The 57,671-nt window shown below is 37.7% G+C and carries 57 protein-coding genes and 1 other RNA gene (2 of these 58 cut by a window edge); 33 read left to right on the top strand and 25 right to left on the bottom strand.

The window, feature by feature from the left end; translation table 11 throughout:
* The 3 genes from PP182_RS15020 to PP182_RS15010 all read right to left on the bottom strand — a co-directional run.
* Positions 1-1,676, bottom strand: the 5' portion of a protein-coding gene (locus PP182_RS15020) for a transferrin receptor-like dimerization domain-containing protein (protein WP_272652089.1). Its footprint begins 523 nt before the window's first position; the window shows 1,676 of its 2,199 coding nt (coding positions 1-1,676); the start codon lies at positions 1,674-1,676; its stop codon lies off the left edge, out of view.
* Positions 1,677-1,851: 175 nt separating this feature from the next.
* The gene (locus tag PP182_RS15015; RefSeq protein WP_272652088.1) at positions 1,852-2,949 is read right to left on the bottom strand and encodes a Gfo/Idh/MocA family protein; all 1,098 of its coding nucleotides are present in this window, start codon (positions 2,947-2,949) and stop codon (positions 1,852-1,854) included.
* A gap of 137 nt (positions 2,950-3,086) precedes the next feature.
* Positions 3,087-3,800, bottom strand: coding sequence for a pirin family protein (locus tag PP182_RS15010; RefSeq protein ID WP_272652087.1), 714 nt, complete (start codon positions 3,798-3,800; stop codon positions 3,087-3,089).
* A 209-nt stretch (positions 3,801-4,009) separates the two neighbouring features.
* Here PP182_RS15010 and PP182_RS15005 point away from each other — a divergent pair, with 209 nt between their 5' ends.
* Positions 4,010-4,474: a hypothetical protein gene (locus PP182_RS15005; protein WP_272652086.1), complete on the top strand. Its 465-nt coding sequence runs from the start codon at positions 4,010-4,012 to the stop codon at positions 4,472-4,474.
* A 2-nt stretch (positions 4,475-4,476) separates the two neighbouring features.
* Here the strand turns inward: PP182_RS15005 and PP182_RS15000 are convergent, their stop codons facing one another.
* Genes PP182_RS15000 through PP182_RS14975 form a run of 6 tightly spaced genes read right to left on the bottom strand, consistent with a single transcriptional unit; the run spans position 4,477 to position 10,582 of the window.
* A complete protein-coding gene (locus PP182_RS15000) occupies positions 4,477-5,808 on the bottom strand; it encodes a DUF58 domain-containing protein (protein ID WP_272652085.1) in 1,332 nt (443 codons plus the stop codon).
* Positions 5,809-6,807: an AAA family ATPase gene (locus PP182_RS14995; RefSeq protein ID WP_272652084.1), complete on the bottom strand. Its 999-nt coding sequence runs from the start codon at positions 6,805-6,807 to the stop codon at positions 5,809-5,811.
* Positions 6,797-8,017 carry a DUF4350 domain-containing protein gene (locus tag PP182_RS14990; RefSeq protein WP_272652083.1) on the bottom strand — a complete coding sequence of 407 codons (1,221 nt, stop codon included), beginning with the start codon at positions 8,015-8,017 and terminating at the stop codon, positions 6,797-6,799. The genes PP182_RS14995 and PP182_RS14990 overlap by 11 nt, the downstream gene beginning before the upstream one ends.
* On the bottom strand, positions 8,010-8,732 hold the full coding sequence (locus PP182_RS14985) for a DUF4129 domain-containing protein (RefSeq protein WP_272652082.1): 723 nt from the start codon (positions 8,730-8,732) through the stop codon (positions 8,010-8,012). Before PP182_RS14985 ends, PP182_RS14990 begins: the two co-directional genes overlap by 8 nt.
* 16 nt (positions 8,733-8,748) lie before the next feature.
* The gene (locus PP182_RS14980) at positions 8,749-9,633 is read right to left on the bottom strand and encodes a hypothetical protein (RefSeq protein WP_272652081.1); all 885 of its coding nucleotides are present in this window, start codon (positions 9,631-9,633) and stop codon (positions 8,749-8,751) included.
* Positions 9,614-10,582, bottom strand: coding sequence for a stage II sporulation protein M (locus tag PP182_RS14975; protein ID WP_272652080.1), 969 nt, complete (start codon positions 10,580-10,582; stop codon positions 9,614-9,616). Before PP182_RS14975 ends, PP182_RS14980 begins: the two co-directional genes overlap by 20 nt.
* A 33-nt stretch (positions 10,583-10,615) precedes the next feature.
* On the opposite strand from PP182_RS14975, the gene PP182_RS14970 reads away from it, so the two are divergent.
* Complete coding sequence (locus PP182_RS14970) at positions 10,616-11,332, top strand: RDD family protein (RefSeq protein ID WP_272652079.1); 717 nt, start codon at positions 10,616-10,618, stop codon at positions 11,330-11,332.
* A gap of 3 nt (positions 11,333-11,335) precedes the next feature.
* Positions 11,336-11,947 (top strand): trimeric intracellular cation channel family protein, encoded by a 612-nt coding sequence (locus PP182_RS14965; RefSeq protein ID WP_272652078.1) that lies wholly within the window; start codon positions 11,336-11,338, stop codon positions 11,945-11,947.
* On the opposite strand, the gene PP182_RS14960 is transcribed toward PP182_RS14965, so the two are convergent.
* Positions 11,948-12,667 (bottom strand): peptidylprolyl isomerase, encoded by a 720-nt coding sequence (locus tag PP182_RS14960; RefSeq protein WP_272652077.1) that lies wholly within the window; start codon positions 12,665-12,667, stop codon positions 11,948-11,950.
* On the opposite strand from PP182_RS14960, the gene PP182_RS14955 reads away from it, so the two are divergent.
* Positions 12,666-13,307, top strand: a complete 642-nt coding sequence (locus PP182_RS14955; RefSeq protein ID WP_272652076.1) for an NUDIX hydrolase — start codon at positions 12,666-12,668, stop codon at positions 13,305-13,307. The two genes, PP182_RS14960 and PP182_RS14955, sit on opposite strands and share 2 nt — an antisense overlap.
* A gap of 24 nt (positions 13,308-13,331) precedes the next feature.
* Positions 13,332-14,138: a lysophospholipid acyltransferase family protein gene (locus tag PP182_RS14950; RefSeq protein ID WP_272652075.1), complete on the top strand. Its 807-nt coding sequence runs from the start codon at positions 13,332-13,334 to the stop codon at positions 14,136-14,138.
* Here the strand turns inward: PP182_RS14950 and PP182_RS14945 are convergent.
* The 3 genes from PP182_RS14945 to PP182_RS14935 form a co-directional block, all read right to left on the bottom strand.
* Positions 14,135-14,785, bottom strand: coding sequence for a hypothetical protein (locus PP182_RS14945; RefSeq protein ID WP_272652074.1), 651 nt, complete (start codon positions 14,783-14,785; stop codon positions 14,135-14,137). The genes PP182_RS14950 and PP182_RS14945 overlap by 4 nt on opposite strands.
* 3 nt (positions 14,786-14,788) lie before the next feature.
* A complete protein-coding gene (locus PP182_RS14940; protein WP_272652073.1) occupies positions 14,789-15,283 on the bottom strand; it encodes an RNA polymerase sigma factor in 495 nt (164 codons plus the stop codon).
* Positions 15,284-15,406: 123 nt separating this feature from the next.
* On the bottom strand, positions 15,407-16,834 hold the full coding sequence (locus PP182_RS14935) for an amidohydrolase (protein WP_272652072.1): 1,428 nt from the start codon (positions 16,832-16,834) through the stop codon (positions 15,407-15,409).
* 101 nt (positions 16,835-16,935) lie between these two features.
* Here PP182_RS14935 and PP182_RS14930 point away from each other — a divergent pair, with 101 nt between their 5' ends.
* Positions 16,936-18,228 (top strand): NAD(P)/FAD-dependent oxidoreductase, encoded by a 1,293-nt coding sequence (locus tag PP182_RS14930; protein ID WP_272652071.1) that lies wholly within the window; start codon positions 16,936-16,938, stop codon positions 18,226-18,228.
* Between the two features lie 16 nt (positions 18,229-18,244).
* On the opposite strand, the gene xerD is transcribed toward PP182_RS14930, so the two are convergent.
* Positions 18,245-19,141, bottom strand: coding sequence for a site-specific tyrosine recombinase XerD (gene xerD, locus PP182_RS14925; protein ID WP_272652070.1), 897 nt, complete (start codon positions 19,139-19,141; stop codon positions 18,245-18,247).
* A gap of 127 nt (positions 19,142-19,268) precedes the next feature.
* On the opposite strand from xerD, the gene PP182_RS14920 reads away from it, so the two are divergent.
* The 4 genes from PP182_RS14920 (at position 19,269) to PP182_RS14905 (ending at position 22,299) form a co-directional block, all read left to right on the top strand.
* Positions 19,269-19,829 (top strand): porin family protein, encoded by a 561-nt coding sequence (locus PP182_RS14920; protein ID WP_272652069.1) that lies wholly within the window; start codon positions 19,269-19,271, stop codon positions 19,827-19,829.
* 209 nt (positions 19,830-20,038) lie between these two features.
* The gene (locus PP182_RS14915; protein ID WP_272652068.1) at positions 20,039-20,557 is read left to right on the top strand and encodes a hypothetical protein; all 519 of its coding nucleotides are present in this window, start codon (positions 20,039-20,041) and stop codon (positions 20,555-20,557) included.
* Between the two features lie 81 nt (positions 20,558-20,638).
* Entirely contained in the window at positions 20,639-21,052 is a 414-nt protein-coding gene (aroQ, locus tag PP182_RS14910) for a type II 3-dehydroquinate dehydratase (RefSeq protein WP_272652319.1), read from the top strand.
* A gap of 65 nt (positions 21,053-21,117) precedes the next feature.
* The gene (locus PP182_RS14905; protein ID WP_272652067.1) at positions 21,118-22,299 is read left to right on the top strand and encodes a PQQ-dependent sugar dehydrogenase; all 1,182 of its coding nucleotides are present in this window, start codon (positions 21,118-21,120) and stop codon (positions 22,297-22,299) included.
* Here the strand turns inward: PP182_RS14905 and PP182_RS14900 are convergent.
* The 4 genes from PP182_RS14900 to PP182_RS14885 form a co-directional block, all read right to left on the bottom strand.
* Complete coding sequence (locus PP182_RS14900) at positions 22,291-22,563, bottom strand: DUF3817 domain-containing protein (RefSeq protein WP_272652066.1); 273 nt, start codon at positions 22,561-22,563, stop codon at positions 22,291-22,293. The two genes, PP182_RS14905 and PP182_RS14900, sit on opposite strands and share 9 nt — an antisense overlap.
* 66 nt (positions 22,564-22,629) lie before the next feature.
* The gene (gene lpdA, locus PP182_RS14895) at positions 22,630-24,021 is read right to left on the bottom strand and encodes a dihydrolipoyl dehydrogenase (RefSeq protein ID WP_272652065.1); all 1,392 of its coding nucleotides are present in this window, start codon (positions 24,019-24,021) and stop codon (positions 22,630-22,632) included.
* A gap of 171 nt (positions 24,022-24,192) precedes the next feature.
* Positions 24,193-24,690, bottom strand: coding sequence for a peptide-methionine (R)-S-oxide reductase MsrB (gene msrB, locus PP182_RS14890; protein WP_272652064.1), 498 nt, complete (start codon positions 24,688-24,690; stop codon positions 24,193-24,195).
* Positions 24,691-24,837: 147 nt separating this feature from the next.
* Positions 24,838-25,404: a collagen-like protein gene (locus PP182_RS14885; RefSeq protein WP_272652063.1), complete on the bottom strand. Its 567-nt coding sequence runs from the start codon at positions 25,402-25,404 to the stop codon at positions 24,838-24,840.
* Positions 25,405-25,568: 164 nt separating this feature from the next.
* On the opposite strand from PP182_RS14885, the gene glgB reads away from it, so the two are divergent.
* From glgB to PP182_RS14865, 4 genes are all read left to right on the top strand, one after another.
* Positions 25,569-27,467, top strand: coding sequence for a 1,4-alpha-glucan branching protein GlgB (gene glgB / locus PP182_RS14880; protein WP_272652062.1), 1,899 nt, complete (start codon positions 25,569-25,571; stop codon positions 27,465-27,467).
* Between the two features lie 98 nt (positions 27,468-27,565).
* Entirely contained in the window at positions 27,566-29,965 is a 2,400-nt protein-coding gene (locus PP182_RS14875; RefSeq protein WP_272652061.1) for a glycoside hydrolase family 31 protein, read from the top strand.
* Positions 29,966-30,001: 36 nt separating this feature from the next.
* Positions 30,002-30,811, top strand: a complete 810-nt coding sequence (locus tag PP182_RS14870) for a M48 family metallopeptidase (protein ID WP_272652060.1) — start codon at positions 30,002-30,004, stop codon at positions 30,809-30,811.
* A gap of 58 nt (positions 30,812-30,869) precedes the next feature.
* Entirely contained in the window at positions 30,870-32,204 is a 1,335-nt protein-coding gene (locus PP182_RS14865) for an MFS transporter (RefSeq protein ID WP_272652059.1), read from the top strand.
* A 37-nt stretch (positions 32,205-32,241) separates the two neighbouring features.
* Here the strand turns inward: PP182_RS14865 and PP182_RS14860 are convergent, their stop codons facing one another.
* The 4 genes from PP182_RS14860 to PP182_RS14845 are packed head-to-tail and all read right to left on the bottom strand — an operon-like array spanning position 32,242 to position 35,200.
* On the bottom strand, positions 32,242-32,967 hold the full coding sequence (locus PP182_RS14860; protein ID WP_272652058.1) for a head GIN domain-containing protein: 726 nt from the start codon (positions 32,965-32,967) through the stop codon (positions 32,242-32,244).
* 46 nt (positions 32,968-33,013) lie between these two features.
* Positions 33,014-34,105: a hypothetical protein gene (locus tag PP182_RS14855; protein ID WP_272652318.1), complete on the bottom strand. Its 1,092-nt coding sequence runs from the start codon at positions 34,103-34,105 to the stop codon at positions 33,014-33,016.
* A complete protein-coding gene (locus PP182_RS14850; RefSeq protein WP_272652057.1) occupies positions 34,086-34,646 on the bottom strand; it encodes a hypothetical protein in 561 nt (186 codons plus the stop codon). Before PP182_RS14850 ends, PP182_RS14855 begins: the two co-directional genes overlap by 20 nt.
* Positions 34,646-35,200, bottom strand: a complete 555-nt coding sequence (locus PP182_RS14845) for an RNA polymerase sigma factor (RefSeq protein WP_272652056.1) — start codon at positions 35,198-35,200, stop codon at positions 34,646-34,648. The genes PP182_RS14850 and PP182_RS14845 overlap by 1 nt, the downstream gene beginning before the upstream one ends.
* 122 nt (positions 35,201-35,322) lie before the next feature.
* On the opposite strand from PP182_RS14845, the gene PP182_RS14840 reads away from it, so the two are divergent.
* The 3 genes from PP182_RS14840 (at position 35,323) to cmk (ending at position 39,299) form a co-directional block, all read left to right on the top strand.
* Positions 35,323-35,895 carry a sugar O-acetyltransferase gene (locus PP182_RS14840; RefSeq protein WP_272652055.1) on the top strand — a complete coding sequence of 191 codons (573 nt, stop codon included), beginning with the start codon at positions 35,323-35,325 and terminating at the stop codon, positions 35,893-35,895.
* Positions 35,896-36,125: 230 nt separating this feature from the next.
* Positions 36,126-38,576: an endopeptidase La gene (gene lon / locus PP182_RS14835; RefSeq protein WP_272652054.1), complete on the top strand. Its 2,451-nt coding sequence runs from the start codon at positions 36,126-36,128 to the stop codon at positions 38,574-38,576.
* A gap of 24 nt (positions 38,577-38,600) precedes the next feature.
* The gene (gene cmk / locus PP182_RS14830; RefSeq protein ID WP_272652053.1) at positions 38,601-39,299 is read left to right on the top strand and encodes a (d)CMP kinase; all 699 of its coding nucleotides are present in this window, start codon (positions 38,601-38,603) and stop codon (positions 39,297-39,299) included.
* A 49-nt stretch (positions 39,300-39,348) separates the two neighbouring features.
* On the opposite strand, the gene PP182_RS14825 is transcribed toward cmk, so the two are convergent.
* Complete coding sequence (locus PP182_RS14825; RefSeq protein ID WP_272652052.1) at positions 39,349-39,729, bottom strand: LysM peptidoglycan-binding domain-containing protein; 381 nt, start codon at positions 39,727-39,729, stop codon at positions 39,349-39,351.
* Between the two features lie 267 nt (positions 39,730-39,996).
* Between PP182_RS14825 and rpsA the strand changes: the two genes are divergently transcribed.
* The 8 genes from rpsA to ppk1 all read left to right on the top strand — a co-directional run bounded on the left by rpsA (position 39,997) and on the right by ppk1 (position 48,008).
* The gene (rpsA, locus tag PP182_RS14820) at positions 39,997-41,841 is read left to right on the top strand and encodes a 30S ribosomal protein S1 (protein WP_272652051.1); all 1,845 of its coding nucleotides are present in this window, start codon (positions 39,997-39,999) and stop codon (positions 41,839-41,841) included.
* A 127-nt stretch (positions 41,842-41,968) separates the two neighbouring features.
* On the top strand, positions 41,969-42,508 hold the full coding sequence (pyrR, locus tag PP182_RS14815) for a bifunctional pyr operon transcriptional regulator/uracil phosphoribosyltransferase PyrR (RefSeq protein ID WP_272652050.1): 540 nt from the start codon (positions 41,969-41,971) through the stop codon (positions 42,506-42,508).
* Between the two features lie 6 nt (positions 42,509-42,514).
* Positions 42,515-43,444, top strand: coding sequence for an aspartate carbamoyltransferase catalytic subunit (locus tag PP182_RS14810; protein WP_272652049.1), 930 nt, complete (start codon positions 42,515-42,517; stop codon positions 43,442-43,444).
* Between the two features lie 5 nt (positions 43,445-43,449).
* Complete coding sequence (locus PP182_RS14805) at positions 43,450-43,782, top strand: ribonuclease Z (RefSeq protein ID WP_272652048.1); 333 nt, start codon at positions 43,450-43,452, stop codon at positions 43,780-43,782.
* Positions 43,779-44,684, top strand: coding sequence for a ribonuclease Z (locus tag PP182_RS14800; protein ID WP_272652047.1), 906 nt, complete (start codon positions 43,779-43,781; stop codon positions 44,682-44,684). Before PP182_RS14805 ends, PP182_RS14800 begins: the two co-directional genes overlap by 4 nt.
* 111 nt (positions 44,685-44,795) lie before the next feature.
* Positions 44,796-45,443 (top strand): pyridoxamine 5'-phosphate oxidase, encoded by a 648-nt coding sequence (gene pdxH / locus PP182_RS14795; protein WP_272652046.1) that lies wholly within the window; start codon positions 44,796-44,798, stop codon positions 45,441-45,443.
* Between the two features lie 10 nt (positions 45,444-45,453).
* Positions 45,454-45,939: a SixA phosphatase family protein gene (locus PP182_RS14790; RefSeq protein ID WP_272652045.1), complete on the top strand. Its 486-nt coding sequence runs from the start codon at positions 45,454-45,456 to the stop codon at positions 45,937-45,939.
* Positions 45,939-48,008, top strand: a complete 2,070-nt coding sequence (ppk1, locus tag PP182_RS14785) for a polyphosphate kinase 1 (protein ID WP_272652044.1) — start codon at positions 45,939-45,941, stop codon at positions 48,006-48,008. Before PP182_RS14790 ends, ppk1 begins: the two co-directional genes overlap by 1 nt.
* 10 nt (positions 48,009-48,018) lie before the next feature.
* Here ppk1 and PP182_RS14780 read toward each other — a convergent pair whose 3' ends face one another.
* Positions 48,019-48,600, bottom strand: coding sequence for a tRNA-(ms[2]io[6]A)-hydroxylase (locus tag PP182_RS14780; protein ID WP_272652317.1), 582 nt, complete (start codon positions 48,598-48,600; stop codon positions 48,019-48,021).
* Positions 48,601-48,697: 97 nt separating this feature from the next.
* Between PP182_RS14780 and PP182_RS14775 the strand changes: the two genes are divergently transcribed.
* The 7 genes from PP182_RS14775 to PP182_RS14745 are packed head-to-tail and all read left to right on the top strand — an operon-like array spanning position 48,698 to position 55,458.
* Complete coding sequence (locus PP182_RS14775) at positions 48,698-49,546, top strand: EboA domain-containing protein (protein ID WP_272652043.1); 849 nt, start codon at positions 48,698-48,700, stop codon at positions 49,544-49,546.
* Between the two features lie 4 nt (positions 49,547-49,550).
* Positions 49,551-50,459, top strand: a complete 909-nt coding sequence (locus PP182_RS14770) for a TatD family hydrolase (protein ID WP_272652042.1) — start codon at positions 49,551-49,553, stop codon at positions 50,457-50,459.
* Between the two features lies 1 nt (position 50,460).
* Complete coding sequence (gene eboC / locus PP182_RS14765; RefSeq protein ID WP_272652041.1) at positions 50,461-51,360, top strand: UbiA-like protein EboC; 900 nt, start codon at positions 50,461-50,463, stop codon at positions 51,358-51,360.
* A gap of 4 nt (positions 51,361-51,364) precedes the next feature.
* Complete coding sequence (locus tag PP182_RS14760) at positions 51,365-52,525, top strand: 3-dehydroquinate synthase (RefSeq protein ID WP_272652040.1); 1,161 nt, start codon at positions 51,365-51,367, stop codon at positions 52,523-52,525.
* A gap of 5 nt (positions 52,526-52,530) precedes the next feature.
* A complete protein-coding gene (eboE, locus tag PP182_RS14755; RefSeq protein WP_272652039.1) occupies positions 52,531-53,724 on the top strand; it encodes a metabolite traffic protein EboE in 1,194 nt (397 codons plus the stop codon).
* A gap of 1 nt (position 53,725) precedes the next feature.
* Positions 53,726-55,099, top strand: coding sequence for an alkaline phosphatase family protein (locus PP182_RS14750; RefSeq protein WP_272652038.1), 1,374 nt, complete (start codon positions 53,726-53,728; stop codon positions 55,097-55,099).
* Positions 55,100-55,104: 5 nt separating this feature from the next.
* Positions 55,105-55,458 (top strand): transmembrane 220 family protein, encoded by a 354-nt coding sequence (locus PP182_RS14745; RefSeq protein WP_272652037.1) that lies wholly within the window; start codon positions 55,105-55,107, stop codon positions 55,456-55,458.
* On the opposite strand, the gene PP182_RS14740 is transcribed toward PP182_RS14745, so the two are convergent.
* Complete coding sequence (locus PP182_RS14740) at positions 55,447-57,294, bottom strand: DNA polymerase III subunit gamma/tau (protein WP_272652036.1); 1,848 nt, start codon at positions 57,292-57,294, stop codon at positions 55,447-55,449. The two genes, PP182_RS14745 and PP182_RS14740, sit on opposite strands and share 12 nt — an antisense overlap.
* A gap of 108 nt (positions 57,295-57,402) precedes the next feature.
* Between PP182_RS14740 and rnpB the strand changes: the two genes are divergently transcribed.
* An RNA gene (gene rnpB / locus PP182_RS14735) (RNase P RNA component class A) lies at positions 57,403-57,671 on the top strand; it runs 41 nt beyond the window's last position.

The raw sequence follows: 57,671 nt of genomic DNA, 5'->3' as shown, positions 1-57,671 counted from the left end.
CATTGACTGAAGTTTAATGGAATTATATCCGCATTTGCCAATCTTAAAGTAATACGCCCAGCCGTATTGGCCAAAGCAACTCCATAAGCAAATTCAGGATCTTTAAATCTTTTGTAATGGGGATAAGTATCATAGATAGTGTGATACTCTCCACCTGAATTTTCACCTCCGAACCTTAAATTAAGAGCTGCAATTCCTGCATGCTGTATGAAGGGGGTATAATCTGAGCCCGAACCTAATGCGTAAAGTTCAAAAGAATCATTTCCACCATTCACCAAATCTCTGGCTATTCTTCTTTCCTTAACCGAAACTTTGGTCTGCGGATCAGTAACCGCACCGGCAACTTCACTAACCATGGCCTGTAAGGAATGAGAACCTCCAGCCCCCAAAAACCCTCGACCATTACCATCTGTATTGATATAAGCAACGACTTTTTCCTGTAATTCCTTTTTATGGTCCTCTACCCACTCCGTTGATCCAATTAGCCCTGGTTCTTCGGCATCCCAAGCACAATATACAAGTGTCCTTTTGGGTTTTTTTCCATTTTTTGCCAATTCGCCGACGGCACGAGCTTCTTCCATTAGGGCTACCATACCGCTAACTGGGTCATTTGCTCCGTGAACCCAAGCATCATGATGATTTCCTCGCATTACCCATTGGTCTGGAAAATCAGTTCCCCTCATTGTAGCAATTACATTATGTGCAGGAACTAGTTTCCAATCAAACTTCAATTTAAGGTGGACCTTTGCAGGTCCCGGCCCAATATGATAGGTAATTGGTAATCCACCGCGCCATGATTGGGGAGCGACAGGTCCTGCCAAAGCAGCCAATAGCGGTTGGGCATCTTCATATGAAATTGGTAGTACAGGTATTTTAGTTATTGTTGGTGCGTCTTCCCTGTCTAACCTCTTGGCTTCTTTCGTTGCCCCATAACCAGGGGTAAGCACATCACCGGGATAGGTTGGCATGTCCATGACCGAACCACGTTGAACTCCCGTTTTATTTTTAAAAGCTCCTTCTGGGTAGACATCGCCACGGCCATAGCCGTCATCTTGTGGATCTGAATAAATGATACATCCAATCGCCCCATTTTCGGCAGCTAATTTAGGTTTGATTCCCCTCCAACTGCCTTGGTATTTGGCAATTACAATTTTACCCTTAACACTTATGCCCAGTTTTTCAAGTTTCTCATAATCTTTGGGAATACCATAATTAACGAAGACTAATTCGGCCTCGACATCTCCATCTTTGGAAAAGGCGTTGTAACTGGGTAATAAAGCATCACCTTGTGCGGTGAAAGGATCCCCTTCGACGGGTACGGCAGTAAGTTTGGCTTTGTAAGTAGTAGGGCCAGTCAGCTCTAGCACCCTTTCCGTGGGATATGGAAAAAGAATATGGTAAGTTTCTATTTTGGCATCATATCCCCAAGACTTAAACTGGTCCCTAATCCATTTGGCATTTTCCTCTCCGAATTTAGTTCCCACCCAATGAGGTTCTGCAGACATTTTTTGTATCCAATTATCAATATTGGAAGCTTCAAGTTTTTCTTCGAATTCTTTTTCAAGTTTTTGTTGCTCGTTTCCACTGTCTTCTGTAAAACCAATGATAGGACTTTGGGCATTGACCGAATTCAAAATTAGAATTGAAAATAGTAGTAGTGTAAAATATTGTTTCATAATGTTGATTAAAGAAATTGAAATGAAGTTAATTAATAATTTTAGATTGGAAAGAACGGTATTATTCTTTTTAGTTCAATAGTGTTCCATGCGCGAACTTTGACTATTAGTCTTAAATTTTAAACTCGAATTTTACGATATGATCATAGAACCTATAAAAAGTGGTGTCCTATTTTTAATCAATATGTATGGTCTTACCGGACTTTGAACTTTCAACCGAGGCCTGCAAAATTTCCATTGTGATCATATTATTTTCCAAAGTATATGGACCATAAGGTTCTAGTTCCAAGGAACCATTAATAACTGAAGCAAACACAGAAAATGGATCATCATAAGGTCTAGGTCGGTCATTAAATAATAGGGTTTCTTCAGTAAAACTGCTGTACCCCGTAGATATTCTTATTCTTAATTGGTTGGCATTATCCGAATAAATGGCTCCATTTTCCCCAAACAATTCCATATCCTTTCTTCCAATTGGCCAATTCCACGAAGGTTCCAGTATTGCCATGGTACTGTTATAGGTAAGTATGATAGTTGCATCATCATCAACATTGGGATTGTTTTCTGCTTGTAATTGTTGCGTTACGGCGGTAACTGTCTTTGGTTTTTCTCCATTCTTTAACCAAGTCATTAAATTGGCCCCATAACAACCAAAATCCATTATTGCCCCACCGCCATTTAGATTTGGGTCTGTTAGCCATTCCAAAAACTCAGGGGATACCCCAATTTTCTTAGGGCCCTTATGACCATCTCGAATAATCACTTTTCTTAAATCCCCAATTTTTTCTTCTTCCAACAAATTTTTGGCTTTAAAATTGGTTTCATACCAGGAGGTTTCATAGTTCGTAAGCACATGAATATTGTATTTTTTTGCTAAAGCCTCAATTTTCCGGGCATCTTCTAAACTAATGGCTAGTGGCTTTTCTACCATAACATGAACTCCTTTTGGGGCACAGGCCTCTACTACAGCTAAATGTTCCTTTATGTTACCAAAGGCTGCAACAGCGTCCGGTTTCGTAGATTTTATCATTTCTTCCATACTATCAAAAACCATATCCATGGAAAAACCATATTGTTTGGAAAGTCTTTGGGCCAACTCCTTATTCTGCTCTACGATACCCACCATGTTGATATCCGAATGAGGTCCGCGGCCTAAAATCCAACCAACATGTCCATGTGTAAGTCCGGCGACACCTAACCTTAAAGTGGCTTCCTGAGCTATACTCGGGCTGACGAGATATAGAAAGATTATAGCAACGCATAGATTTTTCATAATTATCCAGTTTTCCTTAAATATACCAAACTTACGGGTAAGTAAAGACGTGTTCTTACCTTTAAAAAAAAAGATGCCAATCTGACATCTTTTGTTATAAATATTAATGTGGTTAAAAAATTAATAGGGACCAGGTTTTAGAATTCCATAGGAACCTCAATGACCAAGAACTTCGAAACTGTTTTAGCCTCTATGACAAAAGAATCAGTTTCCCAAATACCTAGTCCATCCCGTTTATTTAATTCCGTCTCATTGATATTCAATTCTCCATCCAAAACAAAAACATAGGCTCCGTTTCCTTCAGATTTAAATGAATAGGTATCAGAAGAACCTTCTTCGAAATCACCTAAATGAAACCATGCATTTTGATGTACCCATACTCCTTGGTCATCTGGGTTGGGTGAAAGTATCTGATATAATTTGTTTTTAATTTTTATGTCTTCAATAGAAATTTGATCATATCTTGGGGTAACATTTTTTTTATCGGGAAAAATCCAAATTTGTAAAAACTTGACTTGGGTATCCTTGTTTTTATTGTATTCACTATGCTCCACCCCGGTTCCTGCAGACATTACCTGAATATCTCCTTCCTTAATAATGGTTGAATTACCCATATTGTCCATGTGTTTCAAATCACCTTCCAAGGGAATTGAAATTATTTCCATGTTTTTGTGTGGATGTGTTCCAAAACCACGGCCTTCTGAAACGGTATCATCATTTAGAACCCTAAGTGCGCCAAAGTTCATTCGTTCCGGATCGTAATAATTGGCAAAACTAAAACTGTGATAGGAGTTTAACCAACCATGATTTGCATGTCCTCTGCTTTCTGCTTTATGTATTATCGTTCTCATATTGTTTCTATTTCCATTTTAGTCGTAAATCCATTAATTATTTACACCAGTTTTGTGTTTTAAAACAGAAATTAGGTGTTTTAGAAAGTACATACTTTTTACTCAATTGGAAAACAATAAACGAGGTCATTTGCGCTTCGTCGATTAAGTAAAATTAAAAGTTGTTTTCAACGTTAAGCAGAATAACAGATAAGCAATAAGTACTAGTAATGAAAATAAGTTCGTTTTTTTTATTTCTAAGTTTAAATGTATCCTTAATTTTTGCACAGGACTTTAACAATGCAGCAAAACATGTTGGGGCAGGAGTCGTTATTGGCGGTGTTGGAGGTTATACGGCGAACAAAATTTTTCCTGGACAAAGGGGCTGGACATGGGCTGGAGCTGTTGCCAGTAGTTTAGCGGCAGGTCTTGCAAAGGAAGCCTATGATAAATCTAATTCGGGAATATGGCAGACTGATGATGTGATGTACACCACTCTAGGAGGCGTTATTTCTGGATTAGCGTTGGAATTACTTTTTAAAAATACCTATCGTAGAAGTAGTAGGTCGGGTAGAAATCGTGGATGTTTGGTTGCCTACGAAAACAATTCGAATAACTCATTTCTTCCTTTGGTGAACGAAAATGGTTCAGGCAGTATTCAATCTGAAATACAAATCTCTTATTTTTTGGAGTAGCCCTATAATAATCCCCTGGCCTTAATCTCAAGGTATTTATTAATGGCTTTTATGGTCAGTTCCTCTGGTTTTGTTAAAACAGTCTGTATTCCATACTTTTCTAGTTCCTTTTGCATGAGTTTTTTATCCAGGGAAAATTTCTCTGCGATGCTTTTGTGATAAATAGCCTGTATATTTTCCGCATCAGTACTGATCAATTTTTCCAATTCGGAATTTTCGAAGAATATAACCACAAGCATATGTTTTTTGGATAAGGCCAAAAGATAGGGTAGCTGTCTTTTTAACGCGGAAATATGTTCAAAATTGGTGTAAAGCAAAAGTAGGCTTCGATGCGTTATTTTTCTTTTAATATGTCCGTAAAGCAATCCAAAGTCCGAGTCCGTAAAGCTATTTCCAATATTATAAAGTTTTTCTAGTATTGTATTTAAATGTGTAATTTTTTGAATAGCAGGCACGTAAGTTTCGATGTTCTTAGAAAATGCGATTAAACCCGTTTTATCGTTCCTTTTTAATGTTACATTGGAAAAAGCAAGACAACTATTAATTGCATAGTCTAATAGTTTTAATTCATTAAAGGGCATTTTCATAACTCTACCTGTATCTATGATGGAGTATACTGGTTGTGATTTTTCATCTTGATATTGATTTACCATTAATTGGCTCTGCTTTGCCGTGGCTTTCCAATTCAGTGTTCGGATATCATCTCCCTGAACATATTCTTTTATTTGCTCAAATTCCTGGGTATGGCCAATCTTCCTAATTTTTTTCAGACCTACGGAAGAAAGTCTATTGCTGATCGCCAAAAAATCGTATTGCTGCATCTGAATAATGGAGGGATATACCGGTACCATTTGGTCTTTTTGGAACATGAATTTCCGTTTTACAATTCGTAAGGGAGATGAGGCAAAAACGATTAAGTTTCCAAATACATACTCTCCACGGTCCACTGGTCTGACTTCATAATCGAATTGCTTTTTATCACCTTTTATAATTGAGCTTTCAAAGTTGAAGTCCCTTTTTTGAAATTGAACGGGAAGTTCATCTATAATCGAAACATGGGTTTTAAAACCATATCGGGTTTCAAAGAATATTTTTATAGGATTAATATCACTATTGGATAGTTTTTTTGGGAGTTTCCTTTCTGCCTTTATTCCGGTCCCTGTTGCATACAATAGAAAGACATCAAATAGAAATAGGCCAATTAATAAAAGTGTAAGTAGCCAAGCAATTGGGTAAAGGAACTTAATCCAATAAGACAGCACAAAACAGCCTGCTAGGACGGAGATGTACCTAAAGAAAACGTTATTGATATAAAAGGACCTTATAAAGTTCATTTATCTTGGAATTTCTACACTCTCAATAATCATTTGGATTACGTTTTCTGTGGACATTCCCTCCATTTCACGCTCCGGGGTAAGGATTACTCTGTGGTTTAGCACAGGGACCAATGCTTTTTTAACATCTTCCGGAGTTACAAAATCCCTTCCGTTTATTGCCGCAAAAGCTTTGGCACTATTGAGGGCGGCAATTGAGGCCCTGGGGGAACCTCCCAGATACAGATGAGGATGGTTTCGCGTTTTTGAAACTACTTCGGTGATATATTTGAATATTTTTTCCTCGACCAGAATTTCCTGTATTTGTTCTTTAAAAACCTGCAATTGCTTAGGGTCTAGAATATCCTTGATCATAGTTTGTGGAAGCGACCCTTTTCTTTCATGGTGCGTTTTTAATATCAAAACCTCCTCGGTAGGTTTGGGGTAGGATATTTTTATCTTAAATAGAAATCTATCCAATTGTGCTTCTGGAAGGGCATAGGTGCCTTCCTGTTCTATGGGATTTTGGGTCGCAAGTACCATAAAGGGCGAAGACATCGAATAGGTGATGCCGTCCATGGTTACTTGCTTTTCCTCCATTGTTTCAAACATAGCGGCCTGTGTTTTTGCAGGGGCCCTGTTAATTTCATCGATAAGTATAATATTGGAGAAGATAGGTCCTTTCTTAAATTCGAAATCCGATATTTTTGCATTGAAAACCGATGTTCCAAGAATATCACTTGGCATAAGGTCAGGGGTAAACTGGATTCTGCTGAAACCTGTTTTCAATGTTTTTGCAAAAAGTTTCGCGGTAATGGTTTTGGCAACTCCGGGGACTCCTTCAATTAAGACATGGCCATTTACCAAAAGGGAAACTATTAATAGCTCTATGAAATTTTCTTGCCCTACGATAACTTTTGCAAGTTCCTTTTTTATATCACCTACGGCCTTTTGGAGATTAGCCAAGGGAATTCTATTATCAAAGTGTAGATCATCTGTATTTTCATCGTTATTTTCCATCACTATCAGATTTAAATTTTTGAATCAATTTATTAAGTTTTATGAGTTGACTTTCAGACACTAAGGGACTATTCCTAAGCTCATCCATGAAGTTGAAAAGTGTTTTTGTTTCGCCTATGGTATTTCCGCTTCTGCCCGATATTTTCTTATAAAATTCATCTTCTTGGGATATGTTGGTCAAGTAATATCGACTTTTAATGTAATTAAGGAAATAGTTGATTTTGTGTTCAGCGATTGAATTTCTATCGCCCTTTTCAAAGTACATATCCGATATCGTCCTTGTAAAGGCCATTGTCTGGTTCTGTAAAGGTTTCACCACGGGAATAGGTCGTTGTTTTCTCTTGCCTTCAAAAATGATGTAGATTAACCCGCCAATTAGGATTAGATAATAGGCCCATTTAAGCTCTTTCGTATTTAGAAAGATATACATTGGAGAGGTATAAAATGCTTTTCCACTTTTATGATAATTGTCCATGTAAATCTTTTCTCTATTGTGAAAATAGGAGAACAGCCCGGCAGTATAGTCTTTGTTGTCTTTTTCTAATATGAAATAGTTGGTGAATGCCTTTGGAAAAGTAGATAAAATTATTTCTCCTTTCCCAAATGGTCTTTTTACTGCCGTAATATTTTCTATATATTCTTCGGGTTTGTCTTTGGGTGTTTGAACAGTAGCTAATACCGACATTTTTACGCTATCTATTTCATTAAATACGGTGACGTAGTTTTCTTTTTCATAAGTAAATGGTTGTTTCCCTTTTAGCATAGGGTTCACCAATTGATGTTCTTGTTTTTGGGCTACCTCAAATCCTCCGTATACAACTCCTGTTTCAAAATTTAGTGTATCCCTAAATTTTTTCTCAAAACTTTCAGAGGCTATAAATAGGGTATTGCCCAGTGCCGTCCAATTTAGCAAACGGTTTAACTCAGCCTTTTCAAAGGAAACGTCGTTGTTAACAAATACATATATTCCATTTAAGGAATCATTGTTAGAAAGGAATTCATAAGGAGGTAAATACACCTGTTGCACTTTTTCCTGAAATAACTGATTTTCTATAAGTTCATTTGCCACAAAGGTGCCGTAGGGGATTTTATGAGTTCTAACATAAGACTCGAACCAGTTTATATTTTTTGGTTTGCTATATTGTAAAAGCATGAGTCCTGCGATAAGGATAAGAGCTGTGATGATATAAGGAAGCCCTTTTTTACGCATTGTATAGTACTTTTTTTAGAGCAACAAAAGAAGTAACCACTCTATTAAATTTCGGTTCATCCAATGGAAAATCCCCATACCAAATGTAATTATAGAAACGTGTAATTGCGCTGAAAGAGTCCTGTAGTTTGGCCTCGGAAATTTCCGTTAAATAGTCCTCATTGGTCTTTTGTAATTCCCATTTTATAATATCCTTATCCGTCATTAACTGAAGAATCAATAAGTAATAATATCGTATCGCCAAACGGTAGTCATTATCAGATAAGGCTTTTTCAATGAGAGACTCAATATTTTCATTTTTGATAATATGCTCTTCTTCGGACAAGCTGACCAAGGCCTGATTTTTTCGAGCATTCTTAATGGATCTCGAGTTTATGTTGAGAAAAAACTTTATTAAAATAAAAATAAGAACACCCAGAAGTAAATAGGGCAAAATACTTAAGAACGAATTAAAGGCTCCGGTAGCTTTTTCAATACCAAAGATCCATTCAAAGATTTTCATTAAAACACCACCAAGCCAATTTTTAAAGGAAACCCACCAATCCGGATCTGTTTTTTTAACTATTTCATAATCGAATTTTGGATCGTTTTTAAAAACCTCTAAGTCGGATTCCTCGATAGTTTCCGTCACTATTTCGGTGGTGTCATACTTGACCATAAGGGAATCCTGCTGAGCAAATAGTAAGTTGCCCATTAACGCAAAGATTGTCCACATGATCTGTTTTGTCATGTTATTCTTCTGATGATTTGCCCAAACTTTCTATGCGTTCAAAAGTTCCGGTAAAATTCTTCTTTTCGTTGAGGTTAAAATAAATCAATGCAGTAGCAATTATACTTATAAGGTTTAAAAGAAACTGTGCAATTGTACTTATTACATTAAAAAGAATATAGAAGGGGTCCGTGGTCGCATTAAGTACACTTTCCGCATCCATTTCTCCTGAAAATATCCCCATTTTTAGCCACTGGTAAATAACCGTGGGAATTGAAAATGCCAATGCGGCAATATATAGAATGATCCCTATAATAAAAAGTGTGGCGAAGGTAATCCACCATTCATCCTTTACTAATTTAAATCCTTCATTGTAGGCATCCGTTGGCCCCATTTTATCAAAAACCATAATACTGAAAGAAAGGACCAAGGGTACGTAGAGATAAATACCAGGAATAATACATAAGATGAAGCCAACAAAAAGGGAAAGACCTACTATAATTCCAAGTCCGATAAAACTCCAAAAACTACCATATACTTCTTTTTTTATGGTTTCAAAATCGGTTTGCCCTTGGCCTGCATTATAGGATTTTATATAGTGTAGAACGGTAGATTGTGACATGGTGTAGACCGCAATTATAGATAAGATGTATACAAGTCCGACGATAAACATTGTCGCTATGCCGGCTGCATCGTTATCTGTTTGTATAATCATGAAATTAACGTTGTTACCTATAAAGTATATGTAAGCTACCAAGGCAACGATCATAACAGCCAAAAAAGGACCAACAATCTTAAAAAATGTACCAAAAAAGGGTTTGAACTCGGCCCTTAAAAAGGCAAAAGTATCGGAAAGGATTTCGCCTAGCTCTCGTTGTTTTTTCAACTCAATATAATTCGGCTTCATGCTTTTTACGGATTTGGTATGGATATATAACGTAGTAAAAAAGTATTAGTGCCAAAGAACCTAAAATAATTAGAACAGCTAGCCAGTCGGGCATTTCGGTATGCCGGGTTACAAAGCCCTCCAAAAATCCTGCTACTATAAAAAAGGGTACGGTACTTACCATTATTTTAAGCCCACTCTTTACTCCTCTTTTAAAAGATTCCAATCGGGTATAAGTTCCTGGAAAAAGCATCCCGTTGGCCAAAACCAGACCGGCACATCCTGCAATTATAATTACCGAAATCTCTATCGTGCCATGTATCCATATCGTGCGCACAGATTCCCATAAAAGTCCTTTTTCGTAAAAAAAGTATTGAAAACTCCCCAACATAATGCCATTTTGAAGCATTACCATGAGCGTTCCTACACCTAATAAAATTCCATAAACGAAAGCCATTAAAGCTACCCTGATATTATTAATGGTAATACCCAAGAACATATTGAATTCTCCCATTTGTTTGTAGACGGCCATAGGGTCACCCTTTTCTATATTTTCCAAGGTCATGTTCACATAGGCATCACCCAAAATAGAACGCACAAAATCTCCTTCGTTGGCCGCTGAATAGGCACCCACAAATGAAAAAAAAAGAAAAACCAAAAAAGCTATTAAAAGTTCTCTATGAAATTGTTTGAACATTAAAGGGAATTCGCTTTTCCAAAATGCGATAATTCTGTTCTTGGGCTCCCTTTTGGTCTTGTAAATTTGCTGATGTGCCTGTGAGGCCAAAGAATTCAAATAAAACTCCGTATTGCTAGAAGGATAGAAGGTTTTGGCGTAGCTGAGATGATCAGTGACCTCTATATATAAATCGGACAATACATTCGGCTCCAGATTCGTTTTGTTAGCCAAAGCGCTTTCAAAAGTTGACCATTTGTCCTTATTTTGCTTTACAAAGGCTGCTTCGCGCATTAACTACTTGGTTTATACCAAAGAAACAAAAGAATGGAACAATTTCAAATAGAAACTGCTCAAAATATAAGCATTGCTCAAAACACGGCACACCTTGGTGATCGCATGCTGGCTTACATAATAGATTCACTCATAATCGTTATCTATTATGTTCTTATGATATGGGTGCTGTTGGCATTGGATGTAGACCCCGGAGATCAGTGGGCTATATATATGCTGTTAAGTTTACCAGCTTTTTTATATTATTTATTGTTGGAAACTTTTATGGATGGCAAGACTATAGGTAAAAGTTTTTTAAAGATTAGAGTGGTAAAGTTGGATGGTACCAAGCCTGTATTTTCCAGTTATTTTATTCGATGGATTTTACGGATTCTTGATATTATGCTGAGCTCCGGTGGTGTTGCCGTTTTTACCATTCTAATTCGTGGAAAGGGACAAAGGGTAGGCGACATTGCTGCAGGGACAACAGTAATAAGTGAAAAAAGAAAAGTGTTTTTGAAGGATACGCTTCTAAGGGATGTACCCGAGAATTATACTCCAAAATTTCCCCAAGTCACGGTTTTTAAAGATAGTGAAATGCAGACCATTAAGAATTTGTTCGATAACGCGAAGCGAAATGGAAATCATCGCGTAATATTGTCCTTGAATAATCGGATAAAAAAAGTGACCGATATAACCAGTGATTTGCAACCCATGGAGTTTGTAGATATTGTAATTAAGGATTACAGCTATTACACCCAACAGTATTAATACATGATATATACAGTAATCGATATTTTAGGTACCATTGCCTTTGCGATATCCGGTGTATTGGTCGCCATGGATAAACGTTTGGATGTATTTGGAGTGTTTATCATTGCCTTTGTTACAGCTGTTGGTGGAGGAACATTGCGTGATGTTCTCGTAGGAAGTACCCCAGTTGGATGGATGACCCAACCCAATTATATTGTCATTATATTAATTACTGTTATATTTTCCATTCTATTCGTTGGACGTTTAAAATATTTTAGAAAATCCCTTTTTTTGTTCGATACCATAGGTATCGGGTTATATACAATGATTGGAATTCAAAAAGGTCTGGACGCAGGTTTGCTCCCAATTATGTGTATTGCATTGGGAACCATGACCGCTTGTTTCGGAGGTGTTATTCGTGATATTCTTTGTAACGAAATACCTGTTATTTTTAGAAAGGAGATATATGCAACTGTTTGTATATTGGGCGGAGGCATTTATTTTGTAATGCTTCAGTTCCCTATGAATTCTGTTATTGCCTATGTAACGGCAATTCTCTGTATTATAATAATGCGATTGTTAGCGGTAATATTTAAAATTTCCTTGCCCAATATTTACCCCAAGGCGAAGTAATTATTCGATAACTTCTGCTTTTGTAATGTATATGTTCTGAGAGGGCCAATCTCCTTTGCCAACAGGTTGGGCATTTATCTTGTCTACAACGTCCATACCTTCTATTACACGTCCAAAAGGGGTAAAGTCGCCATCTAAATGATAGGATCCTGGGTCTGTAACTACAATGAAAAATTCGTATGGTGATGCCAACATGTGGGGGTTGTCTATTTCGCTACTAGGCATGGAAATGGTTCCTCTATCATGTTTATACCCTTTTCTCGTGTCCGGAGGTAGTAGGTACCTACCAATATCACCCCTCTTTTTTGCTGTTTTTTTATCGTCGGAATTTCCACCTTGAATAATGAAATCTTTTACTACCCTATGGAATTGAGTATAGTCAAAATATCCTTTTCTGGTCAGATAAATAAAATTGGCCTTATGATAAGGTACGTTGTCGTACAATTGAATTACAAAACTCCCAAAGTCAGTTGTTATTTTAACTTTATCGGCTTCTAAGTCTTTTTGATAGTCGAAGAAAAAATCGATGGCATTATCCTCTGTAAGTACAAATTCATCCTTTTCTTGCTCATCATTGGTTTCTTTTTCAGCAACCTCGATAGAATCAATTTCTTTTATTTCTTTATTTGGTTTAGTTTCAGATTTCTTGGGGTTATCTTTGCATCCAATAAACGGTGTAGCAATAAAAAGTAAAAAGTAGTAGCAAGTCTTTAAGCGCATGGATTTCAGCATTTTTGAGCAACGGATTTCAAAAATAAAGGATTTACCACTTCCAGGCGAAATTTCCCATTATAAAATGGCGCCTGATTTTCGGATAAAGGAGTTAAGGGAAGGCAAAATTGTAAATAAAAATCCTCGGAAAGCAGCTGTAATGGCGCTCTTCTATCCTGGTTTAGATAACAGGACCCATCTATTATGCATCCTTAGAAAGACCTATGAAGGGGTACACTCCAATCAGGTAGCACTCCCTGGAGGGAAAGCTGAAAAAGAAGATGGGAGTTTAAAAATCACCGCCTTAAGGGAGACTTACGAGGAGGTAGGGGTAAACCCCAAAGATGTGGAAGTTTTGCGGACTATTTCCGAGGTATATATTCCTCCTAGCAATTTTGAAGTCCAGCCCTTTATAGGGCTTTACCAAAAGCCTAAACCCTTTAAAATTCAAGAATCGGAAGTAGCCTCGTTGCTTGAAATTTCGTTAGTAGACTTTTTGGAAGATATGAATTTGACAACTAAAAAATTAAGTACTTCCTATGCCAAAGAAGTTTCCGTACCCGCCTTTAAATTAAACGATTATATAATTTGGGGTGCCACGGCTATGATGTTGAGCGAGATTAAAGATCTTTTAAAGCAAGTGTTGTAAGCAGTATTTAGTATTTTAGCGATTATGGGATTGTTTAAGAAGAACCCTTTTGGGCATAACCTTTTTTTGAAAAAATGGCTAATACGAGTATTGGCCGTTGTGTCCCATCAAAGGTATAAGCGATTTAATAAATTGGAGATCGATGGCTCGGAGATCATACGAAGTCTACCTGATGCTAACGTCTTATTTGTTAGTAACCATCAGACTTATTTTGCCGATGTAGTGGCCATGTTCCATGTATTTAATGCCAGTTTGAGTGGTAGGGAGGACTCTATTAAGAATTTGGGATATATCTGGCAGCCCAAACTGAATATGTATTATATCGCGGCCGCAGAAACCATGAAAAAAAGTTTACTCACAAAGGTTTTGGCCTATGCAGGTTCCATAAGTGTTGAAAGGACATGGAGATCCGAAGGTAAGGAAGTGAACCGTCAGGTGAAAATGAGCGATATTTCCAATATAGGGAAAGCTTTAAATGATGGATGGGTCATAACATTTCCCCAAGGAACCACAACACCTTGGAAACCCTTAAGAAAAGGTACCGCGCATATTATTAAAAAATATAAACCTATCGTAGTACCCGTAGTCATAGACGGGTTCAGAAGGTCTTTTGATAAAAAAGGGCTAAGGGTAAAAAAGAAAGGTATTTTGCAGTCTATGGTCATAAAGGAGCCATTGGATATAGATTATGAAAATGAAACGACCGAATCCATCATAGAAAAATTGGAATATGCCATTGAACAGCATCCATCTTTTCTAAAAGTGATTCCTAAGGATGAATTATTGGCCTATGAAGAGGAGAATCAAAAAAGGAGATGGCGTACCAGTTAAATTTCCAATTGTTTCAACTCCCGGTAGTTTTTCTTGAGTTTTCTTAATAAAAGTCCATAAAGTAAAAAGTACACACCGCCCATAAATAGTACAAGAAAGCTTCCAAAACCACCAATACTGAGCATTAGTGTTAGCCTTAGCTTTTCAGGGGAAATATTTTGTAACCCCTCCCTTAAATGTGGAAAGGCATCAGCTATGTTATCACTTAGAAAAACGCCTATTACCATGATGATGATGGTAACCATTATACTGGATAATGAAAAGATTATCCAATGCTTTACGGTTCTTCTGGTCTTGATAATTTTTTTCATTAGATTTCTAGCATCTTCCAGGACAGAAATCTCCTTAAACCTTTTATAGAACTGGAAAATAAAGTAGATAGCGACGACATAGCTAATGATTGAGGCTACCAATAGATACTTGGAAATCCCAATATTTTCATAAAAGGCTATTCCATCCTTCATTGGTGGAAGAAGATAAAGGAGTTGTGGAAGTACAAATTCCAGAATACTAATAATCAATATCCATTTTACGATGGAAGATGATTTTTTCCATATCATTTTGTGAATTTCCGAATAGGACAGCTTGGGCAGGTTTGCTTCATTTTTCTGCCAATCCCTTTTTAATAAGTCTAACTCATCCGTCATAACCTAGGGGTTCAAAATAGTTCTTAATTTTGTTTTGATACGGTTCATTTTTACACGAGCATTCACTTCTGTAATACCTAAAGTTTCCGCTATTTCCGTATAGTTTTTGTCCTCCAAATACATAAAAACCAAGGCCTTGTCAATATCTCCTAATTGTCTTACGGCCTTGTACATCAATTTCAATTGTTGTTCTTCGGTTTCGTCATATTCATCGGCCTTTATCTTAAAAATGACCGACTCATAATCTTGCGTAGCTATTCTTCTTTTGGATTTTCTGTATAATGTAATGGCTGTATTAAGTGCTACTCGGTACATCCATGTGCTAAACTTTGCCTCACCTCTAAATTTGGGATAGGCCTTCCATAATTGAATAGTTATTTCCTGAAACAAATCCTTATGCGAATCTTTGTCATTTGTATATAACGTACACACTTTATGGACAATATTTTGATTGTCCTGGAGCTCTGTCACAAACTTATGTTCCAGTTCTTTATTCACTAATGGTTGGTTGTTGTTAAGGTATTAGTAGTGTGTAGTTCACTTTTGTTACAAAAGAATGAATTAAATGAAATAAAAGAGTGCACGCGACCGGCTAATGTATTTCTTTTGGGTTTATTTCTATTAGTTTCTATAGTCCAAGGCTGGCTCTCTATCTCCAAGAAGTGGAATGTATTCAAAATCAGGCCCGCGCTTTTCGATAAACTCCTTTTTTGCGTTCTCCACCAATTTTTTATCGTAGAAAAGGTCAATAGCCGTTAAGGTCAGGGCTTTTGCGGCAACCATCATACCTTTTTTACCTATGGAAGTTCCTCCAGCAGCCACGGCTTGCCAACTGTGCGCTGGAGTACCTGGGACCCAAGTAGCTGCACTCATACCTACGGTAGGCACCGTAAAGCTAACATCCCCAACATCGGTGGAACCCCCTGGTTTTGCTTCCGTTTTGTAAGGCTGAACGTTTTTTGCGATACTGAGATCTGCTTTTTCCTTACCCAAGGATTTCGCAATTTTATCGGCAAATTCTTTTTCCTCTGGGGTATAATCGAACCCTCCCACTTCGGATAGGTTATCGTGCATTACCTTTTGTAGGGTGAGATTGGGTAGTAATTCATGAACACCACCTAGCATTTCATAGTCCATGGTCGTTCCTGTTCCTAAAGCTGCACCTTCAGCAGCTTTTACGATACGATCAAAAATATCTATGACAACATCTCGGGTATTATGTCTAGCGTAGTAATATACCTCTGCAAAATCTGGCACCACATTGGGTGCTTTTCCACCAGAAGTTATTACATAATGAATTCTTGCCTCGGATGGCACATGTTCCCTCATCATATTAACCATCATATCCATAGCCTCGACACCGTCCAAGGCAGAGCGACCTTGTTCTGGCGCCGCCGCTGCATGGGCAGAAAAACCATGGAATCTAAATTTAGCGGATTTATTAGCGAGAGCGGCTCCGGCATTTGCGGAATTTTGTGAACCGGGATGCCAGTGCAGGGCGATATCAACATCGTCAAAAACACCGGCCCTGACCATATAAACCTTTCCAGAACCACCCTCTTCCGCAGGTGTACCATAAAACCTAATGGTTCCCTGCTTTTTATTAGCATCTATCCATTCTTTTGTAGCAATAGCTGCTGCCGTAGAAGCCGTACCAAACAAATGATGGCCACAGGCATGTCCGGCTGCTCCTCCGGCCGATTTTTTCTCTGCTACCGCTTCTTGTGAGAGTCCGGGGAGAGCATCATATTCTCCCATAATCGCTACTACAGGGCTTCCACTACCATATTCTGCAATAAAAGCCGTAGGAATACCGGCGACTCCTTTTTTAATTGTAAATCCGGCATCTTCTAGTGTTTTTTGTAATAGGGTGGAACTTTTTTGTTCTTGGTAGCCCATCTCAGCCAAATTCCAGATTTGTTGAGAAATATCACCGTACATTTCGCTTTTGGTATCTAAGGATTTTAAAACGTCTTTTTTTGTTTTTTGTGAGCTTAAGGTAAGTACGGAAGTACATAGGCTTATGAACAATAAAGTTGATTTTCGCATTCTAGAGTGGTTTTTGAGTTAGCCCTTAAAGTTACTAAAAACGGTATATTCTTTTCCAAAAGAAGCCTGTTTGTTTAATTTTACAGCTTACTTTTATATTTATGAATATACCTAGGTCCAATTACCCCAGAATAGTAATTATTGGCGGAGGCTTTGGGGGGATTTCCTTAGCTGAAAAACTAAGAAAGCAAGAAGTACAAGTAGTGCTTTTGGACAAGAATAACTATCACACTTTTCAACCTTTGTTATATCAAGTTTCTACGGGAGGTCTTGAACCCGATTCCATTGCCTACCCTTTGCGTAAGGTGCTTAATGGTTATAAAAATGCTTTTTTTAGACTTGCCGAAGTCACCGAAATAATGCCCGAAAAGAGGATGCTGCAAACATCCATTGGCGAATTGTCCTATGACTATCTCGTTATTGCCACTGGGTCCGAAACCAACTTTTTTGGAAATGATGAACTTGAAAAACACGCCATGGCCATGAAGTCGATTCCTCAATCTTTGAACCTTAGAAGTTTGATTTTGGAGAATTTTGAACAGGCATTGTTGACGGATGAATACCATGAACGTAATGCACTAATGAATTTTGTCATTGTCGGTGGAGGCCCTACTGGTGTGGAATTGGCAGGTGCCCTTGCTGAAATTAAAAAAGGAATTTTACCGAAGGATTACCCGGATTTGGATACGCGGAGGGCGCAGATAAACATAATCCAGGCAAGGGACCATCTTTTGGATGCTATGAGCGAAAAGGCCTCAAAAAAGGCGGAGGACTTCTTGGAAGAATTGGGAGTTCAGGTTTGGAAGAATGTTAGAGTAACTTCATACGATGGAAAGACGGTACGTACAAAGACGGATCTTACATTTGAAACGGCAACCTTAATTTGGGCCGCAGGGGTCAAAGGAGCGACGATTAAGGGTATTGATGCGAAAGAACTTATTGCTGAGGGGAACCGAATTAAAGTTGATGAGTATAATCGGGTCATTGATCATCCAGAAATATTTGCTATTGGAGATATTGCCTGTATGCAGAGCGAAGAGGCCCCAAAAGGACATCCCATGATGGCTCAACCTGCCATTCAACAGGGAAGAAATTTGGGAGAAAATTTGATACGATTGGTTAATGAGAAGCCACTAAAACCTTTTGTCTATAAGGACAAGGGTAGTATGGCAACGGTTGGTAGAAATAAAGCTGTGTGTGATTTAAAAAACATCAGATTTCAAGGAGTTTTTGCCTGGTTTGTTTGGATGTTTGTTCATCTGTTCTATTTAATCGGGTTCAAAAATAGGGTAGTGGTCTTTATAAACTGGGTCTATAATTATATACGATTTGATCGTGAGGCAAGATTGATTATACGCCCCTATAAAAGAGATTACCATCAGTTTAAGGATTGATTGGGATTCTTGTGATTTACTTCCTTGGGTGATATTTGTTCATAATGTCTGCCAAATGTGTACGGTCAACATGCATATAAACTTCTGTAGTAGTAATGCTCTCATGGCCAAGCATTTGTTGAATGGCCCTTAGGTCAGCGCCATTTTCTAGCAAGTGAGTTGCAAATGAATGTCTAAATGTATGTGGACTAATATTTTTTTGAAGACCAATTTTCTCTGCCAAATCCTTAACGATGGTAAAAACCATGGCTCTGGTAAGTTGTTTACCTCTTCTATTTAAAAACAAGGTATCCTCAAAACCTTTCTGAATGGTTTGGTGAACCCGAACTTCATCTCTGTAAATGTCAATATACTTTTTGTTTACCTCACTGATTGGAACATAGCGTTGCTTATCTCCCTTTCCGGTTACTTTAATAAAATCTTCATCGAAAAAGAGATCGGAAAGTTTGATGCCAATAAGCTCCGATACACGTAATCCACATCCATAAAGAGTTTCTAGCATGGCCCTATTGCGCTCTCCTTCAGGCTTACTTAAGTCGATATGTGTAATAAGTTTATTTATTTCTTCTTCAGAGAGTGTATCTGGTAGTTTTCGTCCAACCTTCGGGGCTTCAATTAAGTCCAATGGGTTGTCTGCTCTATAATCCTCAAAAACTAAATAATTGAAAAAACTTTTAAGGCCCGATATAATTCTTGCTTGCGAACGAGGGTTTACTACTTTGGCAACTTCATAGATAAATTGCTGAACAATTTCCTTTGAAATCTTTATGGGTGAGTCATCTATTTGATGGTTGGCAAGGTAAATCATTAATTTTTCAACGTCCCACTTGTAATTTTTTATGGAGTTGTTTGCCAACCCACGTTCTAATTTTAAATAATGTTCGTAGTCTCGTAAGGCGTGTTCCCATTTCATATTTAAAGATACATTTTATCTTTAATCGAGGTTTTTGTTTTCAAAGGAGAATATTTGATTTTTTTGAATTAATCCAGATTATGAAAGATTCATATCTTTGATATAGCAACCATTAAACATTATAAAAATGAAAAAAGTAGTACTGATGGTATCCTTATTGATTTTGGGATGCTACTCGATAACAGCCCAAGACGACATGCGTTTTGGAGCTAAAGCAGGATTTAATATCTCATCCTTGGGAGGAGATGCTAATTTAAGTTATGATCCAAAAGCAGGTTTTCATGTTGGAGGAGTATTAGAGATACCTTTTAGCGATGAACTCATGATACAGCCCGAAGCATTAATATCCCTACAGGGAAGTGGTGGGTTTTTTCAAGATGACCTAAATTTTTGGTACTTAAATGTTCCCGTTATGGCCAAATACAATGTATGGGATGAATTGTACGTTGAGGCTGGGCCTTATTTAGGTTTGTTGTTGTCCAATAATGTAGACCGTAATATTTCTGGTACCGGGGCAAGTTTTGATAACACTAATGGTCTTGATCTTGGTTTGGGTATTGGAGCGGGATATAGATTAGATGAAAATTTCTATTTCCAAATACGATATTCCACCGGATTTATCAATGTAATTGAGGACGTAAATTCTAAAAATAGGGTATTCGCGGTTTCAGCCGTTTACTTTTTGTAAAAACAAAGAGAATTAAGGAAAGGCGAAAGATATTCTTTCGACTTTTTTTATTAAAAAATGCCTGAGAATTTAATTTATTGAATATTTTGTTTAACAACTTACCCTGAGAATCAGTGACTTTACCACCAAATATTGAACGGTGACAACTAAAAACTAGACGGTTGTTAATTTGAGGTTAAGTTTACGGTCTAATCAACAATTAACAAGTAATGAAAGGTTTAGTAGCAGTAATGTTTTTCTTGGGAATGGGTTTTTACGGTACTTCACAGTATGTGGATCGTACAAACTTTAGAGCCGGACTTGTAGGCGGTATAGTAACAGGAGACTATTCTGAGGACTATAGTTTGAATTTAGGCTTGGATATTTACCAACATTGGGGGGTGTCTAGAGAAATAGATTTGGGTTTAACCACAGGTTTCAGCAATGCATTTGGAGAAAAGCAAACGATTACAAATGGCGGGCTAACCGCTGAAACCGAATTTGATAATATTCAATTTATTCCAGTTGGTGGTTCATTTCGGATTTACCCAACCTCGGGCTTTAAATTTGGTGGAGATGTGGGTTATGCCATTGGTGTCAATAAAGGCAATGAGGGCGGATTTTATTATAGACCCTCTTTAGGCATTGACCTAAATCAAGGTTCATCGGAGTTGAACATCTCTTATTTTGTAGTCAATGATGATGCATCCTTTGCAAGTGTCCTACTTGGATATTTATTCCTTTTTTAAATCAAAAAATAGAATAATTGTATAACGTGGTATTCGATGGATACCACTTTTTTTGTTGAAATAATTAGTACTTTTATCGATATGCGAATTATCATTATAAATGGCCCAAATCTTAATCTTTTAGGGAAACGGGAACCAGAGGTCTACGGAAACAAAACGTTCGAAGATTACTATTCTGAATTACAATTTAGGTTCAAGGAAGTTGAGCTGGAGTATTATCAATCCAATATTGAGGGGGAGTTGATTTCTAAACTGCAGGAAGTTGGTTTTGAATATGACGGAATTGTTTTGAACGCCGCTGCTTATACGCATACTTCGGTAGGCATAGGAGATGCAGTAAAGGCTATTGAGACTCCTGTTGTGGAGGTGCATATTTCCAATACCCATAAAAGAGAAGACTTTAGGCATGTTTCTTATATTTCCCCTAATGCTAAAGGGGTTATCCTAGGGTTTGGATTACAAAGTTACGATTTGGCCATCCGAAGTTTCCTTTAGGGCAAACTTATTTTGAGCTAATCCAAATCACCTTATTTTTCGTAGATTATTAAAACATGTATGCTATGAAAAAAATACTTCCTGCAATACTAGTGCTCTTTATTTTTCAACTCATTTCTTGTAGTGATAAGGATGCCCTGGAGCTAAGCCCCATTACCGAGGACAGTCTTCTACTAGTAAATGCTTTCCCCAATTTAACTTTTTCCAGACCCTTGGACTTTCAAAGCCCCAATGACGGTAGTGACCGAATTTTTGTTGTGGAACAGGGAGGTCTTATAAAGATTTTTGAAAATGACAGTGAGGTCGACCAGGCTACTACATTTCTAAGCTTGGAAAATAGTATTGCCAGTTCAGATGAACTCGGGCTATTAGGTCTGGCCTTTCACCCCGATTTTGAAAATAACGGTTATTTCTTTGTGAATTATACGCCATCGAGTGATGTAAGTGTAGTTTCCCGTTTTAAGACGATGGATAACGATAGTAATGTTGCCGACCCCGCTAGTGAATTGATTTTATTGCGTGTTCCCCAGCCATATACCAATCACAATGGAGGGCAATTGGCCTTTGGGCCAGATGGCTATCTATATATAGCCATGGGCGATGGAGGGTCTGGTGGCGATCCTGATGGCAACGCCCAGAACTTGGAAAATCTTCTGGGAACCATATTGCGAATTGATGTAAATAGTTCAGATAATGTTCAGAACTATACAATTCCAAATGATAATCCATTTGTAGATGTCGATGGAGCTCGCCCAGAAATTTATGCATATGGACTTAGAAACCCGTGGCGATTTTCCTTTGACAGCCAGACTGGTAAAATTTGGACAGGTGATGTTGGACAAGGCGAAAAGGAGGAGATTAATATTATTGAGTCCGGAGGCAATTATGGTTGGAATATTTTGGAAGGAACGTCATGTTACAACGATCAGGATTGTGATGATACGGGTACCATAGCACCTATTTTTGAATACGGGCATGAGAACAACGATAAGTCGGTGACTGGTGGATTCGTTTACAGGGGGAATTTAACACTTAGTTTAAATGGCTATTATATTTACGGGGATTTTGTATCGGGCAGAATTTGGGCCTTGGAAAATATTTCTAGTGCCACAGCTAATAGCATTTTGTTACTGGAGACAGGTTTGAATATTGCTTCTTTTGGTACCGATGCTAATAATGAACTTTTCATCTGCAGTTTTGACGGTAAGATTTATCGGATATCTGAGCAGGAGCAAAATTTACCTTAAATATTTTTCTTCCACATAAAAAGTGGCAAAAGGAAGTAGCGAGGCTATACCGAAAATTATAAACCGCTTAAATCCCCATTTCTTATTGTAACAAACTAGAATGGCAAGTAGAATAAATGCAATGAATAAAAACCCATGGGCATATCCTACCCATTTGTTGGGTTCCGGAATCTCCGCCCAATACTTAAGGGGCATGGTTACACCAAATAAGGCCAAATAGGATATCCCTTCTAAAATTGCGGTAACTCTAAAGGCTTTTAACATGAGTTTTGAATAAAATATAGGGGCAAACCACTTGAGTATAGCTTTGCCCCTTTTGATTAAAAGTTTTTATAGGTGGATTACTTCATCATAAGCATCCGCAACGGCTTCCATAACGGCCTCACTCATGGTTGGGTGAGGATGTACCGCTTTAAGTACTTCATGGCCTGTTGTTTCGAGCTTTCTTGCTACAACAGCCTCGGCAATCATATCCGTAACTCCAGCACCAATCATGTGACATCCGAGCCACTCACCGTATTTCGCGTCAAAGATTACTTTCACAAATCCATCTGGAGCACCAGATGCTTTTGCTTTTCCACTTGCAGAAAAAGGAAATTTACCAACTTTAATGTCCAATCCTTTTTCCTTCGCTTGTTTCTCGGTAATTCCAACAGAAGCAATTTCTGGAGTACAATAAGTACATCCCGGAATGTTGCCGTAATCCAAAGGCTCAACATGCATTCCAGCTATTTTTTCCACACAAAGAATGCCTTCTGCAGATGCCACGTGGGCTAGTGCCTGACCCGGTGTTACATCACCAATTGCGTAGTAACCTGGAATGTTCGTTTGATAGTAATCATTTACAAGAATTTTGTCCCTATCAGTTGCTATACCTATATCTTCCAGTCCGATATTCTCAATATTTGTTTTAATTCCAACCGCGGATAAAACGATATCAGCTTCTAATACTTGCTCCCCTTTAGCTGTTTTTACGGTAGCCTTAACACCATCTCCGGAAGTATCAACTGAGGTAACCTCAGCAGAGGTCATGATTTTTACTCCTGCTTTTTTAAAGCTTCGTTCCAATTGCTTGGAAACATCCTCATCCTCTACAGGAACTATATTAGGTAAATATTCCACAACAGTTACATCAGTACCCATTGAGTTGTAGAAATATGCAAATTCGATACCAATGGCACCACTACCAACCACAATCATTTTCTTTGGCTGTTCTGGTAGCGTCATGGCTTCTCTATAGCCAATAATTTTTTTGCCATCTTGAGGTAAACTCGGTAATTCCCTACTACGAGCACCGGTAGCTATGATAATATGTTGACCACTATACTCTGTTTCCTTTCCATTCTCATCTTTTACGGAAACTTTCTTTCCAGATTTCAAGGTTCCGTAACCTTTAACAACCTCGATCTTATTCTTCTTCATCAAGAATTGAACACCTTTGCTCATGCCATCGGCCACATTTCTACTTCTTTTTACAACGGCGCTAAAATCCTTATCCACACCTTCGGCCATTAGTCCATAATCACCAGCATGCTGTAAATATTCGAATACTTGGGCGGACTTTAATAAAGCTTTTGTTGGGATACATCCCCAATTAAGACATACACCACCTAAACTTTCCTTTTCAATTATAGCGGTTTTTAAACCTAATTGAGAAGCTCTAATAGCAGTAACATAGCCTCCTGGTCCACTACCCAAAACAATAACATCGAAAGTGCTCATATTTAATTCTTTTTGTGGTTGAAATTTGAGGTGCAAAAATACAAAACCTAATCGGAAATTTATCCGAGGCAGGTAAGTTTTATAAAATTAGGAGCTATTGTGAAAATTATGTAAAGTTAAGATTATAAGGCTATCCAATTTGATGGATAAAACGTTTTATAACTACAGTTTTTATTTACTTTCAACGAAATCCAAGGCTACTCCATTAATGCAATGTCTCAAACCGGTGGGTGCAGGTCCATCTTCAAATACGTGTCCTAAGTGCCCTCCGCAAGTGGCGCAATGTTCCTCCGTTCTCTTATAGCCTATTTTATAATCTACATCATAGGAGACATTCCCTTCGATTTCTTTGTAAAAACTTGGCCATCCAGTGCCTGAATCAAATTTGGTTTCACTTTTAAATACAGGTGTTCCACAGGCTGCACACACATAGGTCCCTTTCTTCTTATTGTCCAAAAGTTCACTTGTGAAAGGATTTTCGGTAGCTGCCTTTCTAAGGACATAGAATTCGGCATCTGTAAGTTCAGCTTTCCATTCCGCCTCGGTTTTTTGAACTTCGAATTCCTTAGCGTCGTTTTTGTTCTGGTCGGAGACCATTTCCTTTTCTTGGGAAACACCTTTGCAACTGGTTAAAAGTGTAAGGGCTATAAGTAATACAGAAATTTTCATGCGTATTTTTTTTAATATGTCGATAAATGTTAAGTATCCTTTCAAAGTTAACCTACTTACGTAAAACTTATAGTTAAGGTTTTCTAAACGGATTTAAATAAAAAACCCCGCTTCGACGGGGGTTTTTATTTTTTAATTCAAGTAATGTTATTTTAAAATTACTTTTTGAACATCATTCTCAGTGACTCCAAGTCTGTTCATTACGGAGTTTATATCGCTAACGTCCAATTTGCCAGTTTGTGCGGCATCTGCAGGTAAAATGGCTATTCTAAATACTTGGTCGTCCGTATCACCAGGGAGCAACGTACTTAGGTCAAAATCAGATTCTAAAAAAATGTTTACATCAAAAAAGGTGTAATCATAATTATATTGTAATAATCCTTGGTCTATAATTCTTGTTTGGGGCATCAGCCTCCAAATGTCTACAGGATCACCATTACCATCCTCGGTTTGGTCCCATAACAAGTAGACTAGAACTACGTCCGTTTCAAAGACTTCAATAGATTGTGGAAATTCATAAAAAATGGAATAATTATCTTCCGCTGTAAATGTACCTTGAATATCAACGACTTGGCCTAAAATGTTAACTCCATCCTGTCCGTCCAGTCCGTCTAAACCATCAAGGCCGTCATAACCTGGTGGACCTTGTGGGCCTTCACAAGAGATAAAAAAGAGAGCTGCCATTGCGCTGAAAAGAATTGTTATTTTTTTCATGATATAATATTTTTATTGGTTTATCACTATTTATTTTATCCAAGTTATTCAAAAAGCGTTCCAATTTTAGTATTTTAGAAATAATATCGGTAAATATCTAAAATCAGATTTAAGCTATTGTTCCCTTAAAGTTGATTAGATTTACGATTAAACTTAGAACATTTATGTCCAAAATAATCACTCACTCCTTATTTTCAGAATTTGATATCAACCTTTTTAAAGGAGGTAAACATTATCGTCTTTATGATAAGCTAGGTTCGCATATTGTCGAAGTAGACGGTGAAACCGGGACTTACTTTGCAGTATGGGCACCTTCAGCAAAGAACGTGTCGGTCGTTGGAGATTTTAATGGATGGAATTCTGATGAGCATCAGTTAAACGTAAGATGGGACGCAAGTGGAATTTGGGAAGGTTTTATCCCTAAAATTGGTAAAGGAGAAAAATATAAATATAAAATTCAATCACATAATAACGATATCTGGACAGAAAAGGCAGACCCCTTTGCCAGATTGTGTGAGCATCCGCCTAAAACAGCTTCAATTGTATGGTCCGAAGAATACCAATGGAAGGATAACGATTGGATGGGCTATAGAAAGGAAAAGAATGGTTTGGATAGACCCTATTCGGTGTATGAGGTCCATATTGGATCCTGGAAAAGGGATAAAAGTAATAATGTTCTGAGTTATAAGGAATTAGCCAAGGAACTTGTTTCCTATGTTAAAGAAATGGGATATACCCATGTAGAATTTATGCCGATTATGGAATATCCATATGACCCATCTTGGGGATACCAGTTAACGGGTTATTTCGCTCCAACTTCCCGATTTGGAACCCCAGAGGAGTTTAAGATGTTGGTGGATGCATTTCACCAGAATGATATTGGTGTAATCTTGGACTGGGTTCCATCCCATTTTCCAGAGGATGCTCATGGGTTAGGTTATTTCGATGGCTCTCATTTGTATGAACACCCAGACAGAAGAAGAGGTTATCATCCAGATTGGAAGAGTTTGATATTCAATTATGGTAGAAATGAAGTCAGGGCTTTTTTGATAAGCAATGCGCTTTTTTGGCTGGAGCAATTCCATGCCGATGGTTTACGGGTGGATGCCGTTGCCTCCATGTTGTATTTGGATTATTCCCGTGAGGACGGAGAATGGGAGCCCAATATGTACGGTAATAATGAGAATTTGGAGGCCATGTCCTTCATTAGGGAGTTAAATCAAGAAGTACACGCCAGTTTTGAAGGTGCCGTACAGACTATTGCAGAAGAGTCAACTGCATTTTCCGGAGTTTCCAGACCCGTTGAGTATGGAGGTTTGGGATTTGGTATGAAATGGATGATGGGTTGGATGCATGATACCCTTGAATATTTTAAAAAAGAGCCCATTTATAGAAGGCATCATCAGAACGATTTAACTTTTAGTATGACTTATGCTTTTACAGAGAATTTTATGTTACCTTTTTCCCATGATGAGGTAGTTTATGGAAAACAGTCCTTGGTTTATAGAATGCCAGGGGACGAATGGCAACGGTTTGCGAACTTGAGATTGTTGTTTGGGTATATGTTTACACATCCTGGTACCAACTTAATGTTCATGGGGGGTGAATTTGGACAAACCTCGGAATGGAATTTTCAAAATAGTCTGGATTGGCATTTGTTGCAATATGAGCTGCATTCAGGAGTTCAACAATTTGTAAAGGACTTGAACTTACTTTATAAAAATGCTCCGGCCTTGTACGAAAAGCAATTTAGTAAGGAAGGTTTTGAATGGATAGATTATGGAGATCATGAAAACTCGGTTTTGACCTATATTCGAAAAGGACATGATACCAAGAACGACCTTATAATCGCTTGCAATTTTACTCCTGTTGTACGTGAAAATTATCGAATAGGAATGCCAAAAAAAGGAAAGCTAAAAGAGGTGTTAAATAGTGATGATGTCAAATATGGCGGAACAGGTCTTATAAATAAAAATATAAAGACCTCAGCCAAGGAGTGGCATGGACATAAAAAATCCATAGAAATTACTATTCCTCCCTTGGGCGTGGTTATTATAAAATAGCAAATAACTTTAATCGTTTTAGAGTTTAATCGCTAGGTTAATATTATAATATTATCCGATATTGTACTTCTTTTGCTGATGTCAAATTTCTTCATGTTATGATTACAAATACGGAATTGGAATACAAGGGTAATTTATACCCTAACCATATAGTCGAATTTAAGCAGGACAACCATAATCTTTATTTTACTACTGAAAACGGGGTTGTCCTTAAAATCACGGTTTTAAGAGGTAGCGTAATTCGTTTTAGATATGCCACCAATTATATTTTTGAACCAGATTTTTCATATGCCATAGATGAGGAAGCATCCTTAGGATATAGTGTTTTGGATGTAAATGAAAATGAAACGGAATATACAATCAAAACGGCAAGGATACATATCTTGGTAGATAAGATGACCTTAAGGATCCAAGTATCTGATTTAGAAGGTAATATAATCAATGAGGATGAACTTGGATTTCACTGGGAAGAAAACTATGAATATGGTGGCAACACGGTAAAGATGAGTAAAATCACCCAGACCGGGGAGAGTTTTTATGGTATGGGAGATAAGTCTACACACAGCAACCTAAAGGGTAAGCGTGTGGAAAATTGGGTAACGGATTCTTACGCATACGGCAAAGACCAAGATCCTTTGTACAAGGCTATTCCTTTCTTTATAGGTCTCAATAAAGGAAAAGCTTATGGTATTTTCTTTGACAATAGTTTTAAAACCCATTTTGATTTTGCTCATGAAAGAAGGAATATTACCAGTTTTTGGGCAGATGGTGGTGAAATGAACTATTATTTTTTCTATGGACCAGATATGTCTACCGTGGTGGGCGCCTATTCCAACTTAACTGGAACACCAGAACTGCCACCGCTTTGGGCATTGGGCTTTCATCAATCCAAATGGAGTTATTACCCAGAAAGTAATGTCAAGGAAATCGCTAAACAGTTTAGAGATCTTCAAATTCCTTGTGATGCCATATATCTGGATATCGATTATATGGATGGTTTTAGGTGTTTTACATGGGATAAAAACCATTTTCCTGACCCAAAAAGGATGATTTCCGAATTGGAAGCGGAAGGTTTTAAGACTGTTATAATGATTGATCCCGGTATAAAAATAGATCGGGATTACTGGATATACAATGAAGCCTTGGAGAACGATTATTTCTGCAAGCGAGGAGACGGTCCCTTAATGCACGGTAAAGTTTGGCCGGGAGAGTGTAATTTTCCAGACTTCACCAATCCTGAAGTGAGAGAATGGTGGGCAGAGTTGTACAAGGAGTTTATGTCAGATTTGGGAGTTCATGCCGTATGGAACGATATGAATGAACCTGCAGTTATGGAGGTTCCCAGTAAAACAGCACCCTTGGATACGCGTCACGATTACGATGGTCATCCATGTACCCATAGGAAGGCGCATAACGTCTACGGAATGCAAATGGTAAGGGCTACTTACGAAGGGGTAAAAAAATACGTGTATCCCAAAAGGCCATTTGTAATTACAAGGGCGGCATACGCGGGTACTCAGCGGTATTCTTCAACCTGGACGGGTGATAACGTGGCTACTTGGGAACATCTCTGGATTGCCAATGTACAAATGCAACGTATGTGTATGAGTGGCTATTCTTTTGCAGGTTCGGATATTGGTGGGTTCGCCGAACAACCTAATGGAGAGTTATTTGCAAGATGGGTTCAACTCGGGGTTTTTCATCCTTTTTGTAGAGTGCATTCCAGTGGTGATCATGGGGATCAGGAGCCTTGGTCTTTTGGCTCTGATATAACCGAAATTGTCAAAAAATTCATAGAAATACGCTATCAATTACTGCCTTATTTGTATACGATGTTTTACAAATACAGTAAAGATCATATTCCAATGATCAAGCCCCTTGTTTACTATGATCAGGAAGATACTCAAACACATTTTAGAACGGATGAATTTATTTTCGGAGATCAAATATTGGTGTGTCCGATACAAGAACCAAATGCCCAAGGTAGACGGATGTATTTTCCCAAAGGGAGATGGTATGATTTTTGGACCAATGATTCAGTGAATGGAGGTAAGGAGCGTTGGGTAACTGCTGAATTGGACAAGTTGCCTATTTACATTAAGGCTGGTGCTGTTATTCCTAAATATCCTATTCAGCAATATATAGGTCAGGTTGAAATTAAGGAACTAATATTAGATACTTATTTTAAACTTGGGGTTGAAACATCTGAGGTGTATGAGGACGCACAAGATGGATACGACTATAAAAAAGGCAGATACTCTTTAAGAAACTTTAAATTGACTGGAAAGGAAAAGTCTTTGACTATTCAGCAGTTCAAGGATGGTAGTTTTATCACTGAATACGAAACTCTAAAATTCAATTTTCATGGATTACCTTTTAAAATTGGAAAGGTGGAGGTAGACAATGAAGAAGTTACGTTAAAATCGGTACGCCCAAATGGTAACAATACCTTTCATATAGACAAAAACTTTACGCTTTTGCACATTACCTCAAAATAATAATTTTGTAATTTTCCGTCCAATAATACACTAATAATGAAAAAAATAGTTTTAGTAATTTCCTTGTTTTTAGCTGTTTCAGCTTGTAAGGTAAATCCTTTTACAGGTCAAAAAACATTGAATTTTTACCCCAATAGTCAAATTTTTCCGATGGCGTTTGCCCAATACGATCAATTTTTAGGAGAAAATAAGGTTGTTGAAGGAACATCCGAAGCCCATATGATAACCAGGGTAGGTCAAAGAATCTCATCAGCCGCGGAACGTTGGTTGGCAGCCAATGGATATCCCGGGTATTTAAATGACTACAAGTGGGAATACAATTTGGTAAAGGACGAAACGGTGAACGCTTGGTGTATGCCAGGCGGAAAAATTGTATTCTATACGGGTATTCTTCCCATTTGCCAGGGTGAAACAGGTGTAGCGGTGGTAATGGGGCACGAAGTAGCACACGCCCTTGCAGATCATGGTGCGCAAAGAATGAGTGCCGGCACTTTGCAGCAATTGGGTGCAGTGGCAGGCAATATTGCAATCCAGGATCCTGAAAAAAGAAATATGTTTAACCAAGCGTATGGTATTGGTTCACAAGTAGGCGTAATGCTTCCCTTTAGTCGTGGGCATGAAACGGAGGCGGACCGTATTGGATTACAGATAATGGCAATTGCTGGATATGATCCATACGAAGCGGCAGAACTTTGGAAAAGAATGAAAGCAAATAGTGGGGGTCAGGCACCACCGGAGTTTATGAGTACGCACCCTTCCAATGATACGAGAATCAACAACTTAACTGCTTGGGCTCCATTGGCTGCTGAAGAAGCCGCTAAATTTGGAGTGACCAATTTCAAATAGGGAATAACAATTTATTGTATATTGAAGCCGTTCCAACGAACGGCTTTTATTTTATTCAATGGCAAGAACACTGGTATTAAAGGGGAGTAAAAAGTTATTGAACGCTTGGGCATTTTATGATTGGGCCAACTCCGTTTACAGTCTTGTAATTTCCTCAGCTGTTTTTCCCATTTTTTATGGAGCATTATTTCGGGTGGCGGAAATTGATAAAGTAACTATTTTTGGAGGAGAAATTGCAAGGGCTCCACTTATTAGTTACACGACTTCTCTGGCTTTCGTATTCATTGCCTTAATAACGCCTCTTATTTCTGGAATTGCGGATTACTTGGGAAACAAGAAAGTTTTTATGCAGTTTTTCTGTTATTTAGGAGGGGTATCATGTATTGGTCTCTATTGGTTCTCTTTGGAACATATTTATTTTGGGCTCATATGCTACTTCTTTGGACTGGTCGGATTTTGGGTGAGTTTTGCTATTAATAATTCCTACTTACCGGATGTAGCGTATCCGGAACAGCAAGACGCAGTAAGTGCCAAAGGATTTTCGCTAGGTTACATTGGGAGCGTTTTATTACTTATCGTGAATTTGGGCATGGTCATGAAGCCCAATATGTTCGGAATTATTACGGATGCCAATGGGGTAGCGGAAATTAAAGCAATGAAGTATTCTTTTGTATCCGTCGGGATTTGGTGGATAGTTTTTGCCCAGTATAGCTTTTATTACCTACCAAAAGGAAATAAAAGAGAAGGGGAGCGGACTAATGTTGTTCTTAACGGGTTTAGGGAACTGAAAATGGTCTGGCACCAGTTGGGAAATCAAACTAGATTAAAAAGATATTTAGGTGCATTTTTTGTTTACAGTATGGCCGTACAAACGGTAATGCTCATTGCGACTTACTTTGGTGAAGAGGAAATAAATTGGGGAACGAATACTGAGCGCACAACTGGACTAATAGTCAGTATTTTGGTGATTCAAATTGTCGCCATCTTAGGAGCATCTGTCACGGCTTGGGCCTCCAAGAATTTTGGAAACATTAAAACATTGATTGTGGTCAATGCATTATGGGTGTCCATCTGCATTTATGCGTATTTTGTCATTACTCCCACAGATTTTTACATCGCTGCCGGTTGTGTTGGTTTGGTTATGGGGGGAATCCAAGCTTTATCACGCTCTACGTATTCCAAGTTTATTCCACAAACAAAAGACACGACTTCATTTTTTAGTTTTTACGATGTGGCCGAAAAAATTGGTATAATCATTGGAACTTTTTTATACGGATTTATCGCCCAGGTCACGGGCAGTATGCGTAGTGCCATAATCTTTTTAGGTGTTTTTTTCTTGGTGGGGATGTTATTATTGACTCGGGTAAAGCAATTAAAAAGACCCCTTGAATAAGGGGCCTTCCAGTTGTTGATTGTTCGTTGTTTTGATTTTATCCTTTCGAAATGTCCCCAGAGCCCGAGGTTTTGGTATCCAGTTTTTCCGGATTGCCTTTATAGGTAATATCACCAGAGCCTGAAACCCTTGCTTTAAGCATTTTATTGGCCGTGACTTTAATATCAGCTGAACCTGAAACGGTTGCATCTACATTATCTGCCTCCAAGTCGAATGCCTTTATGTCTCCGCTGCCCGAAATGGTAGCATCAAAATCTCTTGTACTACCGCTTAACATGATATCTCCGGAGCCAGACATACTGGCGCTAACGGTATCCGCATCAATATCCAAGCTGATATCTCCTGAACCCGACATAGCAGTGTCCAAGTTATTTGTTCTTATGGTAGTCTTACCTACAATATCACCTGAACCCGATAGCGCAATGGCGTCCACACTTTCAACAGGAACCGTTATCACAATGCCATTGTTCCATGATGAAGGTTTCAGGTTAACTCCCTTTTCTGTCTTAATGACTAATTTTCCATTATTCACTTCTGTGATGATATACTCCAATAAGTTGGATTCTCCAGTAAGGGTTAATTTACCTTCGGCACCATCAACAAGATTTACATCGAACCAACCAGAAACGGCAATGGCGTCATATTCGCCGATCGTCCTATTTATAGTTACTTCGTCACCATTTCCTTTTATTCTTTTACCCCATTGGGCGGAGCAAGAAACGGTCATGGCCATTACGATAGCTAGTGTTGTGATTTTTTTCATTTTTAAATTGATTTAAATCTGAACATAGTTCAGGGATTGATTGATATTAATTTTTAGTAAAACTTATGCCTCCATAATCACTGTTCAAGGTAACCATATTTCCGCTTCCTTTGCTTCCATAATAACCTTCATAGTGTTTTGATGAGGATTTTTCTGTGCTTATGTGGGTTACAAAATCATCTTTTCCACTTACACCTGCGTAACTTGTGGTAATATTAAAATCAAAGTGATAATTTGAATTATAACCAATTTTGACGCCCGTATAGTCCGACCTAATATCTACATCGCCTGCATCTTCGGCAAGTTCATCTATACGAATTGACCCATAGTCGGACGAAATGTCGACGTTGCCATGTACACTTCCTAATTTAATAGTTATGTAGTCACCACTTCCAGTAATGCTTTTGACATTGCCTACTTCCATTTTACCGTAATCGCTACTATAGTCCAAATTTTCCATTTGGTCTATTTTGGCATTTGTGTAATCGGCATTCACTTTTAGGTCCCCAGCTTTTTCAACCGTAAATCCGGAATAATCTGCACGTATTTCACCACTATTGATAAATTCTATGGTAGAGTTTGATGTATAATCAAAGTTCAGCGAATTGTTTCGTCCCCTTAATTCTCCAATTTCCAACCTTCCGTAGTCACAGCTTATTTTCGCATGTCCATCCACACGATCCAAAATTATAGACCCATAATCGTTATCCAGGTTTATACTATTTTTAATAGGCAGCTTAATGGTATAGTTAATTTGCATGTTAACGTTGTTATTCTTTCCCCAGTTCCAACCCCAACCGCTTTTATTGTCGTTAAATTGGGTTTCGGCCGAGACTTCACTACTGCTGGCATCAAAATCTACGGAAATTTCATCAAGTTTGCGTTGAACTTTTTCCTCATTATTACCATTAGTTTTTATATGGACTTCTATCAATATCCTATTTTCGTTCCAAGACGTAATATTTAGATTACCATAGCTATTGTCTACTTTAAGTAGAGCATCTGCGTTTACCTTGAATTCCTTTTTAATGGTTTTTTCCTTGGTATACTTCCCTTTCAGCTTACCATCATGGGCCAAAATGAGACCAGGACAGATGAATAGCGCAAGTACGCCGTATTTAAATAGTAAAGTTTTCATCATCGTATTTTTTTAGATTTTTAATAGTTTCAATTTGGCTCAAAACATCATTTAACAAGTCAATTCTGGTTTGGAAATTGGTAATCATGGCGCTCAATATCAATTTACTGTTTCCTCCTTTAAGTAGTTCGCTCTCCAAATGGCTATAATCCTGTTCCAGTTTTTTTAATTGATTCATAGTATCGGAAATAATCTTTTTGGTTTCCGGTGAATCTTCTGCTTCTAATTCCCTTACCTGCTCCTCAATTAAGCTCGCAAAATAAAATTGGGTATTTGCAACTTCTGGGGAGATATCCGCAACTTGCTCTTCTAAACTGGGGCTCAAATCAAGCTGACCATAAATCAGGGCCACTAATAAAGCCAGGGACGCAGCAATGGACAGTGGTTTCCACCAAATAATGGGGAGGGTTCTAATTGATACCTTTTTTTTAGGTTCATTGAGCTTGGTCAAAAACCGCTGTTCGTGACCCAACTCTGGCTCTAAGGAGTCAAAATGACCTTCCAGGTTTTTAAATAACTCTTCTAAATTTTCTTCTTCCATCAGTTTGCAATTAGCATTTCTTTTCTAAGACTTTCCTTTGCCCTGGATATCGTCGTTCTACAATTAGCGTAGCTAATATTCATAATTGAACATATTTCTTCGTAATCATATCCTTCGATTAAATGTAAGGTCAAAGAAATTCTGTAATTATCTTTTAAACGTTTCATGGTTTCCATTACTTTTTGAGCCTTTTGTTCAGCAAACACATGATCCGAAGCAATTCCGTCATTATCTTCGACCTTGTACATTATTCCATCTAGTGCAACTTCATTCTTTTTTCGTTGCTTTTTGTAATGGTAAATACTGTTGTTTACTACAATTCTTTTAAGCCAAGCGCCAAAAGTAACGTCACCCCTAAACGTATGCAGTTTCGTAAACGCGTTTAAAAACGATTCCTGCATTATATCCTCAGCTTCTGCACTATGCTTTACAATTCGGTAAGCAGTGTTGTACATCGCTTTGTAATACCGATTGTAAACTTCCATTTGTGCACTCTGATTACCTTCTTTGCACGATTGTATTAAATTATCAATATGTACCTTACTTTGGCTCAAAAAGTGATTGGTTTGTCTTAGAGATGACTCAATTTATGTATTGTTACAGTTTCGGGAAAAAGATTTTATAAATTGAAAGAATATAAATTTAAATGAATGGGGTTTAATATAATCTTTATTGAATGACAGAAAGGGAAAAAATGCTAAGTGGGGCCAATTATAACTCTAGAGATTCTGAATTGCTAGAACAATATTATTATGCAAGGAAGCTTCTGAAGCAATACAATGAAATGGAAGCCAACCTTTTTATCGAAAGGCAGAATATTTTAAAAGGACTCTTTGAGCATATTGGCAATAATGTATGGATAGAAGCTCCTTTTTTCTGCGATTACGGAGATAATATTTCTATTGGAAAGGGGACATTTATCAATATGAATTGTATTCTTTTGGATAACAATAAAATTTCAATTGGCGAAAATGTCCTTATTGCCCCCCATGTACAAATTTATACGGCATCGCACCCTTTAAAGGCCTCGGAAAGAATTGTTGAAAATCGTAAAGGTGCGTCTTACTTAACCTCCAGTAAACCGGTAAGTATTGGTAGTAATGTTTGGATTGGGGGAAACTCCGTAATCTGTCCAGGTGTGACTATTGGTGATAATGTTACTATAGGTGCAGGCAGTGTGGTCACTAAGAGTGTTCCCAGTGATGTACTGGCCTATGGCAATCCTTGTCAAATAATCAAAAAAATATAATTCCCAACACTATAGAATTGACGGTTTTGCATTTTCAGGTGATATAACAAAATCACATTTTCTTATCGAGCATACTACTGTCGATGTATGGCATAGGAATTGAAATAACTATATTTTAGAAAGACTAAAAAACAATAAAAACCCTGTAAGCAAGGTCTTTCAAGGGTTTTTAAAATTATAACATTAAAAAGTGTCTGTCTATTTAATGACAGAATGACCGATATATGAGTATGGGAGATTCTAAATTTACAGATTTTGACAATATGTCCTTACAAGGGATTGATCAGGATTCCGAGTTAATACCGTTGCTTACCGCCGAGGATGAAGAACAAATGAACAGTGAGCAATTACCGGAAACCTTGCCAATTTTGCCGTTAAGAAATACAGTTTTATTTCCTGGTGTAGTGATCCCCATCACGGCGGGAAGGGATAAGTCTATCCAGTTAATAAAGGATGCAAACAACGGAAGTAAGGTGATAGGTGTGGTGTCCCAAAAGGACGAAGAAACCGAGAATCCAGATATTAAGGATATAAATACCTTAGGAACCGTTGCGCGTATTTTAAGGGTTTTACAAATGCCCGATGGTAATACCACAGTAATTATCCAAGGTAAAAAACGCTTTGAAATTGCAGAGGTGTTAACGAAAAAGCCTTATATAACTGCTACAGTTCGTGAGACTGAGGAAATTAGGCCAGAAAGGAATAGCAAGGAATTTTTGGCAATAATAGATTCTATTAAGGATTTAGCGCTAAAAATAATTAAGGACAACCCCAATATTCCTAGTGAGGCTTCTTTTGCGATAAAGAATATTCAGAGCGATTCCTTTCTTATCAATTTCGTTTCTTCCAACCTTAATTTAGGTGTAAAGGAGAAGCAAGACCTTTTAGAAATAGGCAATCTTCAGGAAAGGGCTCTTGCAACATTGAAATATATGAATGTTGAGCTCCAAAAACTGGAATTAAAAAATGACATCCAATCCAAGGTAAGGAGTGACTTAGATCAGCAACAACGCGAATATTTTCTACACCAGCAGATGAAAACCATTCAAGAGGAATTGGGCGGAGTCTCCTATGATGAGGAGCTAGAGGAAATGCGGAAAAGAAGCAAGAACAAAAAATGGGGCAAAAAGGTAAAGGAGCACTTTAAAAAGGAACTCGCCAAGATGCAACGAATGAATCCGCAAGTTGCTGAATATTCCATCCAACGAAACTACTTGGATCTATTGTTGGACTTACCATGGAACGAATTTTCCAAGGATAAGTTCGATTTGAAACGTGCGGAAAGAATCCTAAATCGAGATCATTATGGTCTTGAGGATGTTAAGCGAAGAATTATAGAATATTTGGCGGTCCTAAAGCTAAGGAATGATATGAAATCTCCCATTCTTTGTTTGTATGGTCCTCCTGGAGTTGGTAAGACCTCCCTTGGAAAGTCCATTGCCGAGGCTTTGGGTAGGGAATATGTTCGTATGTCTTTAGGAGGTTTGCGAGACGAAGCGGAGATTCGAGGGCACAGAAAGACCTACATAGGTGCCATGCCCGGACGGATTGTACAAAATCTTAAAAAAGCAGGAACATCTAACCCTGTTTTTATATTGGACGAAATAGATAAGTTATCCAATAGCCATCAAGGTGACCCTTCTTCCGCTATGTTGGAAGTATTGGATCCAGAACAAAACAGTGATTTTTACGATAATTTCCTAGAAATGGGATATGATCTTTCCAAAGTTATGTTTGTGGCTACGGCCAATAATTTAGGAAATATTCAGCCAGCACTGAGGGATAGAATGGAGATTATTCATGTAAGTGGTTATACCATTGAAGAAAAAGTTGAAATAGCCAAGAAACATTTATTGCCCAAACAGTTGTCCGAGCATGGACTGGATAGTAGTCATCTGAAGATTGGAAAACCTCAATTAGAAAGGATTGTGGAGGGCTATACCCGGGAATCAGGAGTACGTGCTCTGGAAAAGCAAATAGCAAAGATGGTACGCTATGCCGCCAAGTCGATTGCAACGGAAGAAGAGTACGATATTAAAGTCAGTAATGCGGATATAATAGAGGTTTTGGGGGCTCCAAAAATGGAACGTAGTAAGTACGAAAACAACGAAGTCGCGGGTGTTGTTACAGGTTTGGCCTGGACCAGCGTTGGAGGTGATATACTCTTCATAGAATCCATTTTGTCCAAAGGAAAAGGTAATTTGAGCATTACAGGGAACTTGGGTAAGGTCATGAAAGAATCTGCTACAATTGCCATGGAGTATATAAAATCCAATGCAGATAGGTTTGGGATAGACCCATCGATATTCGAGAAATATAATGTTCATATCCATGTTCCGGAAGGGGCAACGCCTAAGGATGGTCCTAGTGCAGGAATCACTATGTTGACTTCCTTGGTATCCTTGTTTACCCAAAAGAGAATAAAGAAAAGTTTGGCTATGACCGGTGAGATTACCTTGCGGGGAAAGGTATTACCAGTAGGTGGAATCAAAGAAAAAATATTGGCCGCCAAAAGGGCACGCATTAAAGAAATAATTCTTTGTGCCGATAATGAACGTGATATTAAGGAGATAAAAGAATCCTACCTAAAAGGTTTAAAGTTTCATTACGTTACCGAAATGTCAGAAGTTATAGATATTGCTTTAACGAATCAAAATGTCAAAGGGGCAAAGAGTTTATAAAAGGTTTTCGGTTATCTTTATAATATGAACAAAATTACCATAGCGATTGACGGTTTTTCATCTACTGGAAAAAGTACGTTGGCAAAAGAACTTGCCAAAAAATTGGAGTATGTTTATGTAGATACGGGAGCTATGTATAGGGCAGTTACGCTCCATGCTATGCAAAATGGTCTAATCGAAAATGGTGATATTGATAGGGAGTCCCTTTTAAAGGAATTGGATGGCATAGATATGAAATTTGTCTTTAATCAAGAACTTGGTTTTGCTGAAATGTTTTTAAATGGGGAAAATGTAGAGAAAGATATCCGGACCTTGGGTGTTTCCAAAAATGTAAGTCAAGTAGCGGAAATAAAGGAAGTAAGGTCTAGGTTGGTATCCTTACAAAAAGAAATGGGAAAGGATAAGGGAATTGTAATGGATGGAAGAGACATTGGAACTGTTGTATTTCCCGAAGCCGAACTCAAAATATTTATGACCGCTAGTCCAGAAAAAAGGGCGGTGAGGCGCTACAAGGAATTACTGGACAGGGGAGAAGACGTTAAGTATGAGGATATTTTGGAAAATGTTCAAAAAAGGGATTACATTGATTCCCACCGTGAAACCTCTCCTTTGAAGAAAGCGGAAGGGGCAGTGGAGTTCGACAATAGCGATATGGGTTTGGTTCAGCAATTTGAGAGGATGTACGAGCATTCCCTTAGAGTGATTGCAAAACACCAGGCATAAAAAAACTCGCCAGTGACTCTGGCGAGTTTTTCTATTTAACAAATACGCTTTACAAGTTCGGAATAACCAAAACTTGTTCTGGATGAATTACATCTGGATTGCTAAGAATGTTAGTATTAGCAGAAAAAATTTGTTTGTATTTCATAGGATCTCCATAGTAATGCTTTGCAATTTTACTTAAAGACTCTCCACTTTTAACAATATGTCTGTGGTAAACAGATTCGTCTTCCACGGTAATATTCGCTTTTATATCAGACGGATGCTCGCCACCGATTTCTTTTATTTTGTCCCAAATAATATTTTTTTCATACTGAGTTTTTGCTTCTCCTTTTACTTTAAGAACATCACCTTCTACGGAAACGTTTCCATCTTTAATCCCAAGTTGTTCTCCAAGGTCCAAAACTGGTTGATACTTTGCCTTAACACTCATAATTTACTACTGTTTAACGGTTAATATTTAAAGCGTTAAGGTAGTGATATTTGGATAAAATCAACCTAAAATAATTAATTATGATGAAGTGGATTTACTGAAAGTTACAACTAGTTGTGTATTAATTAATTTAGTGTTATTTTTGCACTCCTTTTTTAGCAAGTATATCAAGACGGAAAAGGTGTTCAAAAAACAAATAATTAATATCTTTTATAATCATTGCTTAATTCTTGATAAGATTATAAAATACAAATTTTAAATCAGCAAATGGCTGAAGAAAAAGCAACGGCGCAAGTAGAAGAAACTACGAACGCTACTACACAAGAGGCTGCACAGGAAACACCTAAGCAGCAAGACCCACAAGAGTTTTTAGAAAATTTTAATTGGGAAAAATACGAGCAAGGAATCGAAAAAGTTGATGATACCAAGCTTAAGGAATTTGAAGAATTAGTTGCCGAAAATTTCGTGGATACTGCCGATGAGGAAGTAGTGGAAGGAACGGTAGTTTATTTGACCGATAGAGAGGCGATTATTGATATAAACGCTAAATCTGAAGGTGTTATTTCCTTGAACGAATTTCGTTACAACCCAGATTTAAAGGTTGGCGATAAAGTTGAGGTATTAATTGATATCCGTGAGGATAAAAGCGGTCAGTTGGTATTGTCTCACAGAAAGGCACGTACCATTATGGCTTGGGATAGGGTCAATGCTGCCCATGACAAAGAGGAAATCGTTTCCGGTTTTGTCAAGTGTAGAACCAAAGGAGGTATGATTGTCGATGTCTTTGGTATTGAGGCGTTCTTACCAGGATCTCAAATCGATGTTAAACCTATTAGGGACTACGATCAGTATGTAAATAAAACAATGGAATTTAAAGTGGTTAAGATTAACCACGAGTTCAAGAACGTTGTTGTTTCTCATAAAGCCTTGATCGAAGCGGATATCGAAGAACAGAAAAAAGAGATTATCAGCCAGTTGGAGAAAGGACAGGTATTGGAAGGTGTTGTTAAGAACATCACTTCTTACGGTGTCTTTATCGACCTTGGTGGTGTTGATGGTCTTGTACATATTACGGACCTTTCTTGGAGTAGAATCAATCACCCGAACGAGGTTGTTGAGCTAGACCAGAAATTGAATGTTGTAATTCTTGATTTTGATGAAAATAAATCTAGAATCCAATTAGGTCTTAAACAATTGGAAAAACATCCTTGGGAAGCCCTAAGCGATGAAATTAAAGTAGGTGACAAAGTTAAAGGTAAAGTAGTTGTTATTGCAGACTACGGTGCGTTTATCGAGGTTGTTGAAGGTGTTGAAGGTCTTATACACGTTTCCGAAATGTCATGGTCTACGCACTTACGTTCCGCCCAGGATTTCGTAAAAGTAGGTGATGAGGTTGAGGCAGTGGTATTGACACTGGACAGGGAAGATCGTAAGATGTCCCTAGGTATCAAACAATTGACACCAGACCCATGGACAGATATCACTACTAAATATCCTGTAGGTTCTAGGCACAAGGGTATCGTTCGTAACTTCACGAACTTCGGTGTGTTTGTAGAGTTGGAAGAAGGTATCGATGGTCTTATCTATATCTCTGACCTTTCTTGGACTAAGAAAATAAAGCACCCTTCCGAGTTCACGAATGTAGGTGATACTTTAGAGGTTGAGGTGTTGGAGTTGGACGTTGAAGGACGTAAGTTAAGCTTAGGTCACAAACAAACAACGGAAAACCCTTGGGATAAATACGAATCTGAGTTCGCCGTAGGAACTGTCCACAAAGCAGCAATTACTGAAATAGTGGATAAAGGTGCAACAATTGACTTTAATGAGGATATTACTGCATTTGTTCCACAACGTCACTTGGAAAAAGAGGATGGCAAAAAGCTTGGTAAAGGCGATGAAGCAGAATTTAAGATCATTGAGTTCAATAAAGACTTCAAACGTGTTGTAGCAAGTCATACCGCTATTTTTAGAGAAGAAGAACAACGTAATGTAAAAGCAGCGGCCAAAAGACAAGCAGCTGCAGCAGATGAGGCCAAACCAACTTTAGGTGATGCCAACGATGCACTACAAGCGTTAAAAGATAAAATGGAAGCTGATTCAAAAAAGAAGTAATCCATTAGAATCTTCATAATTAGTAAAGCCCGACAAATTTGTCGGGCTTTTTTGTTTCTAAATTCTAGGAAAGATAATTTGGGAGAATTCCCTACTTTTGTGAAGCCTAAAGCATGGATGACGAATTATGAGTCAAAAAGTCTTACTCTCTACAAAGGAAATCAATATCATCCTTCATCGTTTGGCTTGTCAACTGCTTGAAAATCATGAAGATTTTAAGGACACGGTACTTATAGGCATTCAGCCTAGGGGTATTTTTGTGGCTCAAAGGCTGGCCAAAATTCTACAGGAAGAATATAAGGTTAAACATATCGATTTAGGGTTTTTGGATATCACTTTTTATAGGGATGACTTTAGAAGAGGAGAAAAAACCTTGGAAGCGACCAAAACAAAGATTAATTTTTTGGTAGAGGATAAGAAAGTGGTTTTGATCGATGACGTTTTGTATACTGGACGGAGTATCAACGCTGCTTTAACTGCGTTACAATCATTTGGTAGACCAAAAGAGGTTGAATTATTAACCTTGATCGATAGGAGGTTTAGTAGGCATTTACCCATACAACCTAATTATAGGGGGAGACAGGTAGATGCGATAAACAATGAAAAGGTAAAAGTGATGTGGAAAGAGAATGACGGTGAGGATGTAATTTATTTGATAAATAGATAAAAGCAAATGAGCGAATTAAGTGTAAATCACTTACTAGGGATTAAATATTTGAACGAGTCGGATATTCAGCTCATTTTTGAAACCGCAGATCATTTTAAGGAGGTAATTAACCGATCTATTAAAAAAGTTCCATCGCTACGTGATATTACCATCGCAAATATATTTTTTGAAAACAGTACTCGGACAAAATTATCCTTCGAACTGGCCGAAAAGAGGCTTTCTGCAGATGTTTTGAATTTTTCTGCCAGTCAGTCCTCGGTCAAAAAAGGTGAAACCTTAATTGATACAGTGAACAATATCCTTTCCATGAAAGTGGATATGGTCGTTATGAGGCACCCCAATCCTGGAGCAGGCATCTTTTTGTCCAGGCATGTTTCGGCATCTATTATTAACGCTGGGGATGGTGCCCACGAACATCCTACTCAAGCTTTGTTGGATTCTTATTCCATTCGGGAACGCTTAGGTGATGTGGCTGGAAAAAACGTAGTTATTGTAGGAGATATTTTGCACTCCAGGGTGGCACTTTCCAACATTTTCGCCTTAAAACTACAAGGAGCAAATGTTAAAGTATGCGGTCCTAAAACACTAATTCCTAAACATATAGAATCTCTTGGTGTAGGTGTGGAGTTGAATTTGAGAAAAGCTTTGGAATGGTGCGATGTGGCCAATATGTTACGTATCCAAAATGAACGCTTGGATATTAATTATTTCCCCACTACCAGGGAATATACCCAGCAATTTGGAGTAAGTAAAAAATTGTTGGATAGCCTAGATAAGGAGATTGTAATTATGCATCCCGGGCCTATTAATAGAGGGGTCGAAATCACAAGTGACGTGGCAGATTCAAAGCAATCCATTATTCTCAATCAGGTTGAAAATGGTGTTGCCATTCGCATGGCGGTAATTTATTTGTTAGCTTCAAAAATTAAACAATAAGCTATATGATTTTTGATAAGGAAGGAACTACGACCATAATTGACCAGGAAAAAAAATCCTTATCAACATTTTTAAAGAATCTAGAGGAGCAATATAGCAAAGTTGAAAATGATAACCTGATATTGAATCTTTTTACGTTCGAACAATTATCACCAGGGGATGTTTTGGAGTTTTTGGATATTTCTAATCGCCATAGGAATTCAGGTAAATCTTTTGTTATCGTGACCGATAAGGTTAGTTATGATCAAGTTCCAGAAGAAATAGTCGTTACACCTACACTACAGGAAGCCAAGGATATCATAGAAATGGAGGAAATAGAAAGGGATTTGGAGTTGTGAAGTTAACCATTCTTGGTTGTTATGCAGCCACACCTAGAACATTGACAAACCCCACTTCTCAGGTACTGGAAATTAAGAACCACCTGTTTTTAATAGATTGTGGAGAAGGTACCCAAGTCCAGCTTAGAAAACAAAGGATTAAATTTTCTCGTATCAATCATATTTTTATCTCTCATCTACATGGTGATCATTTTTTTGGCCTGCCAGGATTGGTGTCAACTTGTCGGTTATTGGGAAGAGATAAGGAATTAAATATCTATGGCCCAAAAGGAATAAAGGAGGCCATAACCCTGTTACTGAAATTAGGTGACTCTTGGACCAATTACCCTCTTCGTTTCCATGAATTATCTTCCAAGGAGAGCATGCTTATTTTGGAAGATGAGAAAATTACGGTAGAAACCATACCCTTGGATCATAGGGTGTATACTAACGGATTTTTGTTTAAGGAAAAATTAGGGGAGCGCAAATTAAATGTGGAAGCCACACGGCACTATGAAATTGATAAGGCTTTTTTTAATAATATTAAAAAAGGAAAGGATATAGTTACGGAAATGGGAGAGATTATATCCAATAGTGAACTATCCTTTGACCCGCCCAAACCAAAATCCTACGCCTTTTGCAGTGACACAATGTATAATCCAAAGATTATATCTCTTATAAAAGAGGTAGATGGTCTGTACCATGAGGCAACTTTTTTAGAATCTGAAGCTCATTTGGCCAAAAAGACGAAACACTCTACGGCCAAGGAAGCCGCTCATATTGCCAAAGAAGCATCTGTAGGTAAATTAATTTTAGGACATTATTCTACGCGATATACATCAATTGAACTTTTTAAAAAGGAAGCATTAGAGGTTTTTGAAAAAGTTGAATTGGCGGATGATGGAAAGATATTTGAGTTTTAAATCAATTAATGTCTTTTCAAATCCAAAATTACTTGACAAAAGCACATCACTTACTTTAAAAAGTGCATTCTTTTCAAGATCTTTGAGTATCTTGATTTTTTACACTGGAGGATGCAAAAAGACTTAGGGAATTATAGGAAATCTTACGAAAAAAGTGAATTAATGGAGGACAGTATATCTGATAATCCTATGCAACTTTTTAAAACATGGTTTCATGAAGTTGAAAACTCTGAGGGGGTTGATGAACCCAATGCCATGACAGTTTCCACCATTGGCTTGGATGGGTATCCAAAAAATAGAGTGGTCTTGTTAAAGCGTTATACCCATGAAGGTTTTGTCTTTTATACCAACTACAATAGTGAAAAAGGGAAGGCAATTTCGAAGAATCCACAGCTTTGTATTTCCTTTTTTTGGCCAAATATGGAACGTCAGGTAATCATTAAGGGTAAGGCCGAAAAAATTGCTGAAAATCTTTCTGATGGGTATTTTGAATCACGGCCAAAAGGAAGTCAGTTAGGTGCTTTGGTTTCTAACCAGAGTAGTGTTATATCTTCGAGACAGGTCTTGGAAGAGGAGCTTTCTCAATTGGAAGAAGAATATAAGAACAAAGAAGTACCAAGGCCGGAACATTGGGGCGGCTACTTGGTTAAACCTGAATCCATTGAATTTTGGCAAGGACGACCTAATAGATTACATGATCGAATACGCTATAGTCTAAAAAAGAATTGGAATTGGAAAATGGAGCGTTTGGCACCGTAAAAGAACGAAAATGAAGAATTTGCTTTTTATGCGTCATGGAAAATCCTCTTGGGAATTGGAGGTTAGCGATCAAGATAGGCCCTTGTCCCAAAGGGGGATAACTGATGCGCATTTGGTGGGCAAAAAATTATCAGCGGAGCATTTACAAATAGACTTCGCCTATTCCAGTCCGGCCAACAGGGCTTTGCATACAGCCATGATTTTTTTAAGAAACTTAAAGTACCCTTTGTCAAATTTTGAGATTGCAACCGATTTATATGACTTTTCGGGTAATCAAATATTGGATTTCATAAAAAGGGCAGATAACAATTTACAAACGATTTTGGTTTTTGGTCATAATCATGCTTTTACCCATTTAGTGAACTCCCTTGGGAATTTTTATATAGAGAATGTGCCTACAAGTGGATTTGTACATATAAAATTTGATGAAGATTCTTGGGCTAATATATCACAGGGCACAACAATAAAAACAGTTTTTCCTAAGCAATTAAAATAATGGTGAAGTTTAACAATCAGTACGTAAATAGAGAGATAAGTTGGTTATGGTTTAATGAGCGGGTACTGCAGGAAAGTGCGGATAAAAATGTTCCGCTAATCGAGAGATTACGTTTTTTAGGAATCTTCTCTAATAATTTGGATGAATTTTTTAAGGTTCGGTATGCAACGGTTAAAAGAATTGTTGAAGCCGGAAAAACGGGAAAAAGTGTATTAGGAGGGGAAAAGGCTAAAGATTTGTTAGAAGAAATTACGGAAATTGTGATCAAGCAACAATCAAAAAGTTTAGTAATACTAAAACAAATAGAGGAAGAACTAGAGCGCCAAAATATATTTATAATTCAAGAGACCGAATTAAAGGATGGTCAGAAAGAATTTGTAAAACAGTATTTTCTCCAAAACGTGAGCCCCCAGCTCATGACCATAATACTTAATGACTTAACAAGGTTTCCGACTCTTAAGGACACGGCAGCATATCTGGCTGTTAAGATGATCATCAAAAGTGATAATAGCAAAAAAGAGAAGCGCTTCGCACTTATAGAAATTCCAAAGGGAATAGATCGGTTTGTGGTTTTACCAAAAGATGGGGACAAAAATTATATCATAATTTTAGATGACCTGATTCGATTTTGCCTCAACAACATTTTCACAATGTTCGAATATGAGTCCATATCGGCACATATGATAAAAATTACAAGGGACGCCGAGTTGGATATGGATAACGACCTAAGCAAGAGTTTTATCGAGAAAATATCTTCGAGTGTAGAGCATAGAAAAATTAGTGACCCTGTGCGTTTTGTGTATGATAAAAGTATTGGCAAAGACACTTTGGGGTTTTTAAAAGAAAAAATGCAGATAGAGGATACCGATAGTGTAATTCCAGGTGGTAGGTATCACAACAAGCGTGACTATATGGGCTTCCCAAGTCTGGACAGAAACGATTTGCTGTACGAAAAAATTAAACCCTTGCCTGTTAAAGGTTTAAGTATTGAAGGAAGTATTCTGGAGAGTATAAGTAGAAAAGACTATTTGCAATACACCCCTTATCACACATTCACTTACATCCTAAAGTTTTTAAGGGAGGCGGCATTAGATCCTAAGGTGAAAACCATAAAAATTACCGTGTATCGATTGGCCAATAATTCACAGGTGGCAGCATCTCTAATAAACGCTGTTAAAAATGGAAAACAAGTTACGGTTCAAATTGAATTACAGGCCCGTTTCGACGAGCAAGCGAACATAGAGTATGCGGAACAACTGCAGTCTGAAGGTGTAAAATTAATTTTTGGTGTTCCAGGACTCAAGGTACATAGTAAAATTTGCTTGATTGAGCGTGAAGAGGAAGATGGTCTAAAAAGGTATGGTTTTATAAGTACAGGTAACTTCAATGAATCTACTGCCCGTATTTATACGGATTACACATTATTTACCGCACATGATTCCATTCTAAAGGAGTTGAATAAAGTATTCGATTTTTTTGAAACTACCTATAAAATAAATAAATACAAGCACCTAATAGTTTCTCCCCACTATACTAAAAGCACTTTTTCCAAACTTATTGATAACGAAATTGCCAATGCAATTGTAGGAAAGGAAGCTTATATTAAAATTAAGATGAACAGCTTTACCTCCTATAAAATGGTGGATAAGCTTTATGAAGCCAGTAGGGCGGGCGTAAAGATTCAACTGATTATTAGAGGGATTTGCTGTTTGGTTCCCGGGGTAAAGGGAATGAGTGAAAATATTGAAGCCATTAGTGTAGTGGATAAGTTTTTGGAGCATACAAGATTATTTGCGTTTGCCAATGCTGGTAGCCCTAAAGTTTATATATCATCAGCGGATTGGATGACCAGAAACTTGGATTATAGGGTAGAAGTAGGTTGCCCTATCTATGATGAGGATATTAAACGGGAATTGATGGATACTTTTGAAATCTGTTGGAAAGACAATCTTAAAGCTAGGGTTTTTTCTGAAAAACAGGATAATGCCTATAGAAAAACAAAGCCACCAAAGATAAGGTCTCAATTTGAGACTTATAATTATTATGTGAACAAATTCAAGGGAAAATAACTAGAGATAATTAACCGTGTACTTTTTCGGATGTACCAAGGTTTTTCATTATTCCAGCTTCAAATTCGAGTAAATCCTGCCATTTTTCATCTACCTCATTTCGGTCGCCGTATTGTCTGGCAAATTTGAGGAACATGGTGTAATGACTAGCTTCACTTACCATAAGTTTATGGTAGAAATTTGCCAATTTCTTGTCTGGAAGTTCCTCTGAAAGTAGCCTAAAACGCTCACAGCTGCGAGCTTCGATGAGCGCAGCATATAAAAGCCTATGCACTAGTTGTGTTGTTCTACTTCCCCCTTTTGGAAAAAATTTAAGTAATTCTAATACATATTCGTCTTTTCTATCCCGTCCTAATTTCTTACCGCGTTCCAATATCAGGTCATGTACCATCTTAAAGTGACCCATTTCTTCCCTAGAAAGAGCTACCATTTCCTCGACCAACTCCGTATATTCGGGAAAGGACACTATTAAGGAGATTGCGGTACTTGCAGCCTTTTGTTCACAATAGGCATGATCCGTCAGAATTTCATCAATGTTCTTTTCTACTATATTAACCCACCTAGGATCCGTGGGTAATTTTAAACCTAACATCATTTTAACGCTTATTAACCTTGTTTCAAGTGCAAAAATAAGGCTTTGTGGGTTTTAATAATTATTTTTGAGGATAGAGAAATTGAATACATATATAATGCAGGTTAGTGAAAGTATTAAAGAGGTACTTGATTCCCAATCAGAGAAGGGTTCCTTGCTATGGTTGAATGAAAGGATAAAGAAACTTGAAGAAAACAAATCTGTAAAAGACCTTTACATGGCTTACAGCTTGTTAGCCTCTAAATTCGACAAACAAACTCGACTAAAGGTTGATAAGGAAGACAATGGTGCACTTCAATATTTCAAATCCCATGATGCGAACTTGCTGGAGGTGGCTCGGATTTACCTTCTAGTTAAGGTCTTGGAAATAGAAGAGGAGTTCTATGGTCCTAAAGTCGCTAACATAGTTCAAGTTGCGGATACTACAGAACTAGAAACATTTTTAAAATTTTTGGATTTACTGCCCAACGCAGAAATGTTCAGGGTAACCGCGGTAGAAGCACTAAGAACAAATATATCCTTAATTTTCGATGCTATCACCTTAAATAACCCCTATCCAGCAAAGTATTTCAACGACCAACAATGGAATCAGATGTACTTAAAGGCGGCTTTTATGGAGCGCGACCTTTCCATGATTCAATCAGTTGATGAACGGGCAAATGCTGATTTGGCAAGGATTATTTCTGATTATGCCCATGAAAGGTGGGCAGCATCTAGAAAAATAGACCCTATGTTTTGGCGTCCTGTTTCTGGGTTTTTGAACCCTGTTTTACTAAAGGATATGGAGCATTTATTAGAGAGTAATGACGAGACGGAAAATAGGGCGGGAGCCTTGTGTTGTTATCATTCAAATAGCCAAAAAGCATTAGAAATCTTGAATCGGCATGAGGGTCTAAAGCAGGAAATAGAAGAAGGAAAATTAACTTGGAGCGTACTAAAGAATTAAAAATATGGAAAATAAAATGATGATAATAGACCCACATGTGCATATGTCATCCAGAACAACGGACGATTACGAAGCTATGCAGCAAGCAGGTGTGGTAGCTATAATAGAACCTTCTTTTTGGTTGGGACAGCCGAGGACACAAGTTGGCTCGTTTCAAGATTATTTTAGTAGTCTTGTGGGGTGGGAACCCTTTCGTGCTAGTCAATTTGGTATTAAGCACTATTGCACCATAGGTTTGAACTCAAAAGAAGCCAATAATGAAGCTTTGGCAGAACAGGTAATAGAGTTATTGCCCCTTTATTTGCATAAAGAGAATGTGGTGGCCATTGGTGAGATAGGGTATGATGACCAAACCCCTGCCGAGGATAAATATTTTAGAATGCAGCTAGACTTGGCCAAGGAATTGGACATGACCGTTCAGGTACATACACCCCATAGGGATAAAAAGGCAGGAACCATAAAAAGCATGGAGGTATGTTTGGAACATGGTCTTGATCCGGCAAATGTAATTATAGACCACAATAACGAGGAAACGGTAAAGGAAGTACTGGACAGAGGTTTTATTGCTGCTTTTACCATTTATCCCAAAACAAAAATGGGTAATGAGCGAATGGTAGAAGTGGTAAGAAGGTTTGGTAGTGACAACATAATTGTAGACAGTTCGGCCGATTGGGGCGTAAGTGACCCCTTAGCTGTACCGAAAACAGCCTCTTTAATGCTTAAACGCGGTATTGCTAAAGCGGATGTGGTAAAAACCTGTTATCAAAATGCATTGGATGCCTTTAGTAAAAATGGTAGAATGAAAGAGGAACATTGGTTAAAACAAGATGGAATAGACCAGTCACAACTTTTTAATGATAACAGCGTTTTAAGAGGACAAACACCACGGATAGATTCTGATCAAATCTCTTAAAATGATTAAAAAAATCATGGGTTTTGCAAGATTGGCAAGACCTGCGAATTTACCCACTGCAGCGGCAGATATACTTGCCGGTATTAGCTTGTCACTTTTTTCAATACAGGTGAGTGCTCCTGTTTTTATGGAAGAAAATTGGACCGATATCGTGTTTCTTGTATTTGCATCCGTTTTTTTATATGCAGGCGGGGTTGTTTTTAATGATGTTTTTGATGCGAAGCTAGATGCAACTGAGCGTCCCGAAAGACCTATACCCAGCGGAATAATACCCAGGAAACAAGCAGTTTTTTGGGGAGCTTTATTAATGTTTTTGGGGGTTTATCTAGCTATGAGTGTTCAAGGACTCAGTGGTTCTATTGCCATTATTTTGGTAGTTGCAATAATTATTTATGATGCCATAGCAAAAAAACATTCATTTTTTGGACCGTTGGTAATGGGTATATGTAGAGGATTAAACCTACTATTGGGAATGTCAATTATCGGACATATCGAATTATGGTGGATTTCAATTATACCCCTAGTTTATATTTTTGCCATTACATTGATAAGTAGGGGTGAAGTGCATGGAAATAATAAGAAACACATTGTTATTGCTGCTTTACTCTATGGTTTGGTCATTTTACTTATTTCAGTTTCAATAGGTCAAATGACCCAAAATATATTGATGTCGATACCTTTTATATTACTTTTTGGCTTTTTAGTTTTTCGACCCTTGCTTAGAGCCTATAAGGATAATGCACCCCAGAATATTAAAAAAGCAGTAATGGCCGGAGTTTTATCCTTAGTGGTCATGGATGCTTGTTGGGTGGTTGGATTCGCCAATTGGTATATCGCAGTCGGAGTTTTATTACTTTTGCCGCTATCTTTATTACTTTCAAGAATTTTTGCAGTTACCTAGTTATATGGAATTAAAACCTATTAAACAGTCCTTTTCGGTACAGTATGATTATCAACTCCATTTTACAAAGGATTTGTTTCATAAAGGAAATACCTTGTTTTTGGATATCATCGAGGATTACAAAGATTATGAAGCTGTTAAATTGTTCTTCGTGGTCGACAAGGGAGTGGCCGAAAATCACCCTCAATTGTTGAGTAAGATTAGTTCTTTCTGTGGATTGCATTCGAATCATTTGAATTTTACACAATCCTTGATAATTGACGGTGGAGAACAATCTAAAAATCATGCAGCATATATTGATTTGGTTCTAAAAGGTATCAATGAGAATGCCATTTGTAGGCACTCCTTTGTTGTGGTTATTGGCGGAGGTGCGGTAATCGATATGGTGGGCTATGCAGCGGCTATAGCACATAGAGGCGTAAAATTGATTAGAATCCCAACGACAGTATTGTCTCAGAACGATTCTGCCGTAGGAGTTAAGAACAGTGTAAATATCTTTAATAAGAAAAACTTCCTGGGAACTTTTGCTCCACCCTATGCGATTATCAATGATTCTGATTTCTTGGACACCCTTGAGCAAAGGGATTGGATAGCAGGTATTGCAGAAGCCATAAAAGTGGCTTTAATAAAAGATAAGGATTTCTTTGAATATATTGCTAAAAATGCCGAAGCTTTAAAAGAAAGGCAATTGGAGGCTATGCAATATGTCATTTATAAATGCGCAGAAATGCATATGCACCACATTTCACAGGGTGGAGACCCTTTTGAGTCGGGCTCCTCCCGACCTTTAGATTTTGGACATTGGGCTGCTCATAAATTGGAATTTATGACCAATTATAATTTAAGACATGGGGAAGCAGTTGCTAAGGGTATTGCATTAGATGTTACCTATGCCCAACTCATTGGCCTTATTACAAAAGAAGAACTGACCACTATTGTGGATGTCATGAGAACTATTGGGTTTGATTTATCCCTACCCCTAAATTCAGATATGGAAGTGGAACAGTTGTTAGCAGGAATCGAGGAGTTCAGGGAGCATTTGGGAGGACAACTTACGATAACTTTAATTTCTGGATTGGGAAAGAAACATGATGTACATGAAATAGATATAAAAATCATGAAACAAGCCATTGAAAAGCTGAATCATCAAATGGCAATTAAGTAGATATAATGTTCTTAAAAAATAAATTCCATCTTTCTTATTGTACCAACATACATCCTGGACAGGATTGGAACAGTACTTTTAATAGTATAAAGAAACATGTTCCCGGTATAAAAAAAAGGGTTGCACCTAACCAGCCGTTCGGTTTAGGCCTAAGACTTTCGAATAAAGCTAGTGAAGAGCTAAATCGAGGGGATGCAATGTCCGATTTTAAGCAATGGTTAGAGTTAAATGATGTTTATGTTTTTACCATGAACGGCTTTCCGTATGGTAATTTTCATAATGAGCGTGTAAAGGAAAATGTGCACACACCAGATTGGACAACCAAAGAAAGACTTGATTATACCCAAAGACTTTTTAATCAATTGGCCCTATTAATTCCTGAAGGTCTCCATGGTGGCATATCTACTTCCCCGATCAGTTATAAGCACTGGTTCAAAACGGAAGATGAAAAGAGCACGGCATTAAAAAAGGGAGCTGAGCATATGGTCGTGGTGGCCAAGCAATTATATGAAATCGAGCAGACAACCGGAAAATATTTGCATTTGGATATCGAGCCAGAACCAGACGGATTTTTGGAAAATACGGATGAGGTTTTATCTTTTTATTCGGAATATCTACTTCCCACAGCAAAAGAAATATTGTTTAAGGAATTTGATTTGGATTCGTTCGAATTTGAAAAACTGATTAAGCGTTATATAACAATATGCTATGATATTTGCCATTTCTCCTTAGCTTATGAAGAGCCAATTGAAACTTTTAAAAGGTTAGATTCAGCCGGTATTTTGGTAGGAAAAATTCAGGTAAGTGCAGCGCTAAAGATTATTTTTGATAAAGGTAGGAATGATGAAATATGGAGTTTATTAGAAAAATTCAATGAACCCACGTACTTACATCAAGTAACGGAGAAAATTGGTGAAAGCGTTACAACCTACAATGACTTGCCCATTATTCTGGAGAAGAAGCAAGACGCGAAGGAATTAAGGGCTCATTTTCATGTTCCTATATTTTTAGAGAAATTTGGAGCCTTATTTTCGACCCAGGACCAAATAATAAAAACCTTGGCCTATCTTAAGAATAAACCCATATCCGAGCATTTGGAAATTGAAACGTATACTTGGGATGTGCTACCGGAGGGATTAAAACAAGATTTATCAAGCTCTATTATTAGAGAAATGGAGTGGTTAAAAGACCGTATATAATATGCAAAAAACCGTTGTAATTAATGTAGTGGGTTTAACAAAACGGTTAATAGGTGAACATACACCATTCATAAAATCATTTTTAGATAACGGTACATCTACATATATTAAACCCATGCTACCTGCCGTTACTTGTTCCGTACAATCGACCTACGTTACAGGAAAATGGCCCTCTGAACATGGAATTGTAGGGAATGGATGGTATTTTAAGGACGAGTTGGAAGTGAAGTTTTGGAGGCAATCCAACCTATTGGTACAGCAACCCAAAATTTGGGACCGGTTAAAGGAATTGGATTCAAATTTTACATGCGCCAACCACTTTTGGTGGTATAATATGTATTCCAATGTCGATTATAGTCTTACTCCACGGCCAAATTATTTGGCCGATGGTAGAAAGATTCCAGATGTTTATTCACACCCTGCTGAATTAAGGGACGAATTACAACATAGTTTGGGAACATTCCCCCTATTTGAATTTTGGGGCCCCAAGACCACCATCAATTCCTCTAAATGGATAGCGAATGGCGCTATAAAAACAGACGAGAAATATGACCCAACTTTAACCTTGATCTATTTACCTCATTTGGACTATAACCTACAACGCCATGGATTGAATTTTGATATAATTTCTAAGGATTTAAGGGAAATAGATGGAGTGGTAAGGCAGTTGGTGGAATATTACGAGAAGAATGATACCCATATTATTTTATTATCGGAATATGGAATTACGAATGTAAAAAGACCTGTACATTTAAACCGTATTCTACGTAAAGAGGGATTTATTGGCATTAGAGTAGAACGTGGATTGGAATTGTTAGATGCAGGAGCAAGTGAAGCCTTTGCCGTTGCCGACCATCAAGTAGCACATATTTATGTAAAAAACGCTGATAACCTTGAGAGAATTAAAGGCTTGATTGAAAAGGTACTCGGTGTTGAAAAGGTGCTTTCTAAAGATGAAATTAATGAAGAGCACCTCTCCCATGAACGTTGTGGCGACTTAGTTGTTGTGGCCGATTCCGATTCTTGGTTTACCTATTACTTTTGGTTGGATGATGCCTTGGCACCCGATTATGCAAGAATGGTGGATATCCACAAAAAGCCGGGGTACGATCCCGTAGAAATGATGACGAATCCTAAAGATAAATTGGTCATGGCGAAGGTAATTTGGAAATTAATAAAAAAGAAGTTAGGTTTTAGGACTGTCTTGAATATTATTCCTTTAGATGCTAATTTGATTAAAGGTTCCCATGGTAGGAAACCAGATGATCTTGAAGATTATCCTATTTTAATAAGTAACCAAGTTGATTTAGTGAAAAAAAATGAAATTGAGGCAGTTGAGGTTTATAAATTAATAGAGAAACACATATTAAGTTGATTAGGATGAATATGTTTTTTAAGACTTTTGGATATTTATTTGCTGTGCTTTTTGCTCTAGGGGCTGTGGTTCAATTTAATGATCCGGATTCGTTATTTTGGATTTTTATTTATGCTGTGGCCGCAATAATCTCCATATTTTTTTCATTGAACAAATTAAAGCCTGTGGTTCCATTGATAATTGGTACAGCTTGTTTCATCGGGTTTATGTATTTATATCCTACGGATTTTCAAGGATTTGATTTGGATGACGGCGATATTGAGACCGTTGAGTTGGGCCGTGAAGCTTTTGGGTTGCTTATAATCGCTTTGGTGATGTTTTTTTATACCGTCCGTCTAAGACGAATGTTAAAGGTCTAGATCAAACTCTTTTCTAAGTAAATCCAAGGTTGGGTTTTTCTCCCTTAATTTTTGATATTTTTCTTCTGGGGTAAATGCAAATTTCTTAGCGCTAGACTCGTTCACCTTAATTTGCAATTGAATAAAGTGGTTATTGAGTTTTGTTCTAAGATGGCCCATCAATTCATAACTTTCACGTTCTATCTCCTTTTTCATTGTACTGTTGGGTAGTTCAATACAAATAGTAAAGTCTTCTCTTAGTTTTGGGATATCTGTGTTTAAATTGGAAGCTAAAATTTTTTGTCCTTTTTTGTCTATCTGTTCAACAAAATCTGACCAGTGCTTTTGTAAGTCCTCTTCTGTAAATATATCTTTTGGTAAATCGTCCTCATCAACGATTACCTCAATTTTATTCAACTCATGCTCTTTTTTAGCTTTTAAACTAGATAGAGAAAGTCCGGAAACACGTTTTTTTTGGGATGTGATGTTTATTTTTTTAGGCTCCGTTTCTTGAACCGCTGATGTAGTTTGAGGTTCGTTTTTTTCCGACTTTGGGCTTACCGGTGCAGTTTTACCGTAATCGCGTATTGGATTTTGTTTAATGTCATCTTCTACTACCTGATTGGCTTCTTCTGTATTGACCGACTCACCTTTTGGGTCGTCCTTTTTGAAATCTTCAGGTGGATTGTTTTCTTGCCTTTCATTTTTTCTGGGGTAAACCTTCTGATAAAATGAAGCAGGTGCAATAAAATCAATAGTTTTATTTTGTAGGGCTAGGGATTCAGGATTTTTTTTTTCTCCATCAAAATCGATAGAGGCCAGTTTCATTAAGGTAAGTTCTACTAAAAGTCGTTGATTTTTGCTGGATTTATATTTTAGGTCGCAGTCGTTCGCTATATCCAATCCTTTTAAAAGAAAGAGGCTGGAAGTCTTTTTGGATTGTTCTCTATACTTTCCCTGGGCCTTTTCCCCTACCTCTAGGAGCACTATGGTGTCTTCGTGTTGGCATACCATTAAATCCCTAAAATGTGATGCTAGACCGGCAATAAAATGATGACCATCAAAACCAAGTGAGAGTGTTTTATTAAAAAGCACCAGTAATTTTGGAATATCGTGCTCCAAAATGAGGTCTGTTGCCTCAAAATAAATATCGTAGTCCAACACATTGAGGTTCTCGGTTACGGCCTTTCTAGTCAATTCTTTTCCAGAAAAACTAACTACCCGATCAAAAATTGAAAGCGCATCCCGCATGGCGCCGTCAGCCTTCTGAGCGATAATATGCAAAGCATCTTCTTCTGCATCGATTCCTTGATTCTCTGCAATATACTTTAAGTACTCCGCTGCGTCGTTTACCGTAATTCTTTTAAAATCAAATATTTGACACCGCGATAGGATAGTGGGTATAATTTTATGTTTTTCCGTAGTGGCCAAAATAAAAATGGCATGTTTCGGAGGTTCTTCCAGTGTCTTCAAAAAAGCATTAAACGCCGATTGGGAGAGCATATGAACCTCATCAATGATGTACACCTTATATTTTCCAACTTGTGGCGGAATACGAACTTGGTCTATCAAGTTTCTTATATCGTCAACGGAATTATTGGAAGCTGCATCCAATTCGAAAATGTTGAAAGCAAAATCTTCACCTTCATGTTCACTACCGTCGGAATTAATTTGTTTAGCTAAAATTCGCGCACAGGTAGTCTTACCTACACCTCTTGGACCACAAAACAAAAGAGCCTGAGCCAAATGATTGTTGTCTATCGCATTTTGGAGGGTGTTGGTAATGGCTTGTTGCCCCACTACATCTTTAAATGTTTGGGGTCTATATTTTCGTGCCGATACAATAAAAGGTTCCAAAATCGGAATGGGTTTGTGTAACTACAAATATAAAAATAGCGGTCTATTTGATTGGGTAATTAAAACATAGATCATCCTTAGTTATCAACAATTAGAGTACATTTGTGCATAGCAGGCCACCTTATCGCTTGACTATAGCTTTATGGTCAAGAGGAAAGTCCGGACACCATAGTGCAGTATAGCGGGTAACGCCCGTCCGTCGAGAGATGAGGACCAGTGCAACAGAAAGCAAGTACAGTTCGGCTGTAGTGAAATCAGGTAAACTCTATACGGTGAAACGTCATGTAAATCGGTGTTTGAGGGCTGCACGCCCGAGCCGAAGGGTAGGCGGTTGGAGCCTTTGGGTAACTAAAGGCCTAGATAAATGATAAGGTTCG

The organism is Maribacter sp. PR1 (genome assembly GCF_028464145.1).
Lineage (GTDB): Bacteria > Bacteroidota > Bacteroidia > Flavobacteriales > Flavobacteriaceae > Maribacter.
This window is presented reverse-complemented; position numbering and strand designations above follow the sequence as displayed.

Excerpts from the sequence above, each read along its gene's own strand:
- PP182_RS15015 (WP_272652088.1), bottom strand. The coding sequence starts at position 2,949 with ATGAAAAATCTATGCGTTGCTATAATCTTTCTATATCTCGTCAGCCCG.
- PP182_RS15010 (WP_272652087.1), bottom strand. The coding sequence starts at position 3,800 with ATGAGAACGATAATACATAAAGCAGAAAGCAGAGGACATGCAAATCAT.
- PP182_RS15005 (WP_272652086.1), top strand. The coding sequence starts at position 4,010 with ATGAAAATAAGTTCGTTTTTTTTATTTCTAAGTTTAAATGTATCCTTA.
- PP182_RS15000 (WP_272652085.1), bottom strand. The coding sequence starts at position 5,808 with ATGAACTTTATAAGGTCCTTTTATATCAATAACGTTTTCTTTAGGTAC.
- PP182_RS14995 (WP_272652084.1), bottom strand. The coding sequence starts at position 6,807 with ATGGAAAATAACGATGAAAATACAGATGATCTACACTTTGATAATAGA.
- PP182_RS14990 (WP_272652083.1), bottom strand. The coding sequence starts at position 8,017 with ATGCGTAAAAAAGGGCTTCCTTATATCATCACAGCTCTTATCCTTATC.
- PP182_RS14985 (WP_272652082.1), bottom strand. The coding sequence starts at position 8,732 with ATGTGGACAATCTTTGCGTTAATGGGCAACTTACTATTTGCTCAGCAG.
- PP182_RS14980 (WP_272652081.1), bottom strand. The coding sequence starts at position 9,633 with ATGAAGCCGAATTATATTGAGTTGAAAAAACAACGAGAGCTAGGCGAA.
- PP182_RS14975 (WP_272652080.1), bottom strand. The coding sequence starts at position 10,582 with ATGCGCGAAGCAGCCTTTGTAAAGCAAAATAAGGACAAATGGTCAACT.
- PP182_RS14970 (WP_272652079.1), top strand. The coding sequence starts at position 10,616 with ATGGAACAATTTCAAATAGAAACTGCTCAAAATATAAGCATTGCTCAA.
- PP182_RS14965 (WP_272652078.1), top strand. The coding sequence starts at position 11,336 with ATGATATATACAGTAATCGATATTTTAGGTACCATTGCCTTTGCGATA.
- PP182_RS14955 (WP_272652076.1), top strand. The coding sequence starts at position 12,666 with ATGGATTTCAGCATTTTTGAGCAACGGATTTCAAAAATAAAGGATTTA.
- PP182_RS14960 (WP_272652077.1), bottom strand. The coding sequence starts at position 12,667 with ATGCGCTTAAAGACTTGCTACTACTTTTTACTTTTTATTGCTACACCG.
- PP182_RS14950 (WP_272652075.1), top strand. The coding sequence starts at position 13,332 with ATGGGATTGTTTAAGAAGAACCCTTTTGGGCATAACCTTTTTTTGAAA.
- PP182_RS14945 (WP_272652074.1), bottom strand. The coding sequence starts at position 14,785 with ATGACGGATGAGTTAGACTTATTAAAAAGGGATTGGCAGAAAAATGAA.
- PP182_RS14935 (WP_272652072.1), bottom strand. The coding sequence starts at position 16,834 with ATGCGAAAATCAACTTTATTGTTCATAAGCCTATGTACTTCCGTACTT.
- PP182_RS14930 (WP_272652071.1), top strand. The coding sequence starts at position 16,936 with ATGAATATACCTAGGTCCAATTACCCCAGAATAGTAATTATTGGCGGA.
- xerD (WP_272652070.1), bottom strand. The coding sequence starts at position 19,141 with ATGAAATGGGAACACGCCTTACGAGACTACGAACATTATTTAAAATTA.
- PP182_RS14920 (WP_272652069.1), top strand. The coding sequence starts at position 19,269 with ATGAAAAAAGTAGTACTGATGGTATCCTTATTGATTTTGGGATGCTAC.
- PP182_RS14915 (WP_272652068.1), top strand. The coding sequence starts at position 20,039 with ATGAAAGGTTTAGTAGCAGTAATGTTTTTCTTGGGAATGGGTTTTTAC.
- aroQ (WP_272652319.1), top strand. The coding sequence starts at position 20,639 with ATGCGAATTATCATTATAAATGGCCCAAATCTTAATCTTTTAGGGAAA.
- PP182_RS14905 (WP_272652067.1), top strand. The coding sequence starts at position 21,118 with ATGAAAAAAATACTTCCTGCAATACTAGTGCTCTTTATTTTTCAACTC.
- PP182_RS14900 (WP_272652066.1), bottom strand. The coding sequence starts at position 22,563 with ATGTTAAAAGCCTTTAGAGTTACCGCAATTTTAGAAGGGATATCCTAT.
- lpdA (WP_272652065.1), bottom strand. The coding sequence starts at position 24,021 with ATGAGCACTTTCGATGTTATTGTTTTGGGTAGTGGACCAGGAGGCTAT.
- msrB (WP_272652064.1), bottom strand. The coding sequence starts at position 24,690 with ATGAAAATTTCTGTATTACTTATAGCCCTTACACTTTTAACCAGTTGC.
- PP182_RS14885 (WP_272652063.1), bottom strand. The coding sequence starts at position 25,404 with ATGAAAAAAATAACAATTCTTTTCAGCGCAATGGCAGCTCTCTTTTTT.
- glgB (WP_272652062.1), top strand. The coding sequence starts at position 25,569 with ATGTCCAAAATAATCACTCACTCCTTATTTTCAGAATTTGATATCAAC.
- PP182_RS14875 (WP_272652061.1), top strand. The coding sequence starts at position 27,566 with ATGATTACAAATACGGAATTGGAATACAAGGGTAATTTATACCCTAAC.
- PP182_RS14870 (WP_272652060.1), top strand. The coding sequence starts at position 30,002 with ATGAAAAAAATAGTTTTAGTAATTTCCTTGTTTTTAGCTGTTTCAGCT.
- PP182_RS14865 (WP_272652059.1), top strand. The coding sequence starts at position 30,870 with ATGGCAAGAACACTGGTATTAAAGGGGAGTAAAAAGTTATTGAACGCT.
- PP182_RS14860 (WP_272652058.1), bottom strand. The coding sequence starts at position 32,967 with ATGAAAAAAATCACAACACTAGCTATCGTAATGGCCATGACCGTTTCT.
- PP182_RS14855 (WP_272652318.1), bottom strand. The coding sequence starts at position 34,105 with ATGAAAACTTTACTATTTAAATACGGCGTACTTGCGCTATTCATCTGT.
- PP182_RS14850 (WP_272652057.1), bottom strand. The coding sequence starts at position 34,646 with ATGGAAGAAGAAAATTTAGAAGAGTTATTTAAAAACCTGGAAGGTCAT.
- PP182_RS14840 (WP_272652055.1), top strand. The coding sequence starts at position 35,323 with ATGACAGAAAGGGAAAAAATGCTAAGTGGGGCCAATTATAACTCTAGA.
- lon (WP_272652054.1), top strand. The coding sequence starts at position 36,126 with ATGGGAGATTCTAAATTTACAGATTTTGACAATATGTCCTTACAAGGG.
- cmk (WP_272652053.1), top strand. The coding sequence starts at position 38,601 with ATGAACAAAATTACCATAGCGATTGACGGTTTTTCATCTACTGGAAAA.
- PP182_RS14825 (WP_272652052.1), bottom strand. The coding sequence starts at position 39,729 with ATGAGTGTTAAGGCAAAGTATCAACCAGTTTTGGACCTTGGAGAACAA.
- rpsA (WP_272652051.1), top strand. The coding sequence starts at position 39,997 with ATGGCTGAAGAAAAAGCAACGGCGCAAGTAGAAGAAACTACGAACGCT.
- pyrR (WP_272652050.1), top strand. The coding sequence starts at position 41,969 with ATGAGTCAAAAAGTCTTACTCTCTACAAAGGAAATCAATATCATCCTT.
- PP182_RS14810 (WP_272652049.1), top strand. The coding sequence starts at position 42,515 with ATGAGCGAATTAAGTGTAAATCACTTACTAGGGATTAAATATTTGAAC.
- PP182_RS14805 (WP_272652048.1), top strand. The coding sequence starts at position 43,450 with ATGATTTTTGATAAGGAAGGAACTACGACCATAATTGACCAGGAAAAA.
- pdxH (WP_272652046.1), top strand. The coding sequence starts at position 44,796 with ATGCAAAAAGACTTAGGGAATTATAGGAAATCTTACGAAAAAAGTGAA.
- PP182_RS14790 (WP_272652045.1), top strand. The coding sequence starts at position 45,454 with ATGAAGAATTTGCTTTTTATGCGTCATGGAAAATCCTCTTGGGAATTG.
- ppk1 (WP_272652044.1), top strand. The coding sequence starts at position 45,939 with ATGGTGAAGTTTAACAATCAGTACGTAAATAGAGAGATAAGTTGGTTA.
- PP182_RS14780 (WP_272652317.1), bottom strand. The coding sequence starts at position 48,600 with ATGTTAGGTTTAAAATTACCCACGGATCCTAGGTGGGTTAATATAGTA.
- PP182_RS14775 (WP_272652043.1), top strand. The coding sequence starts at position 48,698 with ATGCAGGTTAGTGAAAGTATTAAAGAGGTACTTGATTCCCAATCAGAG.
- PP182_RS14770 (WP_272652042.1), top strand. The coding sequence starts at position 49,551 with ATGGAAAATAAAATGATGATAATAGACCCACATGTGCATATGTCATCC.
- eboC (WP_272652041.1), top strand. The coding sequence starts at position 50,461 with ATGATTAAAAAAATCATGGGTTTTGCAAGATTGGCAAGACCTGCGAAT.
- PP182_RS14760 (WP_272652040.1), top strand. The coding sequence starts at position 51,365 with ATGGAATTAAAACCTATTAAACAGTCCTTTTCGGTACAGTATGATTAT.
- eboE (WP_272652039.1), top strand. The coding sequence starts at position 52,531 with ATGTTCTTAAAAAATAAATTCCATCTTTCTTATTGTACCAACATACAT.
- PP182_RS14750 (WP_272652038.1), top strand. The coding sequence starts at position 53,726 with ATGCAAAAAACCGTTGTAATTAATGTAGTGGGTTTAACAAAACGGTTA.
- PP182_RS14745 (WP_272652037.1), top strand. The coding sequence starts at position 55,105 with ATGAATATGTTTTTTAAGACTTTTGGATATTTATTTGCTGTGCTTTTT.